At 60.8% G+C, this 56026-nt stretch carries 53 protein-coding genes and 2 pseudogenes (1 of these 55 cut by a window edge); 31 read left to right on the forward strand and 24 right to left on the reverse strand.

Going from position 1 to position 56026, the window contains the following annotated elements; all coding sequences use genetic code 11:
* The 5 genes from APH34_RS18445 to APH34_RS18465 all read right to left on the reverse strand — a co-directional run.
* A partial coding sequence (locus APH34_RS18445) for a tyrosine recombinase XerC (protein ID WP_054902384.1) occupies positions 1–781 on the reverse strand: 781 nt, incomplete at its 3' end.
* Positions 781–1491, reverse strand: a complete 711-nt coding sequence (locus APH34_RS18450; RefSeq protein ID WP_054902385.1) for a DUF484 family protein — start codon at positions 1489–1491, stop codon at positions 781–783. The genes APH34_RS18445 and APH34_RS18450, both read right to left, overlap by 1 nt.
* Positions 1492–1504: 13 nt before the next feature.
* Complete coding sequence (gene dapF, locus APH34_RS18455; RefSeq protein WP_054902386.1) at positions 1505–2335, reverse strand: diaminopimelate epimerase; 831 nt, start codon at positions 2333–2335, stop codon at positions 1505–1507.
* 4 nt (positions 2336–2339) lie between these two features.
* Entirely contained in the window at positions 2340–3587 is a 1248-nt protein-coding gene (lysA, locus tag APH34_RS18460; RefSeq protein WP_054902387.1) for a diaminopimelate decarboxylase, read from the reverse strand.
* Between the two features lie 9 nt (positions 3588–3596).
* Positions 3597–3800, reverse strand: a complete 204-nt coding sequence (locus tag APH34_RS18465) for a lipoprotein (protein ID WP_054902388.1) — start codon at positions 3798–3800, stop codon at positions 3597–3599.
* Between the two features lie 253 nt (positions 3801–4053).
* Between APH34_RS18465 and cyaY the strand changes: the two genes are divergently transcribed.
* The 3 genes from cyaY (at position 4054) to rnk (ending at position 5143) form a co-directional block, all read left to right on the forward strand.
* Positions 4054–4386, forward strand: a complete 333-nt coding sequence (gene cyaY / locus APH34_RS18470; RefSeq protein ID WP_054902389.1) for an iron donor protein CyaY — start codon at positions 4054–4056, stop codon at positions 4384–4386.
* Between the two features lies 1 nt (position 4387).
* Positions 4388–4600: a DUF1289 domain-containing protein gene (locus APH34_RS18475; protein WP_054902390.1), complete on the forward strand. Its 213-nt coding sequence runs from the start codon at positions 4388–4390 to the stop codon at positions 4598–4600.
* 132 nt (positions 4601–4732) lie between these two features.
* A complete protein-coding gene (gene rnk / locus APH34_RS18480; protein WP_054902391.1) occupies positions 4733–5143 on the forward strand; it encodes a nucleoside diphosphate kinase regulator in 411 nt (136 codons plus the stop codon).
* Between the two features lie 29 nt (positions 5144–5172).
* On the opposite strand, the gene APH34_RS18485 is transcribed toward rnk, so the two are convergent.
* From APH34_RS18485 to APH34_RS18495, 3 genes are all read right to left on the reverse strand, one after another.
* Positions 5173–8037 carry a class I adenylate cyclase gene (locus APH34_RS18485; protein ID WP_054902392.1) on the reverse strand — a complete coding sequence of 955 codons (2865 nt, stop codon included), beginning with the start codon at positions 8035–8037 and terminating at the stop codon, positions 5173–5175.
* A 169-nt stretch (positions 8038–8206) separates the two neighbouring features.
* Positions 8207–8452, reverse strand: a complete 246-nt coding sequence (locus APH34_RS18490; protein ID WP_054902393.1) for a TIGR02647 family protein — start codon at positions 8450–8452, stop codon at positions 8207–8209.
* Between the two features lie 69 nt (positions 8453–8521).
* The gene (locus tag APH34_RS18495; protein WP_054902394.1) at positions 8522–8821 is read right to left on the reverse strand and encodes a hypothetical protein; all 300 of its coding nucleotides are present in this window, start codon (positions 8819–8821) and stop codon (positions 8522–8524) included.
* A 147-nt stretch (positions 8822–8968) separates the two neighbouring features.
* Here APH34_RS18495 and APH34_RS18500 point away from each other — a divergent pair, with 147 nt between their 5' ends.
* Positions 8969–9631: a glutathione S-transferase gene (locus APH34_RS18500; RefSeq protein ID WP_054902395.1), complete on the forward strand. Its 663-nt coding sequence runs from the start codon at positions 8969–8971 to the stop codon at positions 9629–9631.
* 104 nt (positions 9632–9735) lie between these two features.
* On the opposite strand, the gene argH is transcribed toward APH34_RS18500, so the two are convergent.
* On the reverse strand, positions 9736–11130 hold the full coding sequence (gene argH, locus APH34_RS18505; protein WP_054902396.1) for an argininosuccinate lyase: 1395 nt from the start codon (positions 11128–11130) through the stop codon (positions 9736–9738).
* Between the two features lie 310 nt (positions 11131–11440).
* Between argH and APH34_RS18510 the strand changes: the two genes are divergently transcribed.
* From APH34_RS18510 to APH34_RS18540, 7 genes are all read left to right on the forward strand, one after another.
* On the forward strand, positions 11441–12184 hold the full coding sequence (locus APH34_RS18510) for a LytTR family DNA-binding domain-containing protein (protein WP_054902397.1): 744 nt from the start codon (positions 11441–11443) through the stop codon (positions 12182–12184).
* A 120-nt stretch (positions 12185–12304) separates the two neighbouring features.
* Positions 12305–13246, forward strand: coding sequence for a hydroxymethylbilane synthase (hemC, locus tag APH34_RS18515; RefSeq protein ID WP_054902398.1), 942 nt, complete (start codon positions 12305–12307; stop codon positions 13244–13246).
* Entirely contained in the window at positions 13243–14010 is a 768-nt protein-coding gene (locus tag APH34_RS18520; RefSeq protein WP_054902399.1) for a uroporphyrinogen-III synthase, read from the forward strand. The genes hemC and APH34_RS18520 overlap by 4 nt, the downstream gene beginning before the upstream one ends.
* Positions 14011–14055: 45 nt before the next feature.
* Positions 14056–15156 carry a uroporphyrinogen-III C-methyltransferase gene (locus APH34_RS18525; protein ID WP_054902400.1) on the forward strand — a complete coding sequence of 367 codons (1101 nt, stop codon included), beginning with the start codon at positions 14056–14058 and terminating at the stop codon, positions 15154–15156.
* Positions 15153–16391: a heme biosynthesis protein HemY gene (locus APH34_RS18530; protein WP_054902401.1), complete on the forward strand. Its 1239-nt coding sequence runs from the start codon at positions 15153–15155 to the stop codon at positions 16389–16391. The genes APH34_RS18525 and APH34_RS18530 overlap by 4 nt, the downstream gene beginning before the upstream one ends.
* A gap of 222 nt (positions 16392–16613) precedes the next feature.
* Positions 16614–17120, forward strand: a complete 507-nt coding sequence (locus APH34_RS18535; protein WP_054902402.1) for a disulfide bond formation protein B — start codon at positions 16614–16616, stop codon at positions 17118–17120.
* A 232-nt stretch (positions 17121–17352) separates the two neighbouring features.
* Positions 17353–17823 (forward strand): Rsd/AlgQ family anti-sigma factor, encoded by a 471-nt coding sequence (locus APH34_RS18540; protein ID WP_054902403.1) that lies wholly within the window; start codon positions 17353–17355, stop codon positions 17821–17823.
* A gap of 10 nt (positions 17824–17833) precedes the next feature.
* Here APH34_RS18540 and APH34_RS18545 read toward each other — a convergent pair whose 3' ends face one another.
* The gene (locus APH34_RS18545; RefSeq protein ID WP_054902404.1) at positions 17834–18499 is read right to left on the reverse strand and encodes an FKBP-type peptidyl-prolyl cis-trans isomerase; all 666 of its coding nucleotides are present in this window, start codon (positions 18497–18499) and stop codon (positions 17834–17836) included.
* A gap of 223 nt (positions 18500–18722) precedes the next feature.
* Here APH34_RS18545 and APH34_RS18550 point away from each other — a divergent pair, with 223 nt between their 5' ends.
* Positions 18723–19724 (forward strand): AlgP family protein, encoded by a 1002-nt coding sequence (locus APH34_RS18550; protein ID WP_054902405.1) that lies wholly within the window; start codon positions 18723–18725, stop codon positions 19722–19724.
* On the opposite strand, the gene APH34_RS18555 is transcribed toward APH34_RS18550, so the two are convergent.
* Positions 19700–20179: a TIGR02444 family protein gene (locus APH34_RS18555; RefSeq protein WP_054902406.1), complete on the reverse strand. Its 480-nt coding sequence runs from the start codon at positions 20177–20179 to the stop codon at positions 19700–19702. The two genes, APH34_RS18550 and APH34_RS18555, sit on opposite strands and share 25 nt — an antisense overlap.
* A gap of 50 nt (positions 20180–20229) precedes the next feature.
* Here APH34_RS18555 and APH34_RS18560 point away from each other — a divergent pair, with 50 nt between their 5' ends.
* From APH34_RS18560 to APH34_RS18570, 3 genes are all read left to right on the forward strand, one after another.
* Entirely contained in the window at positions 20230–22140 is a 1911-nt protein-coding gene (locus tag APH34_RS18560; protein ID WP_054902407.1) for an ATP-binding cassette domain-containing protein, read from the forward strand.
* Positions 22140–22727 (forward strand): mechanosensitive ion channel family protein, encoded by a 588-nt coding sequence (locus tag APH34_RS18565; protein WP_054902408.1) that lies wholly within the window; start codon positions 22140–22142, stop codon positions 22725–22727. Before APH34_RS18560 ends, APH34_RS18565 begins: the two co-directional genes overlap by 1 nt.
* Positions 22728–22855: 128 nt before the next feature.
* Positions 22856–23488, forward strand: a complete 633-nt coding sequence (locus APH34_RS18570) for a LysE family transporter (protein ID WP_054902409.1) — start codon at positions 22856–22858, stop codon at positions 23486–23488.
* Positions 23489–23589: 101 nt separating this feature from the next.
* On the opposite strand, the gene APH34_RS18575 is transcribed toward APH34_RS18570, so the two are convergent.
* Together APH34_RS18575 and APH34_RS18580 are read right to left on the reverse strand one after the other, a co-directional pair.
* Positions 23590–24348: a slipin family protein gene (locus APH34_RS18575; protein ID WP_054902410.1), complete on the reverse strand. Its 759-nt coding sequence runs from the start codon at positions 24346–24348 to the stop codon at positions 23590–23592.
* A gap of 2 nt (positions 24349–24350) precedes the next feature.
* Entirely contained in the window at positions 24351–25700 is a 1350-nt protein-coding gene (locus APH34_RS18580) for a nodulation protein NfeD (protein ID WP_054902411.1), read from the reverse strand.
* 94 nt (positions 25701–25794) lie between these two features.
* On the opposite strand from APH34_RS18580, the gene APH34_RS18585 reads away from it, so the two are divergent.
* The 3 genes from APH34_RS18585 to APH34_RS18595 all read left to right on the forward strand — a co-directional run bounded on the left by APH34_RS18585 (position 25795) and on the right by APH34_RS18595 (position 27265).
* On the forward strand, positions 25795–26253 hold the full coding sequence (locus APH34_RS18585; RefSeq protein ID WP_054902412.1) for an aminoacyl-tRNA deacylase: 459 nt from the start codon (positions 25795–25797) through the stop codon (positions 26251–26253).
* Between the two features lie 61 nt (positions 26254–26314).
* Positions 26315–26557 (forward strand): DUF2789 domain-containing protein, encoded by a 243-nt coding sequence (locus tag APH34_RS18590; protein WP_054902413.1) that lies wholly within the window; start codon positions 26315–26317, stop codon positions 26555–26557.
* 69 nt (positions 26558–26626) lie between these two features.
* Positions 26627–27265, forward strand: coding sequence for a hypothetical protein (locus APH34_RS18595; RefSeq protein ID WP_054902414.1), 639 nt, complete (start codon positions 26627–26629; stop codon positions 27263–27265).
* Between the two features lie 6 nt (positions 27266–27271).
* Here the strand turns inward: APH34_RS18595 and APH34_RS18600 are convergent, their stop codons facing one another.
* A complete protein-coding gene (locus APH34_RS18600; RefSeq protein WP_054902415.1) occupies positions 27272–27709 on the reverse strand; it encodes a CBS domain-containing protein in 438 nt (145 codons plus the stop codon).
* Positions 27710–27961: 252 nt separating this feature from the next.
* Here APH34_RS18600 and APH34_RS18605 point away from each other — a divergent pair, with 252 nt between their 5' ends.
* Genes APH34_RS18605 through APH34_RS18615 form a run of 3 tightly spaced genes read left to right on the forward strand, consistent with a single transcriptional unit; the run spans position 27962 to position 31935 of the window.
* Positions 27962–29482, forward strand: coding sequence for an OmpA family protein (locus APH34_RS18605; RefSeq protein WP_054902416.1), 1521 nt, complete (start codon positions 27962–27964; stop codon positions 29480–29482).
* Between the two features lie 21 nt (positions 29483–29503).
* Positions 29504–31105 (forward strand): hypothetical protein, encoded by a 1602-nt coding sequence (locus tag APH34_RS18610; RefSeq protein ID WP_054902417.1) that lies wholly within the window; start codon positions 29504–29506, stop codon positions 31103–31105.
* Positions 31102–31935, forward strand: a complete 834-nt coding sequence (locus tag APH34_RS18615; protein WP_054902418.1) for a hypothetical protein — start codon at positions 31102–31104, stop codon at positions 31933–31935. The genes APH34_RS18610 and APH34_RS18615 overlap by 4 nt, the downstream gene beginning before the upstream one ends.
* A 44-nt stretch (positions 31936–31979) precedes the next feature.
* On the opposite strand, the gene APH34_RS18620 is transcribed toward APH34_RS18615, so the two are convergent.
* Both APH34_RS18620 and APH34_RS18630 read right to left on the reverse strand, forming a co-directional pair.
* On the reverse strand, positions 31980–33710 hold the full coding sequence (locus APH34_RS18620; protein ID WP_054902419.1) for a dipeptidase: 1731 nt from the start codon (positions 33708–33710) through the stop codon (positions 31980–31982).
* A gap of 648 nt (positions 33711–34358) precedes the next feature.
* Positions 34359–34604, reverse strand: coding sequence for an AbrB/MazE/SpoVT family DNA-binding domain-containing protein (locus tag APH34_RS18630; protein WP_054881267.1), 246 nt, complete (start codon positions 34602–34604; stop codon positions 34359–34361).
* A gap of 641 nt (positions 34605–35245) precedes the next feature.
* On the opposite strand from APH34_RS18630, the gene APH34_RS18635 reads away from it, so the two are divergent.
* The 8 genes and pseudogenes from APH34_RS18635 to APH34_RS29290 form a co-directional block, all read left to right on the forward strand.
* A complete protein-coding gene (locus APH34_RS18635) occupies positions 35246–36745 on the forward strand; it encodes a DUF3375 domain-containing protein (protein ID WP_082422837.1) in 1500 nt (499 codons plus the stop codon).
* 2 nt (positions 36746–36747) lie between these two features.
* Positions 36748–37497, forward strand: coding sequence for a DUF4194 domain-containing protein (locus APH34_RS18640; RefSeq protein ID WP_177333899.1), 750 nt, complete (start codon positions 36748–36750; stop codon positions 37495–37497).
* Entirely contained in the window at positions 37494–40799 is a 3306-nt protein-coding gene (locus APH34_RS18645; protein WP_082422838.1) for an ATP-binding protein, read from the forward strand. Before APH34_RS18640 ends, APH34_RS18645 begins: the two co-directional genes overlap by 4 nt.
* Positions 40750–41940, forward strand: a complete 1191-nt coding sequence (locus APH34_RS18650; RefSeq protein ID WP_223656450.1) for a Wadjet anti-phage system protein JetD domain-containing protein — start codon at positions 40750–40752, stop codon at positions 41938–41940. The genes APH34_RS18645 and APH34_RS18650 overlap by 50 nt, the downstream gene beginning before the upstream one ends.
* Positions 41941–42725: 785 nt before the next feature.
* Complete coding sequence (locus APH34_RS18655; RefSeq protein ID WP_054881264.1) at positions 42726–43013, forward strand: hypothetical protein; 288 nt, start codon at positions 42726–42728, stop codon at positions 43011–43013.
* A 5-nt stretch (positions 43014–43018) separates the two neighbouring features.
* Positions 43019–43282, forward strand: a complete 264-nt coding sequence (locus APH34_RS28775) for a BPSL0761 family protein (RefSeq protein ID WP_060499449.1) — start codon at positions 43019–43021, stop codon at positions 43280–43282.
* 29 nt (positions 43283–43311) lie between these two features.
* On the forward strand, positions 43312–43890 hold the full coding sequence (locus APH34_RS18665) for a DUF6088 family protein (RefSeq protein WP_306303013.1): 579 nt from the start codon (positions 43312–43314) through the stop codon (positions 43888–43890).
* Positions 43891–44314: 424 nt separating this feature from the next.
* Positions 44315–44446: pseudogene (locus APH34_RS29290) on the forward strand (IS630 family transposase); the annotation flags it as partial.
* Between the two features lie 59 nt (positions 44447–44505).
* Here APH34_RS29290 and ggt read toward each other — a convergent pair.
* From ggt to APH34_RS18705, 7 genes are all read right to left on the reverse strand, one after another.
* A complete protein-coding gene (ggt, locus tag APH34_RS18675; protein WP_054881260.1) occupies positions 44506–46092 on the reverse strand; it encodes a gamma-glutamyltransferase in 1587 nt (528 codons plus the stop codon).
* A complete protein-coding gene (locus APH34_RS18680) occupies positions 46085–47080 on the reverse strand; it encodes a D-isomer specific 2-hydroxyacid dehydrogenase family protein (RefSeq protein ID WP_023083522.1) in 996 nt (331 codons plus the stop codon). Before APH34_RS18680 ends, ggt begins: the two co-directional genes overlap by 8 nt.
* A 2-nt stretch (positions 47081–47082) precedes the next feature.
* The gene (locus APH34_RS18685; RefSeq protein ID WP_049878502.1) at positions 47083–48213 is read right to left on the reverse strand and encodes an aromatic ring-hydroxylating dioxygenase subunit alpha; all 1131 of its coding nucleotides are present in this window, start codon (positions 48211–48213) and stop codon (positions 47083–47085) included.
* Entirely contained in the window at positions 48210–48953 is a 744-nt protein-coding gene (locus APH34_RS18690; protein WP_033982761.1) for an ABC transporter ATP-binding protein, read from the reverse strand. The genes APH34_RS18685 and APH34_RS18690 overlap by 4 nt, the downstream gene beginning before the upstream one ends.
* Positions 48950–49735 carry an ABC transporter ATP-binding protein gene (locus APH34_RS18695; protein ID WP_033982762.1) on the reverse strand — a complete coding sequence of 262 codons (786 nt, stop codon included), beginning with the start codon at positions 49733–49735 and terminating at the stop codon, positions 48950–48952. Before APH34_RS18695 ends, APH34_RS18690 begins: the two co-directional genes overlap by 4 nt.
* The gene (locus tag APH34_RS18700) at positions 49732–51717 is read right to left on the reverse strand and encodes an ABC transporter permease (protein WP_033982764.1); all 1986 of its coding nucleotides are present in this window, start codon (positions 51715–51717) and stop codon (positions 49732–49734) included. Before APH34_RS18700 ends, APH34_RS18695 begins: the two co-directional genes overlap by 4 nt.
* Positions 51718–51792: 75 nt before the next feature.
* Positions 51793–52902, reverse strand: coding sequence for an ABC transporter substrate-binding protein (locus APH34_RS18705; RefSeq protein ID WP_054902420.1), 1110 nt, complete (start codon positions 52900–52902; stop codon positions 51793–51795).
* Positions 52903–53086: 184 nt separating this feature from the next.
* Here APH34_RS18705 and APH34_RS18710 point away from each other — a divergent pair, with 184 nt between their 5' ends.
* A complete protein-coding gene (locus APH34_RS18710) occupies positions 53087–53854 on the forward strand; it encodes a FadR/GntR family transcriptional regulator (protein ID WP_033982767.1) in 768 nt (255 codons plus the stop codon).
* Between the two features lie 5 nt (positions 53855–53859).
* Complete coding sequence (locus APH34_RS18715; RefSeq protein WP_033982769.1) at positions 53860–55302, forward strand: NAD-dependent succinate-semialdehyde dehydrogenase; 1443 nt, start codon at positions 53860–53862, stop codon at positions 55300–55302.
* Positions 55303–55336: 34 nt separating this feature from the next.
* Here APH34_RS18715 and APH34_RS18720 read toward each other — a convergent pair.
* Positions 55337–56026: pseudogene (locus tag APH34_RS18720) on the reverse strand (IS66 family transposase); its annotated part runs 144 nt beyond the window's last position; the annotation flags it as partial.

Here is a 56026-nt window from a genome sequence, read left to right on the forward strand (position 1 = left end):
GCATTTCCTGCACCGCGCGCAGGTCCTGGGACGATTCCAGCACGTGGCTGGCGAAGGAATGGCGAAGCATGTGCGGGTGCAGGTGCTGGCCCAGTTCGCGCTCGCCTGCAGCCTTGACGCGCAACTGGATGGCCCGCGGCCCCAGGCGATTGCCCTGCCGGGTGATGAACACCGCACCGTCGCGCGGGCTGCCGATGCCGCGCAACCTGAACCATTGCTGCAGCGCTTCACGCGCCTTGCGACCCACGGGCAGCACACGCGCCTTGCCACCCTTGCCCACCACCTGGACCAGCCCAGCGGTGAGGTCCAGGTGCTCAAGGTCGAGATGGGTCAGCTCGGACAGGCGCAGGCCCGAAGAATAGAACAGCTCCAGGATGGCCTGGTCGCGGCGGGCGATAAAGTCGTCGTCCACGCCGCCATCAAGCAATTGCAGGGCGCGGTCGGTGTCCAGCACTTTGGGCAGCCGACGTTCGCCTTTCGGCGCGCTCAGGCCGGTGGCCGGGTCGTGCTGACACAGGCCTTCACGGTTAAGGTAGCGATACAGGCCGCGCACGGCCGACAACAGCCGCGCCAGGCTGCGCGAGGATTGCCCCTGATGGTGCTGGCGGGCGATCAGCTGGCGCAGTTGCTGGATCTGCAGGGCGCCCCAGCCGGCGATACCTTGGCTGTTGCAGTAGTCGATGACCTTGGCCAGGTCGCGGCGGTAGGCCAGCAGCGTATGTTCGGACACCTGGCGCTCGTTGCGCAGGTGTGCGCAATAAGCTTCCAGCTGGCGTTCCATCAGCGCACCGAACGCAGGGTCTGAGTGACGCGCGGCACCACGCGGCCTAGCACTTCGGCGATATAGCCAAGGAACAGCGTGCCGACACTGCTCTTGTAGTGCTGCGGGTCGCGGCTGCCGATCGCCAGCACGCCGTGCAGCCCCTGGTATTCGAGCGCTGCAACGGCGCTGGAGCCAACCTCACGGCGCTGCTCTTCGCCGAACAGGAAGGCCAGTTCGTGCTCGCGCAGGTTGCCGCTGACCGTCTTGCCGCCCCCCAGCAGCCCACCGATGGCCTGCTGGGCTTCGGCGTTGCTGACCCAGCGGCCGACTGGCGCGGCATTGTCGCCGAACAGGATCAGGCTGACGAAGGGCACCTGAAATTCCTGGCGCAGGCTGTCTTCAACGGCCATCACCACTTCTTCCAGGCTACCGGCGTCGAGCAGGTCGAGGATCAGCCGGCGGGTCTTGTCGAACAAGCGGTCGTTGTCCCGGGCCACATCCATCAGTTGCGATAGCCGGTGACGCATCTCGATGTTGCGGTCGCGCAGCAACTTGAGCTGGCGTTCCACCAGCGAAACACTGTCGCCACGCTGGTGCGGGATACGTTGCTCGACCAGTAGCTCGTCGTGCTCGGCAAAGAAGGTGGGGTGGGCACGCAGGTAGGCGACCACCGTTTCGGCATCGAGCTCGTTGGACTGCTGGGGTACAACCTGGGGCTGATCGGTCATGGCGGTTACTCGCTTAGAGACGAACCTGTCCTTCGTAGACGCGTACGGCCGGGCCCGTCATCACCACGGGCTTGCCGGTGCCGGCCCATTCGATGTTCAGGCGGCCACCGGGCAGGTCGAGGGACACCGGAGAGTCCATCCAACCCTGGCTGATCGCTGCCACGGCCGCGGCGCATGCGCCGGTGCCGCAGGCCTGGGTCTCGCCGGCGCCCCGTTCCCATACGCGCAGGTTGGCGCGGTGACGGTCGACCACTTGCAGGAAGCCGACGTTCACCCGCTGTGGGAAGCGTGGGTGGTGTTCGATCTTTGGTCCCAACTCATGCACCGGCGCGGTACGTACGTCGTCGACGCGCAGCACGGCATGCGGGTTACCCATGGATACGGCAGCAATGGAATGCACCTGGCCATCGACTTCGAGCGGGTAACTGAGCGCCTGCTCGTCGGCGACGAAGGGGATTTCGGCCGGGGTGAAGCGAGGCGGACCCATGTCGACACTCACCTGGCCGTCGTTCTGCACATCCAGCACGATGATGCCGCTTTTGGTCTCGACACGGATGCGCTTCTTCGCTGTCAGGCGCTTGTCGAGCACGAAACGGGCGAAGCAGCGCGCCCCGTTGCCGCACTGTTCGACTTCGGAACCGTCGGCGTTGAAGATCCGGTAGCGGAAATCCACTTCCGGATTGTTCGGTGCTTCGACGATCAGCAGCTGGTCGAAGCCAATGCCGGTATGGCGGTCTCCCCATTGCTTGGCGTGCTTGGGCTGGATGTGGGCGTGCTGGCTGACCAGGTCGAGGACCATGAAGTCGTTGCCCAGCCCATGCATCTTGGTAAAGCGCAGCAGCATGGGCTCACTCCGGCAGCAGGCTTTCGCCAGCGTACAGTTCGGCGATGGTCTCGCGACGGCGGACTTCGAAAGCCTGGTCGCCGTCGACCAGGATTTCCGCGCAACGGCCACGGGTGTTGTAGTTCGAGCTCATGACAAAACCATAGGCGCCCGCGGACTGCACGGCCAGCAGATCACCTTCTGCCAGGTTCAGCTGGCGGTCCTTGGCGAGGAAGTCACCGGTCTCGCAGATTGGCCCGACCAGGTCGTAGGCGCGGCCTTCGCCTTCGCGCGGCTTGACCGCGCTGACGCCCATCCAGGCCTGGTACAGGGCCGGGCGGATCAGGTCGTTCATCGCCGCATCGATGATGGCGAAGTCCTTGTGTTCGGTGTGCTTGAGGTATTCCACGCGGGTCAGCAGTACACCGGCATTGGCCACGATGTAGCGGCCTGGCTCGAACACCAAGGCCAGGTCGCGGTCACCCACGCGCTCACGAATGGCGTTGATGTAGTCGGCAACCAGAGGCGGCTGCTCATCGCGGTAGCGAACCCCAACACCGCCGCCCAGGTCCAGATGGCGCAGGTGGATACCGCATTCGGCAAGGCGGTCGACCAGTACCAGCAGGCGGTCGAGGGCGTCGAGGAACGGGTCTACGGTGGTCAGCTGCGAGCCGATGTGGCAGTCGACACCGACCACTTCCAGGTTCGGCAACTGTGCGGCACGCACGTAGATAGCCTCGGCGTCGGCGATGGCAATGCCGAACTTGTTCTCTTTGAGGCCGGTGGAAATGTACGGGTGGGTACCGGCGTCGACATCGGGGTTCACGCGCAGCGAGATCGGGGCAACCTTGCCCATCTCGGCGGCGACCACTTGCAGGCGCTCGAGCTCGTCGGTGGACTCGACGTTGAAGCAGTGCACGCCGACTTCCAGGGCGCGGCGCATGTCGTCACGGGTTTTGCCAACGCCGGAGAACACCACACGGTCGGCGCGCCCGCCAGCGGCCAGCACACGCTCAAGCTCACCGCCGGACACGATATCGAAGCCTGCGCCCAGGCGTGCCAGTACGTTCAGCACGCCAAGGTTGGAGTTGGCCTTGACTGCGAAGCACACCAGGTGCTCGATGCCTTGCAGGGCATCGGTGTAGCTGCGGTACTGGGCTTCGATGTGCGCGCGCGAGTAGACGTAGGTCGGGGTACCGAAACGTTCGGCGATGGCCGACAGGGCCACGCCTTCCGCGACCAGTTCACCGTCGCGGTAGTTGAAAGCGTTCATCTGATTTCCTTACTGCGCAGGCGACTGCTCGGGCTCGATTGGCTGCTCGTCCTGGGGCTGTACAGGCTGGGCGTGCTTGTGCTGATGCGACTTCTGGCTGGCCTTGCCGTCCTTGCCATCGTCAGGCAGGTACAGGGGGCCCTTCTGACCGCAGGCCGAAACGAGGCAGGCAACCGCGACCAGCGCCGCAAGTGAGGAAATCAGGCGCTTCATGGGTGAAATCCTTTGAAATAAGCAGTATTGCGCCCGAGTATACCGAGCGACCGGCCTATTGCCTATGCAAGCGCCGGTCCGCCGGGCGGGGCGCAACCACACTGCACGCGTCGAGCCGCTAGCGGCAAGAAGACGCTGCCCAGTGTACGCTGAGCTTTTTCCAGCCGTGTGTGGCTGGCAGCTTGCGGCTGGCGCCTTGCGCCCGTATCTTGCCCGGCTTGCCTGTAACGCAGCCAATTTCGAGGTTCCTGCAATGAGTTTGAGCGAAGCGCGTTTCCATGATCTGGTCGACGCGACCCAACAGGCCCTGGAGGATCTGTTCGACGAGAGCGGCCTGGACCTGGACATGGAGAATTCCGCCGGTGTCCTCACCGTCAAGTTCGACAACGGCAGCCAGCTGATCTTCAGCCGGCAGGAGCCGCTGCGCCAGCTGTGGCTGGCCGACCGCTCCGGGGGCTTCCACTTCGACTACGACGAAGAGAGCGGCAAGTGGGTCTGCGAAAAGAGTGAAGAGCTGCTTGGCGAAATGCTCGAGCGCATTGTCTGGGAGCGGGCCGGCGAGAAGCTGGACTTTGACGAGATCTGAAATGACTGCCCAGCCGCGGCCGCCCAAGCCGCTCTACAGCAACGTCAGCCCCGCAGTGCCTTCGCCGTGCATCAGCGTGTGCCGGCTGGACGAACAGCGGGTTTGTACCGGTTGCCACCGTCACGTCGAGCACATTCGCGAGTGGCGTTCGGCCGATGACGAACGGCGTCGGCAGATCTGCCGCGAAGCCGAGGCGTTACGCGCACGGGCTTGAGTATTTGCCCGGCTGTGGTAGTGTCGGGGTACGCGTCGGTGACGCCACAGCATTCACAAACCCCGCCCTTGGGCGGGGTTTTGCATTATTTGCCTTTAGAAAACCGCCTGTTCAATGGAGTCTGACTGGATCATGAGCACCAAGCCTACCCTCATCCTCACCCGATTGGACGTACAGCGTCTCGAGCGCCTGATCGACAGCCTCGACGAAAGTACTCCGGGTGTGCTCGCCTTGCAGGACGAGCTGGACCGCGCCGAAAAGGTGGTCGGTCATGAGGAAGTACCGGCCGGTGTAGTGACCATGAACTCGCGCGTGCATTGCCGCGAAGAGGCCAGCGGCAAAGACTATCACCTGACCCTGGTGTATCCGAAGGACGCCGGCGGCGAAGGCAAGGTCTCGATCCTGGCGCCGATTGGCTGTGCCTTGCTGGGCTTGACGGTGGGCAATCAGATCGACTGGCCGGCGCCGGGCGGCAAAACCCTCAAGTTGAAGCTGCTGGCTGTGGAATATCAGCCTGAAGCGGCGGGCGATTTCGACCTCTGATCCATCGGGCCGCCTGACGGCCCCGGCGTTCAAGGCTCGAACGTAGCCTGCAACTGGGCCAGGCCGTCGTTGAGCGCCTGTTCCAGCTCGCGCTTGTAGCGCAGGTACAGGAGGGTCGAGCCCTGCTCATCATCGAGCAGCTCGGAAAGATCCAGGTCCGTGATATAGCAGCGATAGTGCCCGGCACTGCGGCGCTGGCCGAGAATCTGCCGGGCGACGGTGGTGTACAACTCATCGCCGTGGTCCAGCTCAGAGAACTCCTGCTGATCGCAATACAGCGTGACATGTACCTCATCCCCTGCGCCGGCCTGCAGTATGGCCTGCACCTCGTAGTAGGGCTGCCCGCTGTCATCGCCGGGCGTCGCGCGTGGCTCGATGCTGCGCGCCTTGCCCGGCCCCGAAGGCAGCAACTGCGCGTAATGAATTTCCAGCGAGGCCTGATGCAGCTTGTCCAGTGGCAAGCGGGCGTCGCGGCGCATCACCACCGAGCGCAAGAAGCGCTGCAGGGGTAGCAACAGGTGGTTTTCGTCGTGCAAGGGCAGGCGTTGCTGCCACAGCGCATTGTACTCATCCAGCACATACAGCTCGGCCCAGCCTTCGAGCAGGCGGTAGAACACCTGGATGCACGCCGGTCGGCCTTGTTCCAGCACCAATGGCAGGTCATGGTCCTGCAGGGCATTGGCGTCCAGGTGCACCGGACTGTAGGTCACACGCTCCTCGCCCAGGCAGTCGAGCACGGCGTCGAGGTCGGCCAGTGTCGCCAGGCTGACTTGGCCGGGTAGCAGCTCCAGCACGTGGGTGAACTGCGCCACCTGCAGCACGTAACGGTGGTTCAGGCCCTGGTCGAGCAGCAGTTGCACGGTGTCGAAGATTTCCTCGACCCGTTGGCTGATGGCCTGGGCGCGGTTGTGGCAGAAGCAGCGCACCTGCACGCGGGGCCGGTGGCTACGCTGCCCGAGGCTGTTGAGAAAATCACGCACGCAGCGCAGCAGGGCATGCTCGCCGTCATAGCGCTGCACCAGCACTTCGTTCCAGCTGTTGAGGGTGATCTGGTCGAGTGTCAGTACCAGGTTCTCGCGCACCCCTGCGTAGCTCAGCGAGTCGGTGCGCTCGGTGGTCATCAGGATGTTCAGGTCGCGGTGGTGGCTTAGCGGGTCGATGCCAACGTTGACCAGCAGTAGCATCTCGTCGGCCACGCTTGGCTGCAGCAGACGTACTTCACTGACCGTCTCCAGCGGCAAGGGGATGCTCTGCTGCAGGCTGCCCAGCAGGTTGAACAGTTCGAACTCGCTCAGGTCGCTGACGCCCGGGTGCAGTGCCAGACGCGTGGTGCTGTCGATGACGCCGTTGCGGTGGGCCCAGGTCAGCAGCTCCAGCAGTTCGCGGCAACGCTTGATGGGGTTGAAGTGCTCCCACTCGTGTACCGCCAGGTTGCCGTTGTAGAGGCCCCAGTGATGGCTGCCGGGCTCTTTGCGGTTGGGTGACTGGACCAAGGTCAGGGTGTCTTCGGCGATATCCGGGGCGATGCCCGGGTTGATGACCTCGATCTTGCCGGCGCGGCGTTCGAAGGCCGCGTACAGGCGCCGGCCCAGTACATTGAGATCGCGCTGGTCGGCGCGGCTGCTGGCGTTCTGGTTTTGCGCAAACTGGCGCAGAAAGCGGTAGCTGTGGTTGAGCTCAGCCACCAGTTCACGGCGTTCGACCGCGACCTGGCGCACCTTCCATTGGCTGCGGCTATCCAGCATGGCCAACTGGCGCTCATCCCACCCCCATTCGTCAGTCAGGCGCTGCAACAGGCGGCGCTGCCAGCCATTGCTGCGCGCTTGGTCCTGGCCACTGAGCTTCTTGTTGACCTTGAGGTACAGGCTGCGCCGTACCAGTTCCAGGCGGATGGTTTCACCGCGCTGCTGCAGGTAGCGCTCGATTCGCCGGTACACCATCACATAGGGGTCGAGCTCATCAAGGTCGAGACGGTTGGCGAACACCGCCTGCTTGTAATCCAGGCTCAGGCAGCGAACGTCGGGGTGTTCGCTGGCGTACGCCTCGGTAAGCAGCAGTTTGAGCAGCGACTTGTAAGGTGAGTCGATCCCCTTGAACAACTGCCACAAGCCGGCACCGACAAACTCCCCCGGGGGGATGTGCGCCAGGTGGCCGAGGTCGAGGGCGTCCGTGCTGCGGATAAAGCGCTTGGACAGCAAGGTATCGGTGTAGCTGCGGTAGTTGTGTTCTGCGTACTCCGGCACCAGCCACCACAGCGGTGTACGCCCGGCCAGCCAGATGGCAGTGCGGTAGAACTCGTCGAGCAGCAGGTAATGCTGGGTGGTGCCGCAATCGTCGGAGCTGAGCTGGCTGTTGCGCTGGCCTTGGGCGAAGCCTTGCGGGTCAATCAGGAAAAAGTGCGCTTCGGCGCCCAGGCTGATTGCCCATGTTTCCAGCAACTGACATTTGCGCCGCAGCTCTTCGAGGTGAGTTTCGCCCAACCCCGGTGCATGGCAGACCCACAAGTCCATGTCGCTCTGTTCGGCCTGGGCCAGGGAGCCGAGGCTGCCCATCAGGAACAGGCCGTGGATTGGCCGGTGCGGGTTGCCCAGGCGCGTCTTGTAGGAAAACGAGCGGGCCAGCCGCTGTCCTTCGGCCACCAGCTCGGGGCCAGGCTCGAAGCCCGATACGCCTGCCGGCGTGCTGCCGGAAACATACCCAGGCAGCAGCGGATGGTTGACGTGAAACAGCAGTGGCAGCAGGGTCAGCACTTGTTGCTGGCGGGTTGAAAGCCCGTCCATGGCGCGCTGCAAGCGGCCCTCGTTAAGGTGCAGGAAGCGCCCACGCAGTGTCGCCAGCACCTTGCGGTCGATGCCTTCGTCCAGGTCGGGGCGGATCTCGTGGGGGTGGTTCATTGCGCACTCAGGGGCATACCGGGGGAGCTGAGGCGAGTTTAGCCTGAGTGGAGCACTCGGATAAGCGACAAATGTTTTTTTGGCGTCATTTTTCTACCGCCATTGAGCGCTTCCAAGCGGTAGGCCCGCTCCCACGGGTTCAGCGCTGTACGAGTGGGAGCTGGCGATTTCACGCCGGTTGCGGTGATTTGAGAATGTTCAGCAACAGCTGCACGCTCTGCGCGGCGTCATGCCCGAGGCTGGTGAGGTAACCGCCATCGGGCTGGTCGGTCAGTCGTTTCTCGTGCAGGCGTTGAGCCGCAGCGACAAGGGTGGGAGAGGCGTTCGCGTGAATCTTGATACCTTCCTGGCTGCTGTCCAGGTTGAACAGGGCGAGCACTTCCAGTTCGGCAATCAGTTCGGGGGTGAAGGACATGGCGACTCCTGACTTCCAGACGAGGATGGCGGCACCGCCAGCGGTGCCTGACCCTGGAGTGTAGTCGGGTTATTCGTCCGCGCCTTGATCTGTCTCAGGTGGCAGTTCGGGCAGCGCGCGCAGGGCGGCTTCATACCATTCGGTGTTGAACGGGCGGTCTTCGTCGAGCATGTTGTCGATCTCGATGGCCAGCACGTGGGCCATGAGGTTGAGAATGTCCTCGCGCTCGTAGCCGACCAGGGTCAGCTTGTTGAGGGTGGCCTTGGCCGCTGGTGGCTCGCCGCTTTCGATCTGGTTCTCGATAGCCTGGGTCAGTGTCGCCTCGGCGAAGGCTTCGTCGTCATTGTCGATGTCGGTGGGCTCGCTCATGGCGGTACTCCTGTAGTGGGGCGTACAGTTTGCCATGCTCGCGCCGGCAATGCCTGGTCATCGACCGGGCGCATGACGCTGGTCAGGGGCGGGCGATGGGGCTATAAAAGCCAGGCCAACCCCATACGGCCTGGAGGCTGTTACCCCATGCTCAAGCTTCACGGATTTTCGGTCAGCAACTACTACAACATGGTCAAGCTGGCGCTGCTGGAAAAAGGCCTGCCGTTCGAGGAAGTCACGTTCTACGGTGGCCAGGCGCCGCAAGCGCTGGCAGTCAGCCCACGAGGCAAGGTGCCGGTGCTGGAAACCGAGCACGGGTTCATCAGCGAAACCAGTGTGATCCTCGATTACATCGAGCAGACCCAAGGGGGCACACCGTTGCTGCCGGCAGACGCGTTCGGGCAGGCCAAGGTGCGCGAGTTGCTCAAGGAGATCGAGCTGTATATCGAGCTGCCGGCGCGTACCTGCTATGCCGAGTCATTCTTCGGCGCGGCGGTAGAGCCGTTGATCAAGGAGCGGGCGCGTGCAGACCTGCTGGCTGGGTTTGCCACGCTCAAGCGCAATGGGCTCTTTGCACCTTATGTGGCGGGTGAAGCACTGACCCTTGCCGACTTGATGTTCTGCTTCTCGGTCGACCTGGCTTACGCAGTGGGCAAGAAGGTGCTGAACATCGATTTGCTGGCGGACTTCCCGCAGGCCAAGGCGTTGCTCGAGAAAATGCGCGAGAACCCGCACATGGCGCGAATCCTGGCGGACAAGGAGGCATCGATGCCGGCCTTCATGGAGATGGTCCGCAGCGGCAAGCGCTGAACCTGAAGAGGGCTGCTCAGCAGCCCAATCGCTGGCACGCCAGCACCCGGAGGGATCGCACTTGGCGCTGCGGCGAACGAGGGCAAAGCCCTCGCACTGGGGCCTTAACGCGAAGCCAGCAACGCCTTGCCGCGCGCTACGGCAGTGCGCACTTGCGCCGGCGCGGTCCCACCGATGTGGTCACGGGCGTTGACCGACCCTTCCAGGGTCAGCACGGCGAACACGTCCTGTTCGATCTGGTCGCTGAACTGGCGCAGTTCTTCCAGGCTCATCTCGGCCAGGTCCTTGCCGGTATCGACGCCATACTTCACCGCGTGGCCGACGATCTCGTGGCAGTCACGGAATGGCAGGCCACGGCGTACCAGGTAGTCGGCCAGGTCGGTGGCGGTGGAGAAACCACGCAGCGCCGCCTCGCGCATGATCGCGTGCTTCGGTTTGATGGCCGGGATCATGTCGGCGAAGGCGCGCAGCGAATCGCGCAGGGTGTCGGCGGCGTCGAACAGCGGTTCCTTGTCTTCCTGGTTGTCCTTGTTGTAGGCCAGCGGCTGGCCTTTCATCAGGGTCAGTAGGCCGGTCAAGGCGCCGAACACACGGCCGCTCTTGCCACGGACCAGCTCCGGTACGTCCGGGTTCTTTTTCTGCGGCATGATCGAGCTGCCGGTGCAGAAGCGGTCTGGCAGGTCGATGAACTGGAACTGCGCGCTGGTCCACAGCACCAGCTCTTCGGAGAAGCGCGACAGGTGCATCATCGCCACACTGGCAGCGGCACAGAATTCGATGGCGAAGTCACGGTCCGAAACGCCGTCCAGCGAGTTGCCAGCCACTGCTTCGAAGCCCAGCAGCTTGCACGTCAGCTCGCGGTCGATCGGGTAGGTGGTGCCGGCGAGTGCGGCGCTGCCCAGGGGCATGCGGTTGGTGCGTTTGCGGCAGTCGACCAGGCGCTCGTAGTCGCGGCTGAGCATTTCGAACCAGGCCAGCAGGTGGTGGCCGAAGGTGACTGGCTGGGCCGTCTGCAGGTGGGTGAAGCCCGGCATGATGGTTTCGGCTTCACGCTCGGCCTGCTCCAGCAGGCCCTGCTGCAGGCGGGTGATTTCGGCCAGGATCAGGTCGATTTCGTCGCGCAGCCACAGGCGGATGTCGGTGGCGACCTGGTCGTTGCGGCTGCGCCCGGTGTGCAGCTTCTTGCCGGTGATGCCGATGCGATCGGTCAGGCGTGCTTCGATGTTCATGTGCACGTCTTCAAGGTCGACGCGCCAGTCGAAGTTGCCGGCTTCGATTTCGCCCTGGATGGTCTTCAGGCCGTCGATGATGGTATCGCGCTCGGCGTCGCTGAGTACGCCAACCTGCGCCAGCATCGTGGCGTGGGCGATCGAACCCATGATGTCGTGGCGGTACAGGCGCTTGTCGAAGTCGACCGAAGCGGTGAAGCGGGCGACGAAGGCGTCGACGGGCTCACTGAAGCGGCCGCCCCAGGACTGATTGGTCTTGTCGGTGCTCATGGATTCACTCGTTGAAGGCGTGAACGAAAAAAGTGCCGCCGATGATAGCAGGATTGGGCTTGCCGCCGCAGGGCGCCTGTCGACAGAAATCCGTGGGAAACATCGGTAAAGGCAGGCCAAAACGATATTCAACGATTGAACGGCAGTGTTCTAAGGACCGTCTACAGTTGGACAAAGGACTGGCAGCGAATCTGCCGGCTCAGTGAATCTTTGGCCTTCGTATCGGTCTAGAGCGTGACCGCAGTGTCGCTCGACCTGCATCTGTCTACGCTATACCTGTGCGAGACTCACTCAGGAATCCAGAGCAATTATGAATGTCCTGATCGTTGATGATGAACCCCAAGCCCGTGAACGCCTGACGCGGCTATTCGGGGACCTGGAGGGGTACACCGTGCTGGAGCCCAGCGCCACCAACGGCGAGGAGGCACTGGCCCTGATCGAAAGCCTCAAGCCCGATGTCGTCCTGCTGGACATCGGCATGCCGGGCCTGGATGGCCTGCAGGTCGCGGCTCGCCTGTGCGAACGCGAGGCGCCTCCGTCGGTGGTGTTCTGCACCGGTGACGATGCCTATGGCGCTGAAGCTTTCAGGGACAGCACCCTCAGCCACGTGACCAAACCGATCCACCCCCAGGCCCTGCGCGATGCGCTGCGCAAGGCCGAGAAACCCAACCGCGCCCAGCTGGCGGCGCTGACCCGTCCAGGCAGCGAAGGCGGCGGCCCGCGCAGCCATATCAGTGCACGTACCCGCAAGGGCATCGAGCTGATCCCCTTGGGGCAGGTGATCTATTTCATTGCCGATCACAAATACGTGACCTTGCGTCACGAGGCCGGCGAAGTGCTGCTCGATGAGCCGCTCAAAGCCCTCGAGGACGAGTTCGGCGAGCGTTTCGTGCGTATCCACCGCAATGCCCTGGTGGCCCGTGAGCGTATCGAGCGCTTGCAGCGTACCCCGCTGGGGCATTTCCAGCTCTACCTCAAAGGCCTGCACGATGACGCCCTGACCGTCAGCCGCCGGCATGTGGCTGGCGTGCGCAAGATGATGCAGACGCTTTGAACAAGGGCCTTGTCGCCAACCAGCCGGCGACAGGCCCGCTACAGGATCCTGACCCACATCTGCTAGCGATACCGACGGAGCTGTTATCATCGGCGGTATTCCTAAGCATCGGGGCGCTCCATGTCCACTCGCGAAATCCGCATCGCCACCCGTAAAAGTGCCTTGGCCCTGTGGCAGGCCGAATACGTCAAAGCCCGGCTAGAGCAGGCCCATCCTGGGGTGCTGGTCACCCTGGTACCCATGGTCAGCCGCGGAGACAAGCTGCTCGACGCGCCGCTGGCGAAGATCGGCGGCAAGGGCCTGTTCGTCAAGGAACTTGAAACTGCACTGCTGGAGAACGAAGCCGACATCGCCGTGCATTCGATGAAGGACGTGCCCATGGACTTCCCCGAAGGCCTGGGCCTGTACTGTATCTGCGAGCGCGAAGACCCGCGCGACGCCTTCGTGTCCAACCGGTTCGCCAGCCTCGAGGCGCTGCCTGCCGGCAGCATCGTCGGCACTTCCAGTCTGCGTCGCCAGGCCCAACTGCTCGCGCGCCTCCCGGACCTGCAGATCCGCTTCCTGCGTGGCAACGTCAATACCCGCCTGGCCAAGCTCGATGCCGGCGAGTACGACGCCATCATCCTTGCAGCGGCAGGCCTGATTCGCCTGGGCTTCGAGTCGCGCATCAGCGCCAGTATCAGTGTCGACGACAGCCTACCGGCCGGTGGCCAGGGTGCAGTAGGCATCGAATGCCGTACTGCAGACACTGAGCTCCATGCCTTGCTGGCACCGCTGCACCACGTCGATACCGCTGACCGCGTGGTGGCCGAACGAGCCTTGAACAAGCGCCTGAACGGCGGTTGTCAGGTGCCGATTGCCTGCTATGCAGTCCTTGAAGGCGAGCAGCTCTGGCTGCGTGGGCTGGTGGGCCAACCCAGCGGGGGGACCTTGCTGGTGGCCGAAGCCCGTGCGCCACGCGCGTCTGCCCAGGCCTTGGGCATACAGGTTGCCGAAGACCTGCTGGGCCAGGGCGCCGAAGCCATTCTCAAGGAAGTTTACGGTGAGGCCGGGCACCCGTGAGCCCCTGGCGCCTGTTGCTCACCCGGCCTGCCGATGACTGCGCTGCCCTGGCGCAGAGCCTGGCGGCGGCCGGTGTGGCCAGCAGTTGCCTGCCCTTGTTGGCGATCGAGCCCGTAGCACTGGGGGAGGGGCAGCGCGCGCTGCTTTGCGCGCTGAAGCAATACGCGGTCATCATTGTGGTCAGCAAGCCCGCTGCCAGGCTGCTGCTGGAACACCTGGCACAAACTGCCGTGCAACCGCCTGCGACCGGCTGGTTCAGCGTCGGTGAAGCGACGGCAGGTGTATTGCGCGCTGCGGGCTTGCAGGTGACGTTCCCGGCGCAGGGTGACGATAGCGAGGCCTTGCTCGCACTCCCGGGCCTGCGCGAGGCTATGGCGGTTGCCACGCCACGGGTGCTGATCGTGCGCGGCGTAGGAGGTCGCGAACTGCTGGCCGGGCGTCTTGCAGAGCAAGGTGCTAGTGTCGATTATCTGGAACTGTATCGTCGCTGCCTGCCGGAGTACCCGGTGGGTACGTTGATGCGTCGCATCCAGGCGGAACGCCTCAACGGCCTGGTGGTCAGCAGTGGGCAGGGTCTTGAACACCTGCAGCAGATGGCCGCTGGCGACTGGCCGCAAGTGGCGTGTCTGCCGTTGTTCGTGCCGAGCCCGCGAGTCGCCGAGCAGGCCAGGGCTGCAGGGGCCCAACAGGTTTTGGATTGCCGTGGCGCGAGTGCCGCGGCCTTGCTGGCAGCTGTGCAGCGTAGCGCTGCACCTGCCTCTTAAGGCGCTAAGCTCAGAGCGATGCGCCCCCATGCAAAGGATGGATACGTGAGCGAAACTGTCTTGTCCAACAATGATCAGCCGTCGGCGCAGGAGCCGGCACAACCCATTACCGACCAACCCGCCAAACGCTCTGGCAGTGGCCTGGCCCTATTGGCACTGCTGGTGGGCGCTGCAGGGATTGCGGTAGGCGGTTGGGGTGTCTGGCAGGTGCGGCAACTGCAAGGCAGTGAATTGAACCAGGGCCAGCACCTTGAAGCGCTGAGCCAGCGTGCTGCAGCCCTGCAGCAGCGTGAGCAGCAGATCAGCGCCCAGCTCGCCAGTCTGCCGGCGGCCAGCGAACTGGAAGACCGGCGTCGCCTGGTGGCACAACTGCAAGGCGATCAGCAGCGCCTGAGCCAGCGCCTGGAAACCGTCCTGGGCGAAAGCCGCAAGGAGTGGCGCCTGGCCGAAGCCGAGCACCTGTTGCGCCTGGCGACGCTGCGCCTTTCGGCGTTGCAGGACATCACCAGCGCCAAGGCGTTGGTCGAGGGTGCCGACGAGATCCTGCGTGAACAGAGCGACCCCGCGGCGTTCGCCGCTCGCGAGCAACTGGCGCGCAGCCTGGCGACGCTCAACAGTACCCAGCAACCAGACCGCACTGGGCTGTTCCTGAAGCTGGCCGCCCAGCGTGACCTGGTACAGCAGCTCAGTGCCCAGTCACCGGAATTCGACAGCAATGCCGATGCGCTCGGGGCCCTTACCGCCGACGGCGATGGTGCCAGCCGCTTGTCCCAGTGGTGGGCAGAGATCTCCAAGTACTTCCAGATCGATTTCAACGCGGACGACAACGTGCGCCCCCTCCTGGCCGGGCAGTCGCTCAATCAGCTGCGTCTGGCCTTGAGCCTGACCATCGAGCAGGCTCAGTGGGCGGCGCTCAATGGCGAGGCCAAGGTCTACACCCAGGCCTTGGATGATGCGCGCAGCGTGCTGCTGGCCAACTTCAATGCCGACAACCCGCAAAGCAAGGCGATGCTCGACAGCCTCAATGCGCTGGCCGAGCAGCCGGTTTCGGTTGTCACGCCCGACCTGAGCGAGAGCCTGGCGGCGGTGCAGAACTACATCCAGCGCCGCCACCTGCCCGCCGAGCGGGAAGGGGGCAAACCATGAAGCGTGTCTACCTGCTGGCGGTACTGGCCATTGTGGTTGCCGCAGCGCTGGGCATCGCGGTGGCCAAGCACAGCGGTTACGTGCTGATTGCCTATGGCGGCTTCCGTTACCAGTCCGGGCTGTGGGCAGCGCTCGCGGCCCTGGCGGGGGTGGTTCTGGCCCTCTGGCTGCTGCGTTACCTGGTAGGCCTGGTGCTGACCTCCAGTGGCGTGGTCAACCCCTGGTCGCGGCGTAATCGCAGCCGACGCATTCGCATTGCCATCGAGCAGGGGCAACTGGACCTTGCCGAGGGACGTTGGGCCAGTGCCCAGCGCCACCTGCACCGCGCCGCCGAGGCCGAGCGCCAGCCGCTGCTGTATTACCTCGGCGCGGCCCGTGCGGCCAACGAGCTGGGGCGCAAGGAAGACAGCGACAACCTTCTTGAGCGCGCTTTGGAGCGCCAGCCCCAGGCCGAACTGGCAATTGCCCTGACCCACGCACAGTTGCAGATGGACCGAGGCGAAACGGATGGCGCCCTGGAAACACTGCTGGCCATGCAGGAGCGGCACCCTCACAACAACCAGGTGCTGCGCCTGCTGCAGCGGCTGTATCTTGAGCGTGGCGACTGGTCGGCGCTGATTCGCCTGTTGCCGGACCTGCGCAAGGCCAAGGTGCTGTCGGCCGCTGAACTTGCTGCGCTGGAACAGCGCGCATGGGGCCAGAACCTGAGCCTGGCGACCGCCCGCGGCGACGATGCACACAGCGCTCGCCAGGCGCTGGAGCGCGCCTGGCAACAACTGACCGCAGCCCAGCGTCAGGAACCGCAACTGGTGCTGGCCTATGCCGAGCAATTGCGCCAGGTGGGCGCCCAGGGCGAAGCCGAACAGGTACTGCGCACCGCCCTCAAACGTCAATACGAAAGTCACCTGGCCCGACTGTACGGCCTGGTGCGCGGCGATGACCCGGCCCGCCAGCTGCAAACCGCCGAGGACTGGCTCAAGGCGAACCCACAGGACCCGAGCCTGCTGCTCACGCTTGGCCGCCTGAGCTTGCAGAACCGCTTGTGGGGCAAGGCACGCGACTACCTGGAAAGCAGCCTGCGCATGGAACGCAACCCGGAAACCTGTGCCGAACTGGCCCGGTTGCTTGCCGGCCTGGGTGAGACCGAGCGCAGCAACCAGCTGTTCCAGGAGGGCCTTGGCCTTCTGGATGAACGCCTGTTGGCCCTGCCGTTGCCCGAAGCTGTACGCGCCTGACCTAGCCATGAGCCTGCGCGAGCGCGCGGGCTCATGGGCGAGGTAATTTGTCCATAGCAACGCGTAATTTCTGCTGCATTCTTCTTAAGAAAATTCCTACCACTCGGATGGATTTTTCTTCTGCCTCCCAGTGACTTCTCGCCCCTGTCGCGCCTTGAAACAAAGTGCGTCTTTCCTCTACCGTTTCAAGCCACATCTTCTAGCCCAGGGCCTCCACCACCCATGTTGCCGGCACGTCTGCGCACGTTTTTTCTTCCAGCCTGCCTTGCCTCGGTGGCGGTCCTGGTCGTGTCCTTCTACCTGGAGCGCTCCTTGGGGCTGATGCCGTGCCCGCTGTGTTTCAGCCAGCGATTGCTGCTGGCTGTGCATGCTTTTATCTGCCTGTGCGCGGTTCTGCATGCCCCCGGCAGCGCAGGGCTCAGGCACTACGCGCGCGCTGCGCTGGCCAGCTCGGGCGCAGGGGCGTTGCTGGCGGCACGGCATGTCTGGCTGCAGGGTGCCGGCAGTGTCAGCCAAGGTAGCCCGGGGCCGATCTGGCCCGTGTTCGAACGGTCCTGGAGCGAGGCCGCCCGGCAACTGCTGCTGGGCGGGCAGGACTGCAACTCGCTGACCTGGAGTTTTCTTGACCTGACCCTGCCCGAATGGAGCCTGCTGGCCTTCCTGCTGCTGGCAGCGCTGCCCTTGACCTACCTGATGGCGTATCGTTTCCGCACACTGGGCAAAGCTTGATCGAACGCAAGTTTTCGGCAGTAGCACGACCAATGGTGATGCGCCAGGGTATTAAACGCTTGTATGAACTTAGTCGTCTGCGTACCTTGATGGTCAGCACGCGCGGGAATAATCTCCCAGCACGCACACCGAAAAATACAACTGCTCGATGCCGTCCTGCTGATGTCACCGTTGTGCCGCACGGTCGTGGTACGAGGTGCAGCGGCATCTACCCAGAAGGGAAGAGATTGCCATGCTCGATAGTTGTCAGAACGCCCAGGAACGCTGGGGCGGGGTTCACCGGCTGATCGACCGCTGGCTCAAGGAGCGCGAGGAGCTGGTCCAGGCTTTTCGCGCCTTGCGCGATGCCAAGCCGGCCTTTGCAGACAAGGAACAGAACCGCGACTTCTGCGCGGTGCTGGTCGATTACGTGTCGGCCTGGCATTTCGAAGTCAGCGAGCAACTGGTGACGGAGGCCAAGGCATTCGGTGACCAGAAAGCCCTGAAACTGGCCGAAGAGATCAACCCGCGGATCAACGACATTACCCAGATCGCACTGGCATTCAATGATCACTGCGAAAAGGGCGAGTGTACCGACACCGAACGCTTCGCCGAAAAACTGGGCAAACTGGGCAGCCTGTTGCACGAGCGCTTCGAACTCGAGGACTGCCTGATCGAGGTATTGCACAACGCGCACAAGGAAGAGGGCGCAGTCGAAGCCTGATAGGTCGACGTCAACTGCCGACTGCCAGCAACTCGATTTCGAATACCAGTGGTGTGAAAGGCGCGATCAGATCACCCGCGCCTTCGGCGCCGTAAGCTTGTGCCGAGGGAATCACCAGGCGCCAGGTCGACCCCACCTTCATATGCGGCAGCGCCACTTGCCACCCTTCGATCACCGAGCCCAGGCTGAACCACTGGGGCTGCTGGTTCTGATCGAACACCGAGCCGTCGGGCAAGGTGCCCACGTACCGCACTTGAACCTTGTCACCGGCCTTGGGCTGCGCGCCGGTGCCAGTTTTCAATTCACGGTAGAGCACACCTTCGGGCAACTCGTGCATGCCAGCACGTGCTCGTTCGTTGGCCATGAACCGCGTTTCAACGGCCTGCGCTTTTGTTGCATCGCCTTGCTCGGCCGCGCTGTTCGCCTGTTCTTCATGCTGCTGAAGGATGGCCTGCATGTGCGCCTTGTCCAGCTGTAGAGGCTGGTTTCGATAGGACTGGCGCAAGCCCTCGAGCAGCGCGTCGAGCTGCAACCCAGGCACCTCCTGGCGCAGCCGCTCACCCAGGCTGGCGCCCAGGCTGTAGGCCAAGTCATGGTCGTTGGGGGGTGTCGCATCGGAAGCCGCCAGCGCCATGGGAGCCACCAGGCACAGGCCGAGAACGAGATAACGAGGCATGTGCAACTCCGAGCTCAGGAACTGCGAAGTATGCCAGCCCGTTGGCGGCAGATGCGTAAATATCAGCAACGAATTGTTAAGCAACTACACTTGCACGCAGCTGCAAGATAACAACTTTGCCCAGGCATGCAACGCGGCGCAAACGATACTGTCAACATGCCCTAGCGGCGGTAGCAGCAGAAGCATAGTATGAGCCGCAATCTCATCAGCCAGGAGGTAAACCATGTCGGCCAAAAAGAAGCCCGTAAGTACGCCGTTACACCTGCTCCAGCAACTTTCGGGCAGCCTGCTCGAACACTTGGAAGATGCCTGCTCGCAAGCGCTGGCTGATGCGGAAAAACTGCTGGCCAAGTTGGAAAAGCAACGTGGCAAGGCGCAGGAAAAACTGCACAACGGGCGCCTGAAGTTGCAGGACGCGGCCAAGGCAGGTAAAGCCAAGGCCCAAGGCAAAGCACAGAAAGGCATTGGTGAACTTGAGACGTTGCTCGACTCGCTCAAAGAGCGCCAGACGCAAACCCGGACTTATATTCAGCAACTCAAGCGCGATGCCCAGGAAAGCCTGAAACTTGCCCAGGGTGTTGGCAAGGTGCGTGAGGCTGCGGGTAAGGCACTCGATCAGCGTGCCGCCGCTGCCAAATCAGCTAAGCCGGCGGCTGCAAAAGGGTCTGCGAAAACCGCCGCCAAGCCTGCGGCAAAACCAGCCGCCAAAGCACCTGCCAAGACGGCTGCCGCCAAAGCCCCTGCCCGCGCAACGGCAGCCAAACCTGCTGCTGCCAAGGCCCCAGCCAGAGCGGCAACCAAGGCCGCTGCGGCGAAACCGGCCGCTACCAAAGCGCCGGCACGCACGGCTGCGGCTAAACCTGCAGCCAAACCAGCTGCCAAGGCTCCGGCCAAAGCGGCGGCTACCAAACCCGCCGCTGCCAAAGCCCCGGCTAAACCTGCGGCCGCGAAACCTGCCGCCGCCAAGCCTGCTGCGGCTAAAACCACCGCGTCCAAGCCTGCAGCCAAAGCTGCGGCCAGGCCTGCAGCTGCCAAATCCGCCGCCAAGCCAACTGCCACCAAGGCTCCGGCCAAACCAGCGGCTGCCAAGCCCGTTGCCAGCAAGCCTGCCGAAAGCAAGCCGACCACTCCGGCAACGGCTGCATCCACGTCCAACTCTGCGGCGCCTGCCTCGACGGCACCGGCTGCAAGCACCCCGGGTCAGGCGCCGTCTTCGGCCTCCTGAAGCCCGGCGGCGGCGCGCAATCGCTCCAGCGCGTCGTGGCCACCGGCCTGGTCAGGCGCAAGCCAGGCCAGCCAGTCGTCCGTGGGCTCCTGCGAGCCCTCGGGCCATTGCTGCGCGCACGCCTGCAAGCGCTCCAGTAACGTCCTTTCTGCCTGCAGCTCCAGGCCCTTCACCTGCTCTCGCAGCGCTGCCAGTTGCGGGTCATGTTGCGCTGACGCACGCCACTGCTGGCGCAGTTCACGTAGCGGCGTCACCACGCCCTGCTGCCAGGGGGCGGCCAAGTCGCGCAGCGCCTTTGCCCGCTCGGCATCCACAGTGACATTGCGCCGTTGCAGCCAGGTCGCACACAGCAACAGGCAAACATCGCCCCCCATTGCCTGCACGCTCATGCAGGCCTCTTCGACCCCCGGCCGGGCATACAGGGCCAGGGCGTGATTCCACAGGTCAGTGCACATGATTCCACTCACGCTATAGGCCAAGGAAGCTGGTAGACTCCGCGACCATCATGATCAGACTATCCAACCTCACTTTACAGCGTGGTCCGCAGCGCTTGCTAGAAGGCGCCGAGATGACCCTGCACGCCGGCCACAAGGCCGGCCTGATCGGTGCCAACGGCGCCGGAAAATCCAGCCTGTTCGCCTTGCTGCGTGGTGAGCTCTCGCCCGACGCCGGCGACTGCCAGCTGCCGGGTGACTGGCGCATTGCCCACATGCGCCAGGAGGTCGATACCCTCGATCGTGTGGCGGTGGACTACGTGCTCGACGGCGATGCGCGCCTGCGCAAGGTGCAGGCCGAGCTTGCCGAGGCCGAGCTGGCCCATGACGGCACTGCCCTGGCGCGCCTGCACAGTGAGCTGGAAAGCGCCGACGGCTATACCGCCGATGCCCGAGCGCGCAAGTTGCTGGCAGGCCTTGGCTTTACCAACGAGCAGATGGACCGCCGCGTCGGCGACTTCTCCGGTGGTTGGCGGATGCGCCTGAACCTCGCCCAGGCCCTGATGTGTCCGTCCGACCTGTTGTTGCTCGACGAACCGACCAACCACTTGGACCTCGACGCGATCCTGTGGCTGGAGGATTGGCTCAAGGGCTACCCAGGCACGCTGCTGCTGATTTCCCACGACCGCGATTTCCTGGATGCCGTGGTCGACCATGTGCTGCATGTCGAACAGCGCAAGCTCAACCTGTACAAAGGCGGCTACACCGCCTTCGAGCGCACCCGTGCCGAGCGCCTGGCGCAGCAGCAGCAAGCCTATGAGAAGCAGCAGGCTCAGCGCGCGCACATGGAAAAGTACATCGCCCGCTTCAAGGCCCAGGCCACCAAGGCGCGCCAGGCGCAGAGCCGGATCAAGGCATTGGAGCGCATGGAAGAGTTGTCGGCGGCGCATGTCGATTCGCCGTTCGATTTCGTCTTCCGTGAGTCGCAGAAGATTTCCAGCCCCCTGCTGAGCCTGTCCGAAGGCCGCCTTGGCTATGGTGACAAAGCGATCCTGGACAAGGTCAAGCTGCAACTGGTGCCGGGGGCACGTATTGGCCTGCTCGGCCCCAACGGTGCCGGTAAATCGACCCTGATCAAGAACCTTGCCGGCGAACTCGAGCCGCTGTCGGGGCGCCTGGTGCGGGGTGAAAACCTTGCCGTTGGCTACTTCGCCCAGCACCAGCTCGACTCGCTGGATGACAAGGCCAGCCCGTTGCTGCACCTGCAGCGCATTGCGCCGAGCGAGCGCGAGCAGACACTGCGCGACTTCCTGGGCGGCTTCGACTTCCATGGTGATCGCGTCGACGAGCCGGTGGTGAATTTCTCCGGGGGCGAAAAGGCCCGCCTGGCCCTCGCCCTGATCGCCTGGGAGCGGCCTAACCTGCTGCTGCTCGACGAGCCGACCAACCACCTCGACCTGGAAATGCGCCTGGCGCTGACCATGGCGTTGCAGGAGTTCGCCGGAGCCGTGGTGGTGGTGTCCCACGACCGTCACTTGCTCAAGAGCACCACCGACGAGTTCCTGCTGGTGGCCGATGGCAAGGTCGACACCTTCGATGGCGATCTGGACGACTACAGCCGCTGGCTGGTGGAGTACCGCCAGCGCAGCGCGCCGGCGAGCAATGTGTCGGCCAACCCGGACAAGACCGACAAGAAGGCCCAGCGCCAGGCCGCCGCAGCCTTGCGCCAGCAATTGGCACCGCACAAGAAGGCGGCCGACAAGCTCGAGGCCGAGCTCAGCCAAGTACACAGGCAATTGGCCGAGATCGAGGCAGCGTTGGGCGACAGCGGCCTGTACGAGGCCGCGCGCAAGGATGAGTTGCGCGACCTGCTGGCCCGACAAACCAAGCTCAAGCAGCGCGAAGGCGAGCTTGAGGAAGGGTGGATGGAAGCGCTGGAAACCCTGGAAAGCATGCAGGCCGAGCTCGAGGCGTTGTCCTGATGGAGGAGCTGCGCTCGCTGCTGCCGGGGCAATGGATGGATACCTTCTGGCTGGGCCTGCAGATTCTGCTGATCCTGGTCAGCGCCTTTGTCCTGCAGCGTGTTATCGCCCGTGGCCTCAGCCGCCTGGGCCAGCGCTACCCGTTGCCGCCGGAGTTGCTAGTGCCGGTGCGTGGCGGTTTGCGCTGGTTGATCATGGGCAGCGCATTGCTGTTCGTGCTGGAGCGCCTGGGGGTTTCCGCGACCGTGTTGTGGACGGCGCTGTCCGGTTTCGTCGCGGTGGCAGCAGTTGCGTTCTTCGCCATGTGGAGCGTGTTGTCCAACCTGCTGTGCGCGGTGCTGATCTTCACCGTAGGGCCTTTTCGCATTGGCGATGTGGTGGAGCTGGTCGACACCCTGGACAAGCCGGGCGTCAAGGGCCGGGTGATCGCCATCAACCTGTTGTTCACCACCTTGATGGAACTGCCTGAGGCGGGCGGGGCGCTGGTGCAGGTGCCTAACAGTCAGTTCTTCCAGAAGTCGGTCAGGCGGTGGCGGGGCGCTGAAGTGCAGGGGCTGAGCAGAGACGTGGCGAGCGAGTCCGACTGATCTGCTGTGCTGTTTGGTGCCAGCTTCTTCGCGGTAATCCCGGCCCCCCTTCTGGAAAAAACACTGGTCATTTTTTCGCCAACCCCTTAGCTTAACGTTTTGCAACATATGTTCGAGCGAGGTGTGCGATGTCGATGGAAGTGTGGTTGGGCTTCTTTGCCGCGTGTTGGGTGATCAGCCTTTCACCTGGGGCCGGGGCAATCGCCTCGATGTCCAGCGGCCTGCAGTATGGTTTCTGGCGTGGTTACTGGAATGCGCTAGGCCTGCAGATCGGCCTGATTGTACAGATCGCCATCATCGCCGCCGGCGTCGGCGCTATCCTCGCTGCCTCGGCTACCGCTTTCCACATCATCAAGTGGTTCGGTGTCGCCTACCTGGTTTACCTGGCCTACAAGCAATGGCGTGCGTTGCCAATGGACATGACCGATGAATCCGGCGTGCGCCCGATCGGCAAGCCGCTGAGCCTGGTGTTCCGTGGCTTTCTGGTCAACGTCAGCAACCCCAAGGCGCTGGTATTCATGCTCGCGGTGTTGCCGCAGTTCATTAACCCGCACGCGCCGTTGCTGCCACAATACGTGGCCATCACGCTGACCATGGTCAGCGTCGACATGCTCGTGATGGCGGGGTATACCGGGCTCGCTTCGCGGGTGTTGCGCCTGCTGCGTACGCCCAAGCAGCAGAAGCGCCTGAACCGCACCTTTGCCGGGCTGTTCATTGGCGCTGCCACGTTCCTGGCCACCTTGCGCCGCGCGCCTATCTGAACAGACGGTGATAGCCCATTCGTGGGTAAGTCCGCCCCAGAGCTACTGCATTGCTTCCCGAATCAATGGGGGGATGCAGGGCGGAGTTACCCGCGAAAGCGTCAACGCGGATTCGACCGTTCCACCATCCCCTTGAGCAGGTCCAGCGGCATCGGAAACACGATGGTCGAGCTCTTGTCCCCGGCGATCGACCCCAGTGTCTGCATGTAGCGCAACTGCATGGCTCCCGGCTCCTTGCTGAGCATCTGTGCAGCCTGCATCAGTTTCTCGGACGCTTGCAATTCCCCTTCGGCATGGATGACTTTCGCCCGGCGCTCACGCTCCGCCTCGGCCTGCCGGGCAATGGCACGGACCATCGACTCGTTCAGGTCGACGTGCTTGATCTCGACGTTGGCGACCTTGATGCCCCAGGCGTCGGTCTGTGCATCGAGCACGTGGCGGATGTCCAGGTTCAGCTGTTCACGTTCGGCCAGCAGCTCGTCCAGTTCATGTTTACCCAGCACCGCACGCAGCGTGGTCTGGGCCAGCTGGCTGGTGGCCACGAGAAAGTCTTCGACCTGGATGATCGCCTTCTGTGGGTCGAGCACGCGGAAATACAGCACGGCGTTGACCTTCACCGATACGTTATCGCGGGTGATGACATCCTGGGGCGGTACATCCAGCACCACGGTCCGCAGGTCGACCCGGACCATCTGCTGGATCACCGGGATCAGCAGGATCAGCCCAGGCCCCTTGACCTGCCAGAACCGCCCGAGTTGGAACACGACGCCACGCTCGTACTCGCGCAGGATGCGAAACGCCGACAGCAGGAGCATCGCCAGTACCAGCAGCACGGCGCCAAAACCCAGTTGCATGAACATCGTCATTCCCCTTGCGCCGCAGGTGCGGCGGCGCTCACGTGCAGCATTACCCCATGACGGGCGGTGACCCGGACGTGCTGGCCGGCTTGCAGTGGCGTGGCGCATTGCACTTGCCATTGTTCCCCCTGGGCCTGCACCGAGCCGCTGAAGGGGTTGTCCGTGGCCACCTGGGTGACGGTGACCAGGCTACCGACCAAGCCTGCATCACCGCTGACCAGGGCCCGGCGTCGCGTTTTCAGGGCCATGCCCAGCACGCCACCGATCAGCAGCGCCGAGAGCACGCCCAGGGTGCCGATCAATGCCAGGGGTATGCCGAAGCCTGGCGCATCGGTGTCGATCAGGATCAATGCACCGACCACGAACGCGACGATGCCGCCAAAACCCACCACGCCGAAGCTGGGCAGGAACGCCTCGGCGATCATGAAGGCGATCCCGAGCAGGATCAGCGCCACACCCGCAAAGCTCACAGGCAATAGCTGCAGGGCATACAGCGCCAGTAGCAGGCAGATGCCAGCCACCACGCCGCCCACCCCGGAGCCGGGGCTCATGAACTCGAACAACAGGCCATAGACGCCGATCATGATGAGGATCAGCGCCACGCTGGGGTTGGTGATCACCGCCAGCAGCCGAGTGCGCCAGTCTGGCTGGTGTTCGATCAGATTGGCATCACGGGTTTGCAGCAGGCGAGGCTGGTCGGCAGCGACCACGGTCTTGCCATCGAGCTGGCGCATGAGGTCGGGCAGGTCGTTGGCCATGCGGTCGATCACCTTCAGCCGCAGGGCTTCGCTGGCCGACAGGCTGACGGCTTCGCGCACCGCCTGCTCCGCCCAGTCGGCATTGCGCCCACGCAGTTGGGCCAGGCCCCGGATGTAAGCTGCGGCATCGTTGACCTGCTTGCGTGCGAGGGTTTCATCGTCACCCGCGGGTTTGGCCTTGTCGTCCTTCGGCACGCCTGGCGCGCCGCCAAGCTGCACGGGTGTTGCGGCGCCCAGGTTGGTGCCGGGGGCCATGGCCGCGATGTGGCTGGCATACAGAATGTAAGTTCCGGCGCTGGCGGCGCGGGCGCCGCTTGGGCCGACGAAGCTGGCCACTGGTACGGGGCTGGCGAGAATCGCCTTGATCATCTGGCGCATGGCGCTGTCCAGCCCGCCAGGGGTGTCCATGCGAATGACCACCAGTTGCGCGCCCTGATCCTTGGCCTGCTCCAACCCGCGCACCAGGTAGTCGGCGCTGGCCGGGCCGATGGCGTCATCAATGCTCAATACCCAGACATCGCCGGCCGCAGCCTGGCTGCCCGGGGCCAGGCCGAGCATCAGCAGGAGCAGTAACCCGCGGCAACATCGAGCGATCACCTGTCGTCACCTTTTGGTCTCTCTTACTCAAGTTTAGTCATGCCTGCCCAGGCACGGCCTAAAATTAGAAGTTGGGGGAAACCGGAGGTGCATCATGCGTATGGCCAAGACCTTGCAGCAGCGCCTGGACCAGGCGAACTGCGATTACGACATCATTCCCCACCCACACTCGGCCACCAGCCTGGAGTCGGCGCGTACCGCTGGCGTACCTGCTGAGCGCGTTGCCAAGTCGGTCATGCTCGACGATCGCCATGGCAATTACCTCATGGCAGTGCTGCCGGCCAACCGGCATCTGGACATGAGCAAGGTACGTATGTCCGGGGCCTGGCAACTGACCCGCGAAAGCGGCCTGCCAAGCCTGTTCGGCGACTGCGAGCGTGGCGCCATTCCGGCAATGGGTGATGCTTACGATATAAAGATGTTGCTCGATTCGAGTCTTACCCGCCAAGGCGATGTCTACCTGGAGGCGGGTGATCACGATCACCTGATCCACATGAGCATGGAGCAGTACCTGAAACTGGTACCGCAAGCCGAAGTACGCGAGCTGTGCTGATGTTCTCAAGCCAATGCCGGGCCGGCGTCGTGGACGGCCTGCCCGGCGCCTAGGAGGAATCATGGAAGCACCTACCCATCCGTTTTCCGATTTGTTCAAACAACTGGGCTTGCCCGACGATCCCCAAAGTATCGATCAGTTCATCACCAGCCATTCGCCGCTGAAGAACGAGATCAAGCTCGTGGATGCGTCGTTCTGGACTGAAGCCCAGCGTGCCTTTCTCAAGGAAAGCATCATTGAAGATTCCGATTGGGCAGTGCCCTTCGATCAACTCAACGAAGCGTTGCGCCGCCCCCGAAAATAAAGCGCCGAGCGGCACCTGACGAGTGATTGGCCGTTGCTATGCTCAGGAAAACAATAAGGGGATGGCGTGATGAAAGATCCCTATGCACCAGGCTTCTGGTGCTCCGTGACGATCCTGGGCACCCTGACGGCCGGTTACTACTACGGCATCCGCCACACCCAGCAGATGAACCAGGCCGTGCAGTTCCTGTACGCCGCTGCCGCGGTTACGGCTGCGGTAGCGTTGCTGGGGCTGACGTGGATTGCCTGGCAGCATTTGCACCTGAACAAGCGCGAGGTGATCCAGGGGCGCACGTTGCTGACGATCTGGAACACCAAGGTTGCGCTGCGACGGGTCGAAACCGTGTTCGACCGGTACTTCTGGGGCAGCTACTGGCATTCCGGGCGCACCTTCGAGGAGGTAATGGGCGAGCTCAGGGGTACGCCACTGGAGCAAAGCCTGGAGGCTTTGAAACGCCAGTGTCGCGTGCTCGACCGCGAAATTCACGACCATCACCACCACTGGCTGGCCAATGCCCGTGACCTCTCCAGTGTCGCCACCGCCATGGCGCGCGAGCGTTACCAACTGGACCTGTGCGAGCCTTCGAGCACGGGCCATGGCAACACGGCCGTGCTCAATCGGGACCTGGAAGTGCTGGTGTACACCTGGTCGGCGCGTCTGCGCAGCTTCGACCATCAACTGGACGAGCTGGAGAGCGCCTACCACTGAGGGTGGTCACTCACCGCGAATGTACTGCTCCATCTGGCGGATGAGGTTGGCCTGTTCGTGGATGGTTTCCTTGACCAGGTCACCGATCGACAGCAGCCCCAGCAATTGGCCGTTGCTGACCACTGGCAGGTGGCGCAGGTGACGGTCAGTCATCAGGTTCATGCAATCGTCGAGCTTCTGCTTGGGGTCAACGGTCACCACCGGCGCGCTCATGATTTCTCGCACCGGTGTGGCTGCAGAGGAACGGCCTTTGAGCACCAGTTTGCGTGCGTAGTCACGCTCGCTGACGATCCCCACTACCTGGCTGTTCTCGACCACCGGCAGCGCCCCGACATTTTTCTCGGCCAGCAGCTTCAAGGCGTCGAGCACCGAGTCATCAGGGCCGATGGTGTAGACGGTCTGATGCTGGGACTTGGTTTTGAGGATTTCTTCGACGTTCTTCATACAGGCCTCTGCGGGTGGAGAAAGGGCTCTTTGAGTAAATAAAGCATCCTGTACGCCGGCCTGCACGGCAATGCAGGAAACGGCATGGAGCCGATTGAAAAACGTCATGGTTGAATCGCTTGCGTGCGGCGCCCAGTGGTGGGCTGCGGGTGCTGTGCTGGGGAGGCTACCGGGGAGGGGCAATAATCCGGATAATCTGTGACAATGCATGTCAAGTTGCCATCATTCAGATTATTTCGGCAAGGAGCCGCAATGCCACGGATGTTTCGCCTTACAGCGCTGAGCTGTGCCTTCGTCACCGCTGCCGGTTGCAGCACTCAACAGATGGACAATTTTTCCAAGACCGTGAAAGACATTGGCAGGGACTACGGCTTGCCAGTGCTTTGTGGTGTCGGCGTGGTGGCCGGGGGCGCTGCAGGCTACGCCCTCAAAGGCAAGGACGGGATCTTGCCGGGTGCGGCGGTCGGTGGCGCGGTGGGTTGCGTCGTGGGCTATGTCTGGCAGTCCCGCCTGCAAGAGCTGGACCGCATCGCCAAGGAAGAAAACCTCAAGATCACCACCGAGCAGTTGACGGTCGCCTCGGCCGCAGTGGTGACCGCTGTACCTGAGCAGGCGGGCCTGGTGACGCAGATCGAAGACACCGGCATGTTCGCCACCGGTTCCGACCAGTTGACGCCAAGCGGCCAGCGGGCCGTGGCCAAGCTGGCGCAGATGTATGCCAAGCCTGCAGCCAGCGACAAGCAGGCTGCGGCCAAGGAGTCGCAGACGCGTCGCTTGCTGATCGTCGGCCACAGTGATGCGGTGGGCAACGCCGAGTTCAACCAGAAGCTGTCCGAGCGCCGCGCCAAGACCGTCGGCAAGGTCATGCTGCAGGCGGGCATTGCCGCCAATGCGATTTACTACCAAGGGGCAGGCGCTTCGCGACCGATCGCCGACAACAGCGACCCGTTGCTGCGCGGCCAGAACCGCCGCGTGGAAATCGTCGAGCTGGCCAACGAACAAGCCCTGGTGATGCGTGCCGAGGCCGAAGCGGGCAACACGCGCTACCTGCGCTACGGCACATCGACTGCGGCCAAGCCTCGGCAGGCGGTCACTACAGCGCAAGCAGGCAGCAAGCCCGCCGTGAGCAAACCCACCACGGCGCAGCGTACACCGGCCGCGAGCAGCTCCGCGAAAACCCGTGCTGCTGCGCGCCCGGAAGTCGATTTTGCCGGTACGCCAGTGGCTGACTACACCTGGACCATGGCGCAGAGCATCAAGCCGAAACAGAGCGGTTTCACCCTGATCAGCAGCGCTTATGCCGCGCAGATGCCAATGTCCAGTTGTGAGGCGGACAGGCCACGCAATGCGGGCGACGTCCTGAGCATGGTCAACGACCAACCCTTGCAGCGTCGCGCTACCAAGGACTACCTGCCGGGTTACAACAACCGGGTTTGGGCCAACCTGGTCAACGGGCATCTGGTGACGGTATCGCCAGTCTCGATCTTGCGCGAAAACGCCAAGGTCGATCGCCAGCCGATTCTTCAGCTGGTCGAAGACTACAAGTTGCCCACCCAGCACAAGCCACGAACGATGAATGCTGTGGCCAACACCTATGAAGGTGAAAGCGAAGTGCTTTACCGGGTCTTCGCCAGTGATGCCCAGGCAGCGATTTCCTGCATGGACATTGTGTTCAGCAAGGGCAATGCCCAGGTCAGCCAAGGTGCGTTGTTCTACGCCGCCGGCAGTGATGCGTTCGTCGCTTCCTACACGCCAATCCCGGTCACCCGATAAAACCAGTCAAGGACGTCCTGAATGGAAGACTTTTCTCTCGCTGCACTTAAATCACTGATTCTTGCCAATCAGTTACTTTCCGCCGGCCTGGTTTCGCTGCTGGTCACTGTGTTGATCGTGCGTAACTACTGGGAAGAGGTGTCCTATTTCCTGATCCGTGTCTGGCATAGCCTGCCGCTGATCGGCACGGTCGCGCGCCTGTCGCGCAAGCGTTCCTCGGTCGACAGCGATGGCTGGATCAACCACGAAGTGACCTTGTCCAAGCCGTATTATGGCCAGTACAAGAAGTACATGAAGGGCCCAAACAGCTATAACGCCTCCCTCGACTACCTCGCCAAGGCAGGTGAAGCTGGGCGCTCGCCGCGGCCGGCCTGGGTACTGGTGCTGGTGTTGCTGCTGGTGCTGATCGAGGCAATGGGCTTTGCCTACGTACTGGCAGGCTGGATGAACATGGACGCCTCGACCAATGACCGCCATTGGCTGACCGCAGGTACCGCGATTCTGCTGGCCGTCGCCTCAGCGTTTTTCGCCGAAGCCGCCGGCCACACGCTGCACCACAACAGCCTGATTGCCCGTGCGCGGCACTGGTGGCAAGGTGAGGAACCTTCCAAACGCTCGCGTTCGCTGAAGGCCAACAAGGCCATCAACCTGGAAGACTCGTTCACCGACTCGGACAAGCCAGACTACGAGCAGTTGCTGGCCCGGGTGAAGGACGTCAACTCCAACGTCTCGCGCAAGTTTGTCTGGCTGATCGTCTGCGGTGTGTTCGTGGCGGCCATGGCCGTTGGTGCGTTCGTCGTACGTTCGGCGACCCTGGACAGCATCGAGACCGAAATGGTCAACGGCATGCGCGCCGAGTCCGCAGCGCAGAGCTCCACTGCAGGCTCGCCCTTCGACCTGCCAGCCGAATCCCAGGCCATCAACGATGAGGCGGACAACGCTACCATCGACGACAAGATGCATGCGATCCGCCAGGCCAGCCTGACCACCTACATCATGCTGTCGCTGATCTACATCGCCATTCAGGGCATCAGCATCTGGCTCGCCAGCCGTTACTACTTCGCCGGTACTCACTCGGCAACCGCCTGGCGGCTGACCCACGAATACGCCACCGCCGAGGAAATGCTCGACGCGATGGATCAGAAGCGCAACGCCATTGCCAGCCACGCCGACGACAAGCTGCGCCGCCTGCAAACCGCGTTGTCCGGCCGCGACCACACCGATGCTGCCGTGCTGCACGCGCTTGAAGGTGAGAATACCGCGCATCGCAACTTCCTCGCCTACGTTGAGTACAAGGCTGGCAAGGTTTCGCCCCAGGCCGTCAAGCCAACGCCTGCCGTTGAAGTGGTGGCGCCAGCACAACGGGCGCAACCCGAAGCGGCCGCCCCGGTTGCGGCGCAGCCCACGATGGCCGAGGCGGTCGCCCCAGTCGCCTCAGCTACCCCAGCGCAGATCAAGGCTTCGGACTTCCACGATGTTACCGGCCTGCCGGAAGAAAGCCTGGCGGCTGCCAGCCGTGCGCTGAATGTCAGCGAGGCGCAGCTGCGTGATATTCGCGAGCAACAGCAGGCGCTGAAGGCGTTGGGCCTGTTCCCGGCGAAAAAGGAGGGCGTGCTGTCATGAGGCTCGCCAAGGCGCTGATCCTTGCGTTGGCGCTGCCGTGCGCAGCGCTTGCCGCTGAACGCAACGACCTGCAGAGCTGCTACACACGCAATGGCCTGGCCGACATCAAGCCAGCAGGTGCCGGCCGCGAGCTGGTGGTGATCATCGATCAGACCATCCCGATGCCTGACGACCTGCAGCGCAGCAGCTGGGCTCAGATCGACCGGTTCGTCCAGCCGGGCGATCGCGTCAGGCTCTATACCTTCTCGGCGTTCCTGCCGGGGGAGTATCAGCGCCTGGTGTATGCCGGTGAACTGGACATGCCGCTGCAGGGCGATGTTCGCGACGACGTGAACATGCGCAAGCTGCGCGCTCTGGACCAGTGCCTGGCGGGCCAGAAAAAAGCGTTTCAGGCCGGCTTCGGCGGCCTGTTCGTGAAGGGCCTGCGGGATGCCCGTCAGGACATCCCCAAGAGCGAAATCATGAATACCCTGCGTCGCGTGGGTGAGGACATGAGCAAGGAGCAGGGGGTCGATGAGCGTGTGGTGTACCTGATTTCGGACATGCTCGAGCACTCGGACTACACCAGTTTCTACGCGGCCAATCAGATCAAGCAGCTCAATGTCGCCAACGAGCTCAAGCTTGCACAGAGCAAAGGGCTGTATGCGGACCTGCAGGGCGCCAGGGTGTACGTGTCCGGTGCAGGCCTGGTCACCGATGCGGTGAAGCATGCCTATCGGTCCGGCAAGACCATGGATGCACTAAAGGACTTCTGGGCTCAATACTTGAAGGCGTCCAACGCGACATTGGAAGGCTTTGGCACACCGAGCCTGAGTACCGACCTGCGCTAACCCAGGATGGGGCTGCCAAGCAGCCCCATCCTGGCTGTGCTGGCTTACAGTTTCGGCATCTGCCCGATCCGCGCGACCATTTCGCTGACCACCTGCAGGTCAAGCATGAACTGCTCCACGGTCTTGAACTCGTTGTCGTTGTGCCCGGTGTACTTCACATCCGGCATGGCCAGGCCAAACTGCACGCCATTGGGCAGGTCGTGCACCGACGTGGCGCCGGCGGAGGTGCCGAACGCGTGCTTCATGCCCAGGTTCTCGCTGGCTACCTCGAGCAGGGCCTTGACCCAATCGCCTTCGGGGTTACGGTACATCGGTTCGTCGAGGCTGTAGTCGAAGGCTACCGAGGTGTGGCTCTGGCGGGTCCATTGGCCGAGCCTGTCGGCCAGTTCGTCCTTGAGGGTGGCCAGTGGCTTGCCTTTGGGGATGCGCAGGTTCACCGCCAGTTTCAGGCCTTTTTCGTTCACACCGACAAAGGTCAGCGAGGCGGTCAGCGGGCCCATGAAGCTGTCTTCGAAGCCCACACCGAGCTTCTTGCCCAGATAGTCCAGGCCCCAGTTGTCGGCGGCGTAACGGGCCGCATCGGTGAAGTGGTTGTGCTTGAGCGGCACCTGTTGGCCCAGGCCGTTGATGAAGTCGAGCATGCGCGCAACCGGGTTAACCCCAGATTCAGGCTCGGAGGAGTGTGCCGACACGCCGGTCACCGTAAGTAAGACGTGCTTGCCATCGACTTTGGCGGCGATGCTGAAGTCACCGCCATGGCGCTTCACGTACTCGGCACCGGCGTTCTCCAGCTGTTTGGCCAACTGCGCCGGGTTGTCGCCGGTCAATGTCGCCACCGACGTGGTCGGGATCTGGTTAGTGGCCAGGCCCCCGGTGAGGTTGATGATTTCCGCGCCTTTGCCGCTGCCGGGGCGCTTGCTGAAACTGGCCATGACCGTGCCATAGCCTTTTTCGGCGATCACCACCGGGTAGCCGCCATCGAGCGCCAGGTTGTAGTCGGGGGTGGGATTGCGCTCGAAGTAATAGGGAATGGCATCGCCGCTGGTTTCTTCGGTGGTATCGATCAACAGCTTGAACTGACGGGCCAGTGGCAGGTTTTCGTCTTTGGCCACCTTCAACGCGTACAGCGCCACGACGATGCCGTTCTTGTCGTCTTCAGTGCCGCGGCCGTACATGCGGTCGCCGACCAAGGTTACCTTGAAGGGGTCCAGGCGCGTGCCGTCGGCAAGTTTCCAATTGTCCGGGTTGACCGGCACCACGTCAGCGTGGGCATGGATACCTACCACTTCCTTGCCGCTACCCAACGATATTTCATAAACGCGGTTGTCGATGTTGCGAAAGGCCAGGCCAAAGCTATCGGCCAGGGCTTTGATCCTGTCGGCGATCTTGAGGAACTCGGGGTTCTCGTGCTGCGGTACGCCCTCGACGCTGAAGGTGGGGATGGCCACCAGCTCACGCAGGGTTTCGGTGGCCGCCTTGCCATACTTGATGCGGGTGTACAGGCCGAGTAGGCGGTTGATTTCGTTTTGCTGATCGGCGCCGAGGGTTTTGCCAGCCAGGTAGGCGTCCAGGGTGGCGCCGAGGTTATCGACCTTGGCCTGTTCGCTGTCTTTGAGCGTGCCGATGAACTGCTTGAAATCGGTTGGCTCGCGACCGTCGAAAGCCTTGACGATGGCAGCGGACTGCTGCTGCGTCAGGTTGGCCTGGGCAGGCTGGGTGAATAAGCCGATGCTGGCCAGCAATAGGGTGGTGGCGGTGAGTTTTTTCAGGTGCATGGGTAGGCGCATTCCTTCGCGAATCTTATTAGAGGGTGCCCGCTGCAAGAACGGGAAGGTGCCCACGCTAACACCAATGACCCATGGCACGGGAGTGCCAGAAACGCGATGCAGTGCACAAACGAAAAAGCCCCGGGCGCAGGCCCAGGGCTTTTTTGATATGGCGCACTCGGCGGGATTCGAACCCACGACCCCTGCCTTCGGAGGGCAATGCGGTACAGGAATCTTGGTTGGTGGCAAGTCCTGTTAAGTGCCTCTAAGTGCCGTGTGGCAAGGCTTCCGACCTAAAACCTAATCGACAGTCTATGACTCTTGGGAGCACTTAAGGGCTGTCACCTTGGGCACAAAAACGAAATTCTAAACTTCGATCTTTGACCACTAACCAGATCTATCGCATGGTCAGCCGTTCAGCTTGGAATACGATGGTTTGGAAATAAGATACGACCTCATGATCGCCCGGCTCAGGCTTCAAACCACGAGATCTTTCTCAAGCAGAGCGCGGCTCAGCTGAAATCTGATCATGCCAAATATTTCGGTCTCGCGTTCGAAGGCAAGCTCACAAGCGAGGAGCTTTTCCTCGCCTGATGACTCTGCCCTCGCATGGGCCAAGGCCGTGCAACATGTGCCGAGATTAGTACCGTAGCTAGCTCACTCGTCCTTGGCGTTTACATCGGCAGAGACTTTGCCAAACGACTCCCAATGGCCAACCAGCTCATCCACGCGATCAGGAATGCGCGGTGACTTACTGAGCACCAGACAGCGGGTTGTACCCACGTACTCCTCAAGGAGGTAGAGCGTGTCCCCAACGTCGACGCCCATCTCCTGCAGAACTTCGTCGGGTAGGCGAATAGCACCGTCGCCGTCCCAGTCCTCAATCACTACATGATTCCGCATCTCGACCTCAGGCAGCGGCTGAATGAAGTGTCCGCAGGGGGAGGCAACGGCGAGCCGATGCCAACGAAGTCCCGCGGCGCAGGTCGACAGAATAGCAAAAAGCTCTCGGGCTCAGAGCGTTGTAACGACGCCCCCCTCACCTCAGCCGCAGCTTCTGACATTTGAACTCGCTCCGGGCCTGCCAGGCACCATCGCCCTTAATGGGCAGAAAGTCCCGCAATACCACCGGAGAAATTCACTATCCCCATGCCGCACCCAGCTAATCCACCAGCAGCTCACTGATAGGTCATCGAGACTTCGCTCTATAGCCACCGTGGCTGCGCTGGCTTGCCGCAGGATGCCAGTGGCAGTCCCGCAAAAACCACTGAGCTGCCACATACTCTCACAGGGATCTCTTCGCCGAACTAGCCAAATACACCCTCGTGACGACAGATCCCTCCGCCAAATCGCCAATATCCAGCGTGCGCCCCCGGAATAAATCGTTAAACCTCGACTGGCCTGGCCTTTCACTCACTATTTCGTATGACGCAGCTCCTGCGAACCATTAAACGAAGCCCACCCGCCAGGACAAATACGTATCATGAGGCAGCGGGTTAGCTTGGTAAGCTCGCTCTCAGACAACCTTTGTCAATGTGGCCGTCATGGAAGAAAGCGCGCAACAGCGTTCAGAACGCTATGTATCCGCCCGCAGCCAGCACCCAGCATGGCTTTTGCTCGCCTCGCGGCGTGCTCCGCTCGTATTGGGCTGCCTGCGCACGCTATTCGAGCGGGCGCATGATGGGATCCCCATGGAGGATGCGCTGCAAGCGCTGTCCGAAATGCTGGCTGCTTATGCCAGCCAGGAGCTTTACGAAATCGACCCAGATGCAACGCATCTCCAAGCAGGTCGTGAACTTCGTGAATGGATCAAGCGGCGCCTCGTCGTAGAGCGAGAGGGCCGTATCTATGCAACCGACGCGCTGGAGTCAGCCATCCAGTTCGTAGATTCGCTGGATAGTCGGATCATGACTTCCACAGCATCTCGCCTTTCGGTGGTTCAGCGCGAGATCGAAAACCTGGAAACGGGTCTGAACCCCAGCCCAACTGGCCGTATTGCCAGCCTGCGCCGCCGAATCCAGGATTTGGAGCACGAGCTAGCGCAGGTAGAAGCTGGCAACGTCATCGTGCTTGATGAAGCGCAGGCGATAGAGGGCATACGCGAGGTATATAACCTGGCCACCAGCCTACGCGCGGACTTTCGACGAGTTGAAGACTCTTGGCGCGAGGCGGATCGCGCCCTTCGACACTCGATCATCAGCGAGCAGTCTCACCGTGGAGAAATCGTCGATCGGTTGTTGGACGGGCAAGATGCTCTACTCAACACCCCCGAGGGGCGTGTCTTCGAAAGCTTCCAGCAGCAACTGAGGCAGTCCGCTGAGCTGGAAACCATGCGTGAGCGTTTGCGCACCATCCTTCGTCATCCAGCGGTTCCAAAGGCACTGAATCGTCCCCAGCAACGTGAGCTACGTTGGCTGGCGTTACGCCTGGTTCGGGAGTCGCAGGCTGTGCTCCAAGCGCGCGCCCGAAGCGAGCGCGATGTTCGTGGCTTCATGAAGACGGGGCTGGCCGCCGAGCATCATCGCGTCGGACAGTTACTCAACGATCTCTTCAATCTAGCGCTCAGAGTCGACTGGCAACGCCAGTCAGAACGCCGTAAGCCTGCATGTTTACCACCAGTTGGCGTAGCCATTACCGGTATCCCGGCAATCGAGCGTCTCCGCTTCAAGACCCTGGATGACGATGATACGGGCGAGCTGGATCTGAGTTTGAAGCCTGCGGGGTTGGAGCAGATTGATGATGACTTCTGGGATGCCTTCGACGGGCTGGATCGTGAAGCGCTGATTCAGGACACCCTAGCTGTGCTGGCGGAGCAGGGGCGCCCTGTCAGTCTCGGGGAGCTTGCGTCTTTGCTTCCACCTGCTCACGACCTAGAAACCTTTGCGCTCTGGTTGGCGATGGCACGCGAGGCAGGTATTGAGGTGCTGAAAGAGGAGCGTCAGCTCGTGGAGCTAGTTGACGAGGATGAGCAACGCTGGCGCTTCAATCTGCCTTATGTCGGACTCGACCACGAGGCACTCAAGGACATCGATTGGGAGTTGTGAGCATGGCAGGGATTTTCGATCGAATAGCAGGCGCCTCTGGCACCGACGAAACGGAGCTGACGGTGGAGCCCATAACGTTGGATGACGGCATGGATGATGAACAGCCTCTTATGAGCGCCGCTGTTCAGGTCGATGAGCGCCGGACGCCGCAACGGGTACGTGAGGCCGTACAGGAAATGCTCAAGTACGGGCTGCTGGAAGAAAGTCACAAGCCCAATCTGTATCGCTCGGCGCTTGCCAATATCGAGGCGGTCGACACAATCCTGGAACCCCTCGACCTGGCCATGGGGGTCGACGAGGTTCGCGGGCTGGTGTTCGTCACCGTTCGTCAGGGCGAGGTGGCCGAGCAGGATGACTGGTCGCACCCCCTTGTGCGCAGGCAAAGGCTGAACCTGGAGCAGTCCCTGCTGATCGCCATTCTGCGCCAGCATTTCATCGCCTACGAACAGGAAAGCGGTACGGGCGCCACTCAGGCACTGGTAGCTGTTGATGAGCTGATTCCGCAATTGCAGGTTTACCTGGGCGAGCTGGGCAGTGAGGCGAAGGAGCGCAATCGCGTCATCACGCTGCTGGATCAGCTCAAGGGGCATGGTTTGGTGTCGGCTCTGGACGCCCATGACCGCGTCATCATCCGCCCCATCATTACCCACTTGGCCAACCCGGAGAACCTGCAGGCACTGGTGGTTTGGCTGCGCGAGCAGGTGGAGGGCGCGACTACCCCGGCTGCCGCTGCTGAGGAGGACGAGGCGTGAAGCAAGCACTGCTCTGGCGTGACAGCGAGACCCTCATTCTCAGCAGCATCGAACTCTATAACTGGGGCGGCTTTCAGGGATATCACCGTGCCGAGATCGATCCCTCAGGCACCGCCGTGATCGGCCCAACGGGTAGCGGTAAAACGACGCTGGTGGATGCTCTGATGACCTTGCTGTGCGCCAACCCGCGCTACAACCTGGCTTCCACAGGTGGGCATGAAAGCGACCGTGATCTGGTGTCCTATGTGCGCGGGGTTACCGGCCCTGGAGACGGAGGTGTAGAGCAATCTCATATCGCGCGCCAGGGTAAGACGGTCACCGCCATTGCCGCCACGCTCGAGCGTGACGGTGCGCAGGTGCGACTGGGCGCTGTACTCTGGTTCGAGGGCACCAGCTCCTCGGCGTCCGATCTGAAAAAACTGTGGCTGTTAAGCGAGTCCCCCGAGCAGACGCTGGAGCATTGGCTCAGCCAACATCACGCAGGCGGCATGCGGGCGCTGCGTCAGATGGAGAAGGATGGCACGGGTATCTGGCCGTATCCCAGTAAAAAAGCCTTCCTGGCCAGGCTCAGGGATTACTTCGAGGTGGGTGAAAACGCCTTCACCTTGCTCAACCGCGCTGCCGGCCTGAAGCAGCTCAACAGCATCGATGAGATCTTTCGCGAGTTGGTACTGGATGACCGCTCCGCCTTCGTGCGGGCTGCCGAAGTCGCCAGCAGCTTCGATGATCTGACCGATATTCACCGAGAACTGGAAACTGCTAGAAAACAGCAGCGCTCATTGCTGCCGGTCGCCGATGGCTGGGAGCGTTACCGAGTCTTGCAAGCCCAGTTGCAGGACAAACAGGCGCTCGAAGGCATTCTTCCGGTCTGGTTCGCCGAGCAGGGTTATCGCCTGTGGTTGGCCGAAACCAACAGGCTGGAGACGGCGTACAAACAGGCCGAACTGGATCAGGCGCAATGCAGGGGGCAGCTTGAAACCCAGAAGGGCGTGGTCGATCAACATCGTCAGCGCTACCTACGTGTAGGGGGCGCAGGGATAGATCAACTACGCGGGCGCATTGCGGATTGTGCCAGGGAGCGTGATAAGCGACGCCTGAAAGCCGAGCAGTACCAACGCTTGGTCAAGGGGCTTGGACTCGCGGATGAGTTATCGGCTGCTGCACTCGAGGAAAATCAGCAGCAGATCGCGGCACGCCTGGAAATACTGGGCGAGCATATTACCGAGGCACGGCAAAAGGCGTTCGATGCCGGCATCGTCCAGAAAGAACTCGATGGCCGCCTGCAGAGCTTGCAGCAGGAGCGTGCCGAGGTCGAACGACGGCCAGGCTCGAACCTGCCTGGGCATTTTCATGCTTTTCGAGGGGAGCTGGCGCAGACGCTTGGCGTCGATGAATCGGCCCTGCCTTTCGTTGCCGAGCTGGTGCAGGTCAAGCCCGAGGAGCTGGCCTGGAGGGGGGCCATCGAGCGGGCAATCGGCAGCCACCGCCTGCGTATCCTGGTGCCGCAGGGTGCGTCCGAGGCTGCACTGCGTTGGGTGAACCAACGACACAACCGCTTGCATGTGCGCTTGTTGGAGGTCAAGGAACCGTCGTCGCGCCCTGTGTTCTTCGACGATGGTTATACCCGCAAGCTGACCTTCAAGGAGCATCCGTACCGCGAAGCGATAAAGGCGCTACTGGCGGACAATGACCGACATTGCGTGGAGAGCACGGAGCAATTGCGTCATACCCCGCACGCCATGACGGCTCAGGGGCTGATGTCGGGTAAAGAACGCTTCTTCGACAAACAGGATCAGAAGCGCCTCGATGAGGACTGGCTGACCGGCTTCGATAACCGCGACCGTCTTGCCTTCCTGGCCGAGCAGATTGGCGAGGTCAATGAACTGCTCGCGCCTGCCAGGCTGGCCTTGGACGCTGCCCGGGGCGATGCCCGCAAGTTGGAGGATCAAGCTTCGCTGCTGCAGCGCGTCGAAGAACTGCAGTTCGAGGAGATTGATTTGCCGGGCGCCGAGCGTCAGCTTGCGTCGCTGCATGCTCAGCTCGAAACCCTGACGCGTCCCGACACCGACCTTGCCATGATCAAGGCTGAGTTGGATGAAGCTGAGGCGCTGTTCGACGCCCTGGATCGACAGAGGCAACAACTCATCGAGCAGTGCGGTCAGTTGAAACTTCAGTTCGAGCAGGCTGCATCCGCTACCCGTAAGGCCTATCGTGGTGCCGAAAAAGGGCTGAACGATACGCAGCGTGAACTAGCGCAAACGCATTTCCCGACCCTGACGGCAGATGACCTTGGCGATATTGTCGAGCTGGAGCGCCAGCATACGCGTGAGCTGCAAGGGCAGCTCAAAGCGCTCGGCGATAAACTCGGCGATCAGAAAACAGAGCTTGCCAAACGTATGTCTGACGCTCTGAAGGTGGACACCGGAGCGCTTGCGGAGGTCGGGCGAGAACTGGTGGACGTACCCAGGTATCTGGAGCGTCTTCGCGTGCTGACCGAGGAAGCCCTGCCCGAGAAACTCAAGCGCTTCCTGGAATACCTCAATCGTTCCTCGGATGACGGCGTCACCCAGTTGCTCAGCTATATCGACCATGAAGTCTCGGTGATCGAGGAGCGCCTGGATGACCTGAATAGCACGATGCAGCGTGTCGACTTTCAGCCCGGACGCTATCTGCGCCTGGTGGCGAAGAAGGTTATCCATGAAAGCCTGCGCACCTTGCAACAGGCTCAGCGCCAACTGAACTCGGCGCGCTTCATCGATGATGAAGGCGAGAGTCACTACAAGGCATTGCAGGCGCTCGTTGGGCTGCTCAAAGATGCCTGCGAGCACAGCAGGAATCAGGGCGCCAAAGCGCTTCTGGATCCGCGCTTCCGCCTGGAGTTCGCGGTCTCAGTGATCGATCGAGAAAGCAAGAGTGTCATCGAAACCCGAACAGGCTCTCAGGGCGGTAGTGGTGGTGAGAAGGAGATCATCGCCTCCTATGTGCTGACCGCATCACTCAGCTATGCGCTTTGTCCCGACGGCAGCAGCCGGCCGTTGTTCGGCACCATCGTTCTCGACGAGGCGTTCTCGCGCAGCTCCCATGCGGTTGCCGGTCGGATCATTGCAGCGTTGAGAGAGTTCGGCCTGCACGCTGTCTTCATCACGCCCAACAAGGAAATGCGCCTGCTGCGCCACCATACGCGTTCGGCAGTCGTCGTTCATCGGCGCGGCGTGGAATCCAGTCTGGTTTCCCTGAGCTGGGAAGCTTTGGATGAGCATCATCAACAGCGCATCAAGGCCATGCATGAAGTCGCCCACTGACATCAGTCGCAGCCTGGCCAGACAATGGCAGCGCTCCAGCGTACGCTTGGAACGCTTGCTCAATCCCGCTAGCTGGCCGCAAAGCCTCAACATCGGCAAGCCTTCGGCACGTCTATTCACTGACAACATCCAGGCGGTACTCCGGCATGTGGAGAACTGGCGGAGCGTGAACGTGGGTACAGTCGACTGGGAGCCCGTCAGCTACCGAGCAGGGCTGTCCCCCATTTCCTTACCGATGCGCTGGCACTTGCGTAGCCCTTCCGAATGGATTGCCGCGACCAATGATCCAGCGGTCAGCCAGGAATACGCTCAACTCGAGTATCTGGTTGAGCAGGTAGACAGTGCCTTTCATGCGCTGCTGGTAGCACAACGGAGCTTGTGGTTGACGAAGCCGTCCGAAGAAGTCGTCGCCACGGCGCGACTCGCCACCCGGTTGTCGCCAGGCTGTGCCCGAGGCCGTCCGCTGCGCCTGCTTGCCGAGCACGGCGTCGACACCAAGTTTTTCGAGCGCAACGCCAGTTTGCTGACCTGGCTCCTCGACGAGCGCTTCGGAGGCGCGGCATCCGAGCAAGGCCTGACGACTTTTCTGGATGCCTTTGAAGAAAGCAGCCACTGGGTTCTGGTCGTTCCCCTTCAGCCTGAACTGTTGCCCTTCAAGCGGCTCAGACTCACCACTGCGGAACTGGCCGAAACCCCACTTCCCGGTTCGCGATTGCTCGTGGTGGAAAATGAGCAATGCATTCACTTGCTGCCTGAGAACTTACCGGACACCCTGGCTGTGCTGGGCTCAGGACTCGATTTGCAGTGGCTAGCGTCCGCGCACCTGGCCGGTAAACATATCGCTTACTGGGGCGATATGGATACTTGGGGCTTGCTTATGTTGGCGCGAGCGAGACTTCATCAACCTACGGTCGAAGCACTATTGATGGAACGGGAGCTGTTCGAGCAACACTCACCGGTGAGCGCAGTCCTCGAGCCGACCAAAGCTCTGGATTCGGCCCCACCTGGTTTGCTGGCTGACGAAGCGGACTTCTATCGGTATCTGCTGGTGCAAGAACGAGGACGTCTTGAGCAGGAGTACCTGCCAAAGGAACAAGTTGAGCGCGCTATCGAGCAGTGGGCTCGAAAGATCCCTGTATAGAGCGGCTGGCGGTGGGCTCAATAGCCCTGTAATCCTTAGACCGCCTACCCTTAAACCACAATCTTCAGATATTCCTTCTCTGAAATTGCCAACGTTGATCGCTTTAGGCGGCCGGTTTTCAGCGTTGGTCTGCAGCGAGCCTTTCCACCTCCTCGACGAGACTAAGGGCGATTCACGATTCCGGTCGACTTAAAGCGCCGGAGGCCGGGATGCTCACGGATTTCCGGTCAGTTGAGTTGCACCATGGCCGAGCCGATCTCGCGCTCGCCAGATTCCGGTCTGATGACGCGACCAAGAGCGCTCGGCTGTTTCCGGTTGCGCTGGAGCGTATGGTCGGGGCTGGTTGACTGCCTGCGCACAGCATTCCGGTCAGACAGCGACACAGGGAAATTCACCACTTACTGCGCGGTTTACAGGGCGACGGGAGTCCAGCGCTCGCCCCAGTTTTGCATCCACCGGAATTTGCCGAGCGCCTTGGATCACAGGAACACCTTCGCCGAAATAGTCAAATGAACCCTCATTTCCTAATCTGGGAGCTGACGAAATTTGCGGCATCTACGTTAGCGCAGCGGACCATCGAGTTACCGTGTGTCTCGTAAGTAATCGGGAGCGCACGCTGATGAGATGGTTTTTCGTGGTGATGCTTTGCGGTGGGGCAGGTCTCTGGCTAAGCGCCCAATATCAAGTTCCTCAATGGTTGCTTTGGCTCCTGCTGGCGCTGGGAACCACGATGTGGGGCCTGGCCAAGTGGATGGAGCGGCAGGAGGCCAAGACGGAGTGCAGTCATGATTGAGCACACAGATCCGGGTTGGTCTGCATGCCCAATACTGCAGGCTTTGCAGCTTTCTGCACGGCAAACACTAGTTGGCATTGCACCTTATCTGGAGCGGTTTCACAGTGGGCGGGAAGGCCTGCAGGAATTCCAGGTTGATGGACTGCTGTTCTACCCTCTGGAGCTAATCAAGGGCGTGCTGGTACGTTCGCCTCAATGGCCGCGGCGCTTAACTGCGCGCTGGGTGGCGGGCGCTGGCGAGCCAGCTACCCGGGGCTTTGAGTTCATGACCAGGAGATAACGAGATTGACCCTCCCTTACGAAAGAACACGCGCCATCCTCAAAACAGAGGAGTTCCTGCGTGAACTCTCCCGTCATTCGGGGTTACCGCAGGATATCCGCAGCTATGCGAAAAGCCTGCTCAGGCACTATCCATCTGCCGATCAAATTTTCTCGCTGGGGCGCCTTGAGGAATGTCTGGTAAACGAAGCGCTTGAAGATGAATACCGACGGCGGGTAATCGCCTTCCACCAGCCGTTGCTCTGCTCGTCGCTGGAGTCGACACGATAGCAATGTCCTGCCCTCATTCTGAGCCGCCGGTGTCTCACCTCGTCAGGCAGCGGGTTAAGTTTCTGCGCAAGGGGAGGCCTTTCAGCATCAGGTGTCTTGCAGGGCTTGGTTCGAGCTCGGCCATCTCCAAGGCAGTCGCCCAGCTTGTTCGCCGTGGCGAGCTTGAGCGTGTGTATCGTGGCATCTACATGCGGCCGAAATACAGTCAGTACACTGGTCGGGTTCATCGTCCTGGGCCTTGGGACTTGGTGAATCTGATTGCCAGGCAGAACCGTTGGAAGCTGCAGATCCACGGCGCTGATGCCGTGAGACATTTCGGGCTGAGTACACAGATGCCGGTCATCCCGATCTATTACACGAGCGGCTCCAGTCGATCTCTATTCGTGGGGAAGGCCGAGATCAGGCTCGTGCATGCCGCTCCGATGGTGATGCAGTGCGCAGGAACCAAAGTGGGGATGACCATCAGCGCTCTGTTTTATCTCGGCAAAGGTGGTACTACGCCGGAGTGTGTTGCTGTAATGAAAAAAGCTCTCAGCCCTGAAGACCTGAGCAAAATAGTGGCCTGCAGAATGCCGAAATGGATGCGCGCAGCGCTGGAGACAACATGAGCCGGTAAGAAGCAGCCAGACACTCCGTTTGGCTGCCTATCCCTCTATCAGAGTCGGACCTGCATCTATTGCTGGCTGCCCTTCTGCATATTTATCCGCGCTCTGCGGATATAGCTCACCGACACGCTGAGCCGGCGGGCGATCTCGGCGTCGGAAAGGCCCCCGAACTCCGAGATAATTTCGGGTGTCATTTCGGGCAACGGTCGCTTGTACGCTTGTATTCCAAGCTCCCTACGCATTTTTTTGACCGGAAAATTACTGACGCCTAAACGGTCAGCGACTTCTGTATCCGGCATCATCCCCAGTAGAGCTATGGCTTCGCTGGTCCAAATGTCCTCCAGTGGTTTGAAACGCTCACGACTGATCTTTGACTCTGGGATCTTCAGCTCCGCTCTCGCACGCTTGATTCGGTTGATGGAAACACCGTACGGGCTTGCCAGCGCGTAATCAGGACGAACTGGAAGGGCGTGTTCGCTCGGTCATGAGACGATTGCAATTACACCCCCAAAGAATCCGTTCTTATTTCCGGCATCCACGTATCGCCTACGCGGCATGATTTGGTGTATTTGATTGCCGGGTTAATAGTGCGGGGTAGCCCACCGTGAGTCACTACTGCTAGTAGCCGATGGCAGAACCATCTTTACGCGGATCAGAACCGGCAGTCAGGGTGCCGGTTTGAGGATCGATGAGAATAATTTGACCGCCGCCCAGCGGCTTATAGCTGGGTGAATCGACCAGCTTATGCCCAAGCGCCTCAAGGCCCTGACGGGTATCAGCACTGACTCCCGCCTCCACCTGTACCACACCGTTCTCGAAGAACACTCGTGGCGCATCGATTGCCTCTTGCGCATCCATGCCGTAGTCGATGATGTTGGTCAGAACATGTACCTGCCCCACCGGCTGGTAGTCTCCACCCATCACGCCAAGTGGTGCAATCACCTGACCGTCCTTACAGAGCATACCCGGCATAATGGTATGCATGGGCCGTTTAGTCGGGGCGATAACGTTCGGATGTTCAGGACTCAGGCGAAAACTTTTGCCACGGTTTTGCAACAGCACACCGGATTTTGGAGCAACCACACCACTTCCAAACTCGTTGTAGATTGAATTGATAAAACTCACCACGTTGCGGTTTTCATCCACCACACACAGATACACCGTATCCGAGTGATCCAGCACCGAGTCAGGCAGCTCGCCTGTCGCTTTAAGGTTAATACCCCGGGCCATTTTTTCGCCCACTTCAGGCGCCAGCAGTTGCTCCACCGATGTGTTCATAGACGCCTGATCGGCAAGGCGCAGATCACGCTCACGGTAGGCCAGACGCGAGGCTTCAACTTCCAAATGAAGGCGTGCGGCACTCTCAGGATGCAACTCTTTCAAATCGAAGTGGCTCAGGGTATTCAGCATCAGTAGGGCTGTTAAGCCTTGGTTATTGGGTGGCACCTGATACAAATCAAAGCCACGGTAACTACCTTTAATAGGGTCGACATAATTGCCCCGGCACTCGGCAAAATCTGCCAGCGTGTGCAGCCCGCCACCAGCTTGCAGCGCCTCCACCATATCCTCGGCGATAGCGCCGGTGTAGAAGGCATCGCGACCAAATTTGGCAATCGCCTCCAAGGTATTGGCTAGTTCGGGCTGACGATGAATTTCGCCAGCCTTGGGGGCGCGGCCTTCAGGTAAAAACACCCGACGCGCATTGTCGATTTCTTTCAGCCACGGCTCGTTTTGCGCCCAGTCTCCCGCCACTCTGTCGGCCACCACATAACCTTCGCGGGCGAAGAAGATCGCGTCTTTAAGGACTTCTTCACGTGCCAGAACGCCGTGCTCATCCAAAAGCTGACACCAGGCATCAATCGCACCCGGCACCGTCACGCTATGCGCACCGCGACCGGGAATGGCATCAAGGCCCTGCTGCAGATACCAATCAAGGGTGGCGGCCTTTGGCGAGCGGCCCGAGCCGTTAAAGGCGCGCACCTTTTGATCTTTACCTGCCAACAGCACAAAGCAGTCACCGCCAATACCGGTGGCTTGCGGCTCAACCACCGCCAATACCGCAGCAGCGGCTACGGCAGCATCCATCGCACTGCCCCCACGGCGCAAAATATCCAGGCCGGCTTGGCTGGCCAGCGGGTGAGAAGTGGAAATCATGCCGCGCTGGGCACGTACCGGGGAACGGCCAGGTAGATGTAAGTTACGCATGGTGAAAACTCCGCAAACGGCTGGCATGTTCTGGATTTAAGGCCAAGGCAGGGACACGCCCGGCTAACAAGTCCTGGACTTGTGCCACACATTCCATGGCTTGGTAATCACTGGCCTCGGGTGTCAGCCCGGCAACATGAGGGGTAGCAATAACATTGGCGAGCACGGCAATTTTTGGATTCGGCTGCTCATCAAGGCCGCGCCCCACATCAAGGCCTGCGCCTTGAATCTGACCGCGGGTGAGTGCGTGATAAAGCGCTTCCTCATCAACCAGAATGCCTCGGGCGATATTGATAAAAAAGCTGTCTTTGCGCATTTGGCCAAACGCCCTAGCGTTAAACATCTCTATGGTTTCGGGCGTGGCGTAGGCTGCGGCAACCACATAATCAGAGGAGGCCAGCAGCTCCTCAAAACGCACCTTTTCAATGCCCTGTTCGGTGATCTCTGCGTAAGGGTCATAGACTGACACCTGCATGCCCGCACACAGACAAAGGGCCGCGATGCGCTTACCAATCGCGCCATAGCCGACAATGCCTACACTGGCTCCATAAAGCTGGCGACCAAAGACCATCGGCTGCTGATGCACGCCCTGATGATAAAGTGTGGCAGCCTGGGTAATACCGCGGCCCAGATCAATCATCAAACCCAAGGCCAGCTCACTACAGGCCTCGGCGTAACCTGCGCTGCAACGCACCGCCAAGATGCCTGCAGCACTGGCTGCTGACACATCGACATTGCGCGCATCCACCGCGCAGCGCAAAAAAGCCAGCAGGTTCGGCAGACCCGCAAACACCAAGGCCTCGCCCGGCGCCAGGCGATCAGAAATAATCACCTGACAATCTTTGGCTGCTGCTACTAGCGCATCGCCCCGCAAGGGCTCGTCACTATCGTTTAGCCGTACATTGCCAAGCCCCTGCAGGGTAGTTACCGCGCGGGCACTGAAGAAGTTTTTCAATAAGTCGCGGTTATGGGTAATCAGGATATTCATCTTTATCCCTTGGCAATTGGCAGATGACGCAACAGCCAGTTGTTCATGTCATGCACCACATCATCACGCCACGACAAGTGCCCCGGGGTATAACGAACCGAACTCAGGCCTTTTTGCTGTTTTTCCAGGATGCCAACATCTTCCAGAGCTACTGTGCCCCAGCGGTGGTAGTAAGGCTGAGCGCGCTCTTCAAAGTCGGGCAGCTCCAGCAAGTGTTTGGGGAAGCAGCCGCCCACCGACAAGTGCGTACGATCCACCGCAATCGGCCTTACTACCAGCCACCACATGCAATCTTGAGCGCAGCAGAATTGGGTAGTGGGCTCGACCAGAGTGAAGAAAGTGCCTTGTTTAGCCTGTTCGCTCAGGCCTTCAATTTGCGGAAAAGGCGCGTCCTGGGTTTTGTCGAGGACTGCGCTCGTCATCAACGACTGCACTTGAATGGCGTGCCATTCGCCTTTGGCTGCAAAGGTCAGGCTATTTTGCGCGCCTACGGTTTTGGCATGGACGATCCCGGTGTGATAGGTCTCCATTGCGTTTTCCAAAAGCAGCTTCCAGTTGCATTCGGCGATGATGTCTTTGCGCCAAACGCAGACCATATCCTCTAATTTGTTGGTCCCGACCAGCTCATCAAAGTCACCTAGATGGGTCATTAAATCCGGCGCGTTGTCGTCGAAATTTAAAAAGATATTGCCGCGCCACACGCTCATGCGAATCGGCACCAGCGCGTTATGTTCCGGATCAAAGCCCGGAACATCAGCCATCCCGGGCGCCCGCATCATGCTGCCATCCAACTTGTAGCTCCAGGCGTGATAGGGGCAGAGGATGTTGCGACGGTTACCGCAGCCTTCCAGCAGAATCGAGCCACGGTGACGGCAAAAGTTGGCAAAGGCGTGCAGCTCGCCTTGCTCATCACGGGTCAGCAGCACCGGCCCGCCCACGGTATCAATGGAGCGGTAGTCGCCCGAGCTGGCAAGCTCATCGGTACGCGCGGCAAAGAACCAGTTCTTTAAATGGATATGCTCCACTTCCTGTTTGAAGATTTCTTCACTGGTGTAGTAGTGCGGTGCAAGAGCACGGGCCTCGCCCAGTTCAGTGCCGCTCCAGAGGTACTTCGCAGAGTGGATCGTCATCATGCAACTCCAGTCACAGGTGTAGCGGCACCGCCGCCCAGATACAGTTGTTTTAAAAGGTCGGCATCCAGACTTGCACCGGAGCCTTGGTAGACAAGACGGCCCTGCCGCAGCACGTACGCGCTGTCAGCAATGGCAATTGCTTCAAGGGCGTTCTGCTCAACCATCAGCACCGTGATGCCCTTGTCGCGAATACTGGCTACCGCTTCCAGCACCCGGTCAATCATCTGCGGCGCCAGCCCCATGGTTGGCTCGTCCAGGATCAGGCATTGCGGGCGCGACATTAGCGCCCGGCCAATCGCAAGCATTTGCTGCTCTCCTCCGGAGAGGGTGCCGGCGAGTTGTTTGGCGCGGGTTTTCAGGATCGGAAACAGCTCGTGCAGCTCGTCGATATCACGGTCGATGGCGCGCTTGTCGCGCTGAATGTAGGCGCCCAGCAGTAAGTTCTCGGTGACCGTCATGCTGGCAAACACCAGCCGGCCTTCCGGTACATGGGCAATGCCCAGTTCGGAGCGGCTTTCAGCGCGTAACTTCAAAAGGTCGTGAGTGATATAGCGGATGCTGCCGCTGACCGGTTTCACCAGCCCTGAAATGGCTTTCAGAGTGGTGCTTTTACCTGCACCATTACTGCCGACCAGACTGGTGATCGTACCGGGCATCACCGCCAGACTGATATCGGTCAACGCTTCAACGGCGCCATAACGCACGCACAGGTTATCGACCTGAATTAATGGCGCAGTCATGCTTTGCCTCCTTTCACCTTTTGTTTGCCGAAGTAGGCGCTTTGCACGGCTTCATTGGCGAAGACTTCGGTCACGCTGCCTTCAGCCAGTTTTTGCCCGTGGTAGAGCACCGTGATCCGGTCGGCTAGACCATGGATGATGCTCATATCGTGTTCGACCAAAAGAACACTGGTGCCGTCGTCACGGATGCGTTTAATCAGGGCCGACAGCTCTTCCTTTTCGGCCAGGTTCATACCCGCCAAGGGCTCATCCAGCAGCAGAAGACGGGGGCGTGAGATCAGCGCGCGGGCAATCTCTACCCGGCGCTGATGGCCGTAGGCAAGGGTGGTGGGGGCACGCTCATCAAAGCTTTCATCCAGACCGACAAAGCGCAGAAGTGCTTTGGCTTGCTCAACCATCTGTGCCTCATGCACGCGCAGCGCCCGACGTAAAAACAGCAGGTGCCAGAGGTTTGCGTCAAAGTGCCGGTGGGCACCGACCAACACGGTTTCCAAGACACTCATCGCACCAAACAAACGGATGTTTTGAAAGGTGCGGGCCAGCCCTGCCTGGGCGATCACATGGGCTTCACGCCCACAGACTTCACTCCCGCTGATGGTCAATGACCCCGCTGTCGGTTTAACGAAACCAGACAGGGCATTGACCACAGTGCTTTTACCCGCACCATTGGGACCGATAAGCGCATGTATATGGCCCTCCCGGATACTGATATCCAGCCCGTCCACCGCCTTCAAGCCACCAAATGTCACGCTTAAACCTTGAGCATTTAGCAGGGCGTTCATTGCGCCACCAGCTTGACCCGCGCTTTGGCGGCAAGTCCTTGAGGTCGGTACAGCATCAAAAGGATCAACAACAGGCCCAGAAGGGCAAAACGCGCTTCAGGGAAGGCTTCAACAAAGGGCAAATCCAGCGCCAGCTGCAGGAACACCACCCAAATCAACGCGCCGATAAAGGGACCAATCAAAGTACCCAACCCGCCCAGAACAACCAGCATCAGCAGCAGAATGTTTTCAAACAGACTGAAGTTGAAAGGGCTGATGTACTGCTGGCTGTGGGCATAAAAGGTGCCAACCAGTCCACCAATAAAGCCACCGAAGGCGTAGGCATATAGCTTGTAGCGCGAGGTCGGGATGCCCATGGCTTCGGCAGCGTCTTCATCTTCACGTATGGCCACCCATGCCCGACCAACATGGGAGCGCACAATGCGAGCAATCACGAACACCACCAAGGCCGCCAGCGCCAACGCATAAAGGTATTGGGCCTGAGCGCTGGCCAACTCGTAACCAAACAGGTTTGGCAACGGGATATCGCGAATGCCCATCGGCCCCCGGGTCAGATCCACCCAGTTGATAGCCACGATGCGAATAATCTCGCCAAAGCCCAGGGTCATGATGGCCAGGTAATCGCCGCGCAGCTTTAGCGTCGGGTAGCCGATACACATTGCAGCCAGCGCTGCGAGTACACCGCCGACGATGAAGTTGGCGTACATCAGCCACCAAACCTCAGCAGATTCAATGCCGAAGCCCTGGCGCATCACCAGAATGAAGATGATTGAGGTGAAATAGGAGCCCACCGCCCAGAAGGCGACATAGCCCAGATCCAGCAAACCGGCAAAGCCCACCACCACGTTCAGACCGCTGGCGAGCATCCCGTAGATCAGCACGAAGATTAAAATCCGCAGCCAGTAGTCGCTGGTCACGACGAAGGCAAGACTAGCTGCAACAGCCACCAGAGCGATCATCAGCCAAGGACTTGGGCTGGCGAATTTACCTAGCAGGTGCTCAACGCGAGCCATCAACCAGCCGCTTTGCGGGCTGTTGCCCAACAAACTTCCACGCTCACCAGCAACGGTTTCCGGCCGGCCGAGCAGGCCTTGCGGGCGGAAGTACAGGAGCAAAATCAGCACACTGAAACTGATGGCGTCTTTCCAGGCGTTGCCGTTCGGCAAGTAACCACCACCCAAGGTTTCCATCATCCCCAGCAACAACCCGCCCAACGCAGCACCCGGAATGCTGCCAATGCCGCCCAAAACCGCTGCGGTCAGCGCTTTAAGCGCAGGTATAAAGCCCATAGTGGCGTGGGCAAAGCCGTAGGTTTGCGCGTAAAGAATCCCCGCCAGAGCGGCAAAACCTGAGCCAAGTAAAAAGGCGATGGCGATAATGCGGTTTACCGGGATGCCAATTAAGGTTGAAGCCGTGCTGTTGTCAGCCGTAGCCCGCATCGCCCGACCAAGGCGGCTGCGCGCCACGAACTGGTGCAACCCCAGCATCGCCACAACCGCCACGATAATGGTTAATGCTTCTGGCACAGTGAGATAGAGCGAGTTGAACAAGACGATCACTTCCATCTCTGAAAGCGGGTTTTCCGGGAAGCGCAGCTCTTCAGCACCCCAGATACTTTGCGCCCCGCTTTGCAGCAGCACAGAGATTGCGATAGAGGTAATTAAAGGCGCCAACCGCGGGGCGTTGCGCAGTGGCCGGTAGGCCAAACGATCCACCACAACGCCTAATATTCCAGCCAGAACAATTCCGAAAGCAGCTGCCAACGGTAGCGCGAAGTGCGGCATCGCCACCGAAACTCCAAACAGGCTGATCTGGTCGAGCATCAAGCTCACGGTAATAAAGGCGCCCAACATGAAGAACTCGCCAAAGGCGAAGTTCACCATGCGCACCACCCCGTAGACGAGACTGAAGGCTACGGCCGCCAGTGCGTATATCGCACCAATGGTCAGGCCGTTAAGCAAAAGCTGAGCAAAGTATTCCATGGCAAACCCATCTGTGTTGCACGAAAGCAGCGGCGCAGCCGCACGGCAAATGGGGCGGCTAGACCGCCCTGAGGTTTACTGGGTGTCGGCTAAGCGAAACGCGCCGTCTTTGACTTGCAAGAAGTACAAAGACCCCACGCGATCGCCGCTAGCCTCAAAGGTCGTTGGACCAGTAACGCCCGGAATATCTTTGATGGTGGAGAAGGCCTCATTAAGCGACTCACGGGTGAGTGCGCCCTGGCTCTTGGCTTGAGTCACCGCTGCGGCCAGAGTTTTACCGGCGTCATAGCCAAGGGCCGCCCAAGCATTGGGCTGCTCGCCATAGGCGCTTTGGTAGGCGTCGATAAAGGGGGCCGTGGTCTCGGTGGAAACCGACGGATCAAACATTCCGTAGGTGATCATGCCCTCCACCGCGCTGCGGCCCAGACTGATCAAATCAGGGTTGAGCGATCCGTCACTGCCTAGGAGCTGAACCTTGATTCCCAAGGCGCGTGCCTGTTCGGCAATTTTTGCTGCTTCAGAATAAAAACCACCGATAAAGATCGCGTCCGGCTTGGCAGCACGCGCCTTGATCAGCAGGGTTTTAAAGTCTTTGGTGCCCAGCAGGTAGCTTTCCTGACCAACAATCTCAGCGTTTTTCGCCGCAGCATCACTGAAGGCGCTTGATAGGCCGATACCATAGTCATCTTGCTGGTTGAGGATATAAACGCGCTTAAAGCCCAGCTTTTCCGTGGCGTAACGCCCCATGGTTTGCCCTTGGGTTGCATCGGTCATCACGTTGCGGCGGAAGTACGCACTGGCACCAGTTAAATCAGGACTGGTGACAGCAGAGGCCAGCACCGGCAATTTGCAGCGGTCAAACACCGGAACTGCAGCCAGTGCAATAGAGCTGAACGAGTAGCCCATCACTACATCAATGGACTCATCCGAGCAAAAGCGTTGTGCAATCAAAACACCTTCGCGAGCCTCACCACGGTCATCAGCCGAAGTCAGACTGAAGGTGGTGTCCGAAGTCTGATTGAGTTCAGTCAGGGCAATCTCTAGCCCCTTGCGGATGTTCAAACCAAATGCCGCAAAATCCCCTGACAGGGCTGCGGTAAAGCCAATTTTAACTTCCTCAGCAGCCACCTGCGTACTGATCAAGGGAAGAGCGGCCAAAGAACTCAGAGCCAGTCGTTTCAACATAAGCATTCTCCAAAGTCAGGATAAGCATGAAGACGATTGGGCAGCGTTAAGGCAATCAATTGGTCTTATTGGTTTGTTTTTTTATTCAGCATTTAGACCTGGATTTGATCTTGCCTTGCCTTGCTCTTGCTGGCAACCACTTATATGCTGGCTCCACTGAAAAAATTCACAAGAGCACATTGGTATGAATGGTTTGCCTGAAATCTTAATTGGTGCAAATGGTTCAGGTGGAAACAATGTCTTAGGCATCACCGCAGTCAACTCCAAAGAGCAGCTGCTGAGCCAGCTTTTGGGGGCGATGCGCACCGGCAGATTAAAAGTCGGAGACAGGCTTTTAAATGAGCGTGACCTGGCTGAATTTTCAACCCTTTCGCGGTCCACCGTGCGCGATGTCCTTAACACCCTTGAGAAGCAAGGGCTGCTAGAGCGGCGCGTCGGACGCGGTACTTTTCTGATCGCCCTTCCCGGGCATGAGCCGCTTGGAGAGCCGGGGAACGAATCCCTGGTTACGCCCGCTGAGCTGATTGAGTTTCGGCTGACAGTGGAACCGGCCCTGGCTGATTTGCTGGTGCTCAAATTGAGCGATGCTGAAATTGACAGGATTCGCGGTGAGCTGTTAGCAGGCCGACATGCCACCAGCTGGGATGAAGTGGAAAGGATCGACCGCGACTTCCACCTAATGCTCTACAGCGCCACACAAAACGCCATGTTCATCGAGTCCGGACGCAAGGTTGCGCGCATGCGCAACAACCCGGCCTGGCTGCGTCTTAAAGCTCATCGTTTTAACCGCGAGCGCTGGCTGGTGTTCCAGCGCGAACACGAAGCCATTCTGGATGCTCTCGCCATGCGCGATGCGCAAACCGTAGCCGACCTACTGCGCCACCATATCTCTGGGGTGCGTATGGATTACGCCCTGAACCGCTCTAACGCGATAAACGTACCCAAGGAGTAGCTGCTATGCCTGAGTCTTCGCACAAGCATCTTTTGTTTATTGACGGCCATTGGTGCTCAGGCCAAAAAGATGCATGGCTGGCAGTGGATAACCCCGCAACCAGCCAAACGGTAAATGAAGTGGCTGTTGCCGAAATCGAAGACTTGGATATAGCCCTAAACGCCTGCGCCAGGGGCTTTTCCGTTTGGCGCAAAACTCCCGCAATAAAGCGCGCGGATGTACTGCTTGAGGCGGCGCGACTGATCCGTGAGCGCCTTGAGTCGCTAGCGCAGACCTTAAGCCTTGAGCAAGGAAAACCCCTGCCTGAGGCACGCATGGAAATAAATTCCTGCGCCGAGCTTTTACAGTGGTACGCCGAAGAAGGGCGACGCGCTTGTGGTCGTCTGGTGCCGGCACGCGACAGCAAAGTGATCAACATGGTTCGGCGTGATCCGGTAGGGCCGGTGGCCGCATTTTCGCCGTGGAACTTTCCAGCCTCGCAAGCTGTACGCAAACTCGCGCCGGCCCTCGCGGCTGGCTGTTCGATTATCTTGAAAGGGCCAGAAGAAGCGCCGGGCGCGCTGATTGGGGTGGTGCAGGCACTGGTAGACGCCGGCCTGCCTGACGGAGTGCTGGCGTTGGTGTTTGGCCGGCCGGCTGAGATTTCTGCGCATTTGATTGCCTCACCGATTATTCGCAAAGTCTCGTTCACAGGCTCCGTGCCGGTTGGCAAGCTGATCGCCACCCAAGCGGCACAGAACGTCAAACCCTGCACTCTAGAACTCGGCGGACATGCTCCGGTTCTGGTATTCGAGGATGTGGATATCCTCGACTGCGCACAAAAGCTGGCACAGGCCAAGTTCCGTAACGCAGGGCAGGTATGCGTCTCGCCTACCCGCTTTTATATCCAGCAAAGTGTTTTTGCCGAATTCACCCAGGCATTTGTCGAGGCCGTACAACGTATAACCATTGGCGCAGCCCAAGAGCCAACCACACAAATGGGCCCACTAATCAACCAACGGCGCTGCGCGCAAATCGCCGACTTAGTCGCCGATGCCAAGGTCAAAGGCGCTACCGTCCTAACCGGTGGAGGGCCGCTAAGAGACTCCGGCTATTTTTTTGCGCCAACCGTGTTAACCAACGTTCCAGAAAACGCCCGCGCGTGGATGGAAGAACCTTTTGGTCCACTAGCGCTGCTGGCGCCGTTTAACTCGGTGGATGAGGCAATTGAGCTGGCCAACAACACAACCTTTGGTCTTGCTGCCTACGCCTTTAGCCACAACCTCGCAGTCTGTCATCGGCTAAGCGACGAGCTCATCACCGGCATGCTTGCCATTAATCACTTTGCGTTGGCCTTTGCTGAAACACCTTTTGGCGGTGTGGGTGAAAGCGGTTACGGGCGTGAAGGCGGCAGTGAAGGCTTGGATGTGTATTTGGTTAATCGCCTGATTACTCAGGCAGTGGCTTAGATTTCGGCTTTTGCGCTTTGTAAGCGAACGGGCATTACACCTTGCCGACGGATACCCAGTTGTGCGGCAGCAGCTCGGCCAGAGCGCTGGCCTTCTGTGTCGGCAGTCGCGTTAGCACATCCTTGAGATAGGCATACGGATCATGCCCATTCATCCGCGCCGACTGGATCAGGCTCATGATTGCCGCCGCCCGTTTGCCGCTGCGTAGCGACCCGGCAAACAGCCAATTGGAGCGACCTAGAGCCCACGGGCGGATCTGGTTCTCGACTTGGTTGTTGTCGATGGGCACGGCGCCGTCGTCCAGATAGCGCGTCAGCGCTACCCAGCGTTTGAGGCTGTAATCCAAAGCTTTCGCCGTGGCTGAGCCGTTGGGCACAAGATCACGCTGGGCCAGCATCCAGTCATGTAGTGCGTCGAGGAGCAGTGAAGCCTTTTCCTGCCGTATTCGCCAGCGTTCTTCATTGCTCATGTCGCGCACTTGGCGTTCGACTTCGTACAGCCCAGCGATAGAGTGCAGCGCCTGTTCGGCCAGTTGGCTTTTGTTCGCCGCGTGCAGATCGAAGAACTTGCGGCGGGCGTGAGCCATGCAGCCGATTTCGGTGATGCCTTGCTCGAAGCTGGCCTTGTAGCCAGCGAAGTCGTCGCAGACCAGCTTGCCATTCCACTGGCCAAGAAAATTGCGCGCATGCTCGCCGGCACGGCTGGGGCTGAAGTCGTAGACCAC

It is taken from the genome of Pseudomonas sp. NBRC 111131, from assembly GCF_001320525.1.
Classification (GTDB): domain Bacteria; phylum Pseudomonadota; class Gammaproteobacteria; order Pseudomonadales; family Pseudomonadaceae; genus Aquipseudomonas; species Aquipseudomonas ceruminis.

Bases quoted from the DNA above. Each gene is read 5' to 3' on its own strand.
- rnk (WP_054902391.1), top strand. From the start codon at position 4,733: ATGAGCACCAAGCCTACCCTCATCCTCACCCGATTGGACGTACAGCGT.
- APH34_RS18635 (WP_082422837.1), top strand. From the start codon at position 35,246: ATGGAAGAAAGCGCGCAACAGCGTTCAGAACGCTATGTATCCGCCCGC.
- APH34_RS18530 (WP_054902401.1), top strand. From the start codon at position 15,153: ATGAAGCGTGTCTACCTGCTGGCGGTACTGGCCATTGTGGTTGCCGCA.
- APH34_RS18540 (WP_054902403.1), top strand. From the start codon at position 17,353: ATGCTCGATAGTTGTCAGAACGCCCAGGAACGCTGGGGCGGGGTTCAC.
- APH34_RS18510 (WP_054902397.1), top strand. From the start codon at position 11,441: ATGAATGTCCTGATCGTTGATGATGAACCCCAAGCCCGTGAACGCCTG.
- APH34_RS18685 (WP_049878502.1), bottom strand. From the start codon at position 48,213: ATGATGACGATCCACTCTGCGAAGTACCTCTGGAGCGGCACTGAACTG.
- APH34_RS18465 (WP_054902388.1), bottom strand. From the start codon at position 3,800: ATGAAGCGCCTGATTTCCTCACTTGCGGCGCTGGTCGCGGTTGCCTGC.
- APH34_RS18710 (WP_033982767.1), top strand. From the start codon at position 53,087: ATGAATGGTTTGCCTGAAATCTTAATTGGTGCAAATGGTTCAGGTGGA.
- APH34_RS18565 (WP_054902408.1), top strand. From the start codon at position 22,140: ATGGAGGAGCTGCGCTCGCTGCTGCCGGGGCAATGGATGGATACCTTC.
- ggt (WP_054881260.1), bottom strand. From the start codon at position 46,092: ATGCGTAACTTACATCTACCTGGCCGTTCCCCGGTACGTGCCCAGCGC.
- APH34_RS18615 (WP_054902418.1), top strand. From the start codon at position 31,102: ATGAGGCTCGCCAAGGCGCTGATCCTTGCGTTGGCGCTGCCGTGCGCA.
- APH34_RS18490 (WP_054902393.1), bottom strand. From the start codon at position 8,452: ATGTCCTTCACCCCCGAACTGATTGCCGAACTGGAAGTGCTCGCCCTG.
- APH34_RS18550 (WP_054902405.1), top strand. From the start codon at position 18,723: ATGTCGGCCAAAAAGAAGCCCGTAAGTACGCCGTTACACCTGCTCCAG.
- APH34_RS18495 (WP_054902394.1), bottom strand. From the start codon at position 8,821: ATGAGCGAGCCCACCGACATCGACAATGACGACGAAGCCTTCGCCGAG.
- APH34_RS18715 (WP_033982769.1), top strand. From the start codon at position 53,860: ATGCCTGAGTCTTCGCACAAGCATCTTTTGTTTATTGACGGCCATTGG.
- APH34_RS18705 (WP_054902420.1), bottom strand. From the start codon at position 52,902: ATGTTGAAACGACTGGCTCTGAGTTCTTTGGCCGCTCTTCCCTTGATC.
- APH34_RS18545 (WP_054902404.1), bottom strand. From the start codon at position 18,499: ATGCCTCGTTATCTCGTTCTCGGCCTGTGCCTGGTGGCTCCCATGGCG.
- APH34_RS18600 (WP_054902415.1), bottom strand. From the start codon at position 27,709: ATGAAGAACGTCGAAGAAATCCTCAAAACCAAGTCCCAGCATCAGACC.
- APH34_RS18555 (WP_054902406.1), bottom strand. From the start codon at position 20,179: ATGTGCACTGACCTGTGGAATCACGCCCTGGCCCTGTATGCCCGGCCG.
- argH (WP_054902396.1), bottom strand. From the start codon at position 11,130: ATGAGCACCGACAAGACCAATCAGTCCTGGGGCGGCCGCTTCAGTGAG.
- APH34_RS18620 (WP_054902419.1), bottom strand. From the start codon at position 33,710: ATGCACCTGAAAAAACTCACCGCCACCACCCTATTGCTGGCCAGCATC.
- hemC (WP_054902398.1), top strand. From the start codon at position 12,305: ATGTCCACTCGCGAAATCCGCATCGCCACCCGTAAAAGTGCCTTGGCC.
- APH34_RS18535 (WP_054902402.1), top strand. From the start codon at position 16,614: ATGTTGCCGGCACGTCTGCGCACGTTTTTTCTTCCAGCCTGCCTTGCC.
- APH34_RS18630 (WP_054881267.1), bottom strand. From the start codon at position 34,604: ATGCGGAATCATGTAGTGATTGAGGACTGGGACGGCGACGGTGCTATT.
- APH34_RS18700 (WP_033982764.1), bottom strand. From the start codon at position 51,717: ATGGAATACTTTGCTCAGCTTTTGCTTAACGGCCTGACCATTGGTGCG.
- APH34_RS18485 (WP_054902392.1), bottom strand. From the start codon at position 8,037: ATGAACCACCCCCACGAGATCCGCCCCGACCTGGACGAAGGCATCGAC.
- APH34_RS18610 (WP_054902417.1), top strand. From the start codon at position 29,504: ATGGAAGACTTTTCTCTCGCTGCACTTAAATCACTGATTCTTGCCAAT.
- APH34_RS18690 (WP_033982761.1), bottom strand. From the start codon at position 48,953: ATGACTGCGCCATTAATTCAGGTCGATAACCTGTGCGTGCGTTATGGC.
- APH34_RS18605 (WP_054902416.1), top strand. From the start codon at position 27,962: ATGCCACGGATGTTTCGCCTTACAGCGCTGAGCTGTGCCTTCGTCACC.
- APH34_RS18475 (WP_054902390.1), top strand. From the start codon at position 4,388: ATGACTGCCCAGCCGCGGCCGCCCAAGCCGCTCTACAGCAACGTCAGC.
- APH34_RS18450 (WP_054902385.1), bottom strand. From the start codon at position 1,491: ATGACCGATCAGCCCCAGGTTGTACCCCAGCAGTCCAACGAGCTCGAT.
- APH34_RS18590 (WP_054902413.1), top strand. From the start codon at position 26,315: ATGGAAGCACCTACCCATCCGTTTTCCGATTTGTTCAAACAACTGGGC.
- APH34_RS18640 (WP_177333899.1), top strand. From the start codon at position 36,748: ATGGCAGGGATTTTCGATCGAATAGCAGGCGCCTCTGGCACCGACGAA.
- APH34_RS18500 (WP_054902395.1), top strand. From the start codon at position 8,969: ATGCTCAAGCTTCACGGATTTTCGGTCAGCAACTACTACAACATGGTC.
- APH34_RS18650 (WP_223656450.1), top strand. From the start codon at position 40,750: ATGAGCATCATCAACAGCGCATCAAGGCCATGCATGAAGTCGCCCACT.
- APH34_RS18695 (WP_033982762.1), bottom strand. From the start codon at position 49,735: ATGAACGCCCTGCTAAATGCTCAAGGTTTAAGCGTGACATTTGGTGGC.
- APH34_RS18585 (WP_054902412.1), top strand. From the start codon at position 25,795: ATGCGTATGGCCAAGACCTTGCAGCAGCGCCTGGACCAGGCGAACTGC.
- lysA (WP_054902387.1), bottom strand. From the start codon at position 3,587: ATGAACGCTTTCAACTACCGCGACGGTGAACTGGTCGCGGAAGGCGTG.
- APH34_RS18570 (WP_054902409.1), top strand. From the start codon at position 22,856: ATGTCGATGGAAGTGTGGTTGGGCTTCTTTGCCGCGTGTTGGGTGATC.
- dapF (WP_054902386.1), bottom strand. From the start codon at position 2,335: ATGCTGCTGCGCTTTACCAAGATGCATGGGCTGGGCAACGACTTCATG.
- APH34_RS18595 (WP_054902414.1), top strand. From the start codon at position 26,627: ATGAAAGATCCCTATGCACCAGGCTTCTGGTGCTCCGTGACGATCCTG.
- APH34_RS18560 (WP_054902407.1), top strand. From the start codon at position 20,230: ATGATCAGACTATCCAACCTCACTTTACAGCGTGGTCCGCAGCGCTTG.
- cyaY (WP_054902389.1), top strand. From the start codon at position 4,054: ATGAGTTTGAGCGAAGCGCGTTTCCATGATCTGGTCGACGCGACCCAA.
- APH34_RS18575 (WP_054902410.1), bottom strand. From the start codon at position 24,348: ATGTTCATGCAACTGGGTTTTGGCGCCGTGCTGCTGGTACTGGCGATG.
- APH34_RS18680 (WP_023083522.1), bottom strand. From the start codon at position 47,080: ATGAATATCCTGATTACCCATAACCGCGACTTATTGAAAAACTTCTTC.
- APH34_RS18655 (WP_054881264.1), top strand. From the start codon at position 42,726: ATGATTGAGCACACAGATCCGGGTTGGTCTGCATGCCCAATACTGCAG.